At 40.3% G+C, this 57,671-nt stretch carries 54 protein-coding genes (1 of these 54 running past the window's edge); 27 read left to right on the top strand and 27 right to left on the bottom strand.

All coding sequences use genetic code 11. The annotated features are described in order from the left end of the window. From Q8W26_RS12990 to Q8W26_RS12965, 6 genes are all read right to left on the bottom strand, one after another. Nucleotides 1–698, bottom strand: partial view of an ATP-binding cassette domain-containing protein gene (locus tag Q8W26_RS12990; protein ID WP_305473609.1) — the start only. The gene continues 838 nt to the left of window position 1, outside the view; 698 of the gene's 1,536 nt are visible here — the first part of the coding sequence; its start codon is at nt 696–698; its stop codon lies beyond the left edge, outside the window. Next, the gene (locus Q8W26_RS12985; protein WP_305473608.1) at nt 699–1,715 is read right to left on the bottom strand and encodes a BMP family protein; all 1,017 of its coding nucleotides are present in this window, start codon (nt 1,713–1,715) and stop codon (nt 699–701) included. Nucleotides 1,716–1,760: 45 nt separating this feature from the next. After that, nucleotides 1,761–2,888, bottom strand: a complete 1,128-nt coding sequence (gene queG, locus Q8W26_RS12980) for a tRNA epoxyqueuosine(34) reductase QueG (protein ID WP_305473607.1) — start codon at nt 2,886–2,888, stop codon at nt 1,761–1,763. A gap of 126 nt (nt 2,889–3,014) precedes the next feature. Next, on the bottom strand, nt 3,015–3,611 hold the full coding sequence (locus tag Q8W26_RS12975; RefSeq protein WP_305473605.1) for a copper chaperone PCu(A)C: 597 nt from the start codon (nt 3,609–3,611) through the stop codon (nt 3,015–3,017). Then, nucleotides 3,608–4,627, bottom strand: coding sequence for an ABC transporter permease (locus tag Q8W26_RS12970; RefSeq protein ID WP_305473604.1), 1,020 nt, complete (start codon nt 4,625–4,627; stop codon nt 3,608–3,610). The genes Q8W26_RS12975 and Q8W26_RS12970 overlap by 4 nt, the downstream gene beginning before the upstream one ends. A 1-nt stretch (nt 4,628) precedes the next feature. Beyond that, nucleotides 4,629–5,513 (bottom strand): ABC transporter ATP-binding protein, encoded by an 885-nt coding sequence (locus Q8W26_RS12965; RefSeq protein WP_305473603.1) that lies wholly within the window; start codon nt 5,511–5,513, stop codon nt 4,629–4,631. Between the two features lie 143 nt (nt 5,514–5,656). On the opposite strand from Q8W26_RS12965, the gene Q8W26_RS12960 reads away from it, so the two are divergent. Further along, a complete protein-coding gene (locus Q8W26_RS12960) occupies nt 5,657–6,376 on the top strand; it encodes a 1-acyl-sn-glycerol-3-phosphate acyltransferase (protein ID WP_305473602.1) in 720 nt (239 codons plus the stop codon). Nucleotides 6,377–6,394: 18 nt separating this feature from the next. Next, nucleotides 6,395–6,769, top strand: a complete 375-nt coding sequence (locus Q8W26_RS12955) for a PH domain-containing protein (RefSeq protein ID WP_101213292.1) — start codon at nt 6,395–6,397, stop codon at nt 6,767–6,769. On the opposite strand, the gene Q8W26_RS12950 is transcribed toward Q8W26_RS12955, so the two are convergent. Then, on the bottom strand, nt 6,764–7,087 hold the full coding sequence (locus Q8W26_RS12950) for a GIY-YIG nuclease family protein (protein WP_305473601.1): 324 nt from the start codon (nt 7,085–7,087) through the stop codon (nt 6,764–6,766). The genes Q8W26_RS12955 and Q8W26_RS12950 overlap by 6 nt on opposite strands. 355 nt (nt 7,088–7,442) lie before the next feature. On the opposite strand from Q8W26_RS12950, the gene Q8W26_RS12945 reads away from it, so the two are divergent. From Q8W26_RS12945 to Q8W26_RS12920, 6 genes are all read left to right on the top strand, one after another. Further along, nucleotides 7,443–7,670, top strand: a complete 228-nt coding sequence (locus Q8W26_RS12945; protein WP_305473600.1) for a PGPGW domain-containing protein — start codon at nt 7,443–7,445, stop codon at nt 7,668–7,670. A 62-nt stretch (nt 7,671–7,732) separates the two neighbouring features. Beyond that, nucleotides 7,733–8,395, top strand: coding sequence for a ribose-5-phosphate isomerase RpiA (rpiA, locus tag Q8W26_RS12940; RefSeq protein ID WP_101213289.1), 663 nt, complete (start codon nt 7,733–7,735; stop codon nt 8,393–8,395). A 306-nt stretch (nt 8,396–8,701) separates the two neighbouring features. Then, the gene (gene serA / locus Q8W26_RS12935; RefSeq protein ID WP_101213288.1) at nt 8,702–9,937 is read left to right on the top strand and encodes a phosphoglycerate dehydrogenase; all 1,236 of its coding nucleotides are present in this window, start codon (nt 8,702–8,704) and stop codon (nt 9,935–9,937) included. Between the two features lie 120 nt (nt 9,938–10,057). Next, on the top strand, nt 10,058–11,038 hold the full coding sequence (locus tag Q8W26_RS12930) for a folate-binding protein YgfZ (protein ID WP_305473598.1): 981 nt from the start codon (nt 10,058–10,060) through the stop codon (nt 11,036–11,038). A 132-nt stretch (nt 11,039–11,170) separates the two neighbouring features. After that, the gene (gene cdd, locus Q8W26_RS12925; protein WP_305473597.1) at nt 11,171–12,076 is read left to right on the top strand and encodes a cytidine deaminase; all 906 of its coding nucleotides are present in this window, start codon (nt 11,171–11,173) and stop codon (nt 12,074–12,076) included. Between the two features lie 70 nt (nt 12,077–12,146). Beyond that, on the top strand, nt 12,147–13,106 hold the full coding sequence (locus tag Q8W26_RS12920; protein WP_101213285.1) for an ABC transporter substrate-binding protein: 960 nt from the start codon (nt 12,147–12,149) through the stop codon (nt 13,104–13,106). Nucleotides 13,107–13,137: 31 nt separating this feature from the next. Here Q8W26_RS12920 and Q8W26_RS12915 read toward each other — a convergent pair whose 3' ends face one another. Next, nucleotides 13,138–13,722 (bottom strand): DUF4202 domain-containing protein, encoded by a 585-nt coding sequence (locus Q8W26_RS12915; protein WP_305473595.1) that lies wholly within the window; start codon nt 13,720–13,722, stop codon nt 13,138–13,140. A gap of 128 nt (nt 13,723–13,850) precedes the next feature. On the opposite strand from Q8W26_RS12915, the gene Q8W26_RS12910 reads away from it, so the two are divergent. Next, nucleotides 13,851–14,201 carry a hypothetical protein gene (locus tag Q8W26_RS12910; RefSeq protein ID WP_305473594.1) on the top strand — a complete coding sequence of 117 codons (351 nt, stop codon included), beginning with the start codon at nt 13,851–13,853 and terminating at the stop codon, nt 14,199–14,201. Here Q8W26_RS12910 and Q8W26_RS12905 read toward each other — a convergent pair. Both Q8W26_RS12905 and Q8W26_RS12900 read right to left on the bottom strand, forming a co-directional pair. Beyond that, on the bottom strand, nt 14,185–14,850 hold the full coding sequence (locus Q8W26_RS12905; protein WP_305473593.1) for a CatA-like O-acetyltransferase: 666 nt from the start codon (nt 14,848–14,850) through the stop codon (nt 14,185–14,187). The two genes, Q8W26_RS12910 and Q8W26_RS12905, sit on opposite strands and share 17 nt — an antisense overlap. A 29-nt stretch (nt 14,851–14,879) precedes the next feature. After that, nucleotides 14,880–15,842, bottom strand: a complete 963-nt coding sequence (locus Q8W26_RS12900) for a D-2-hydroxyacid dehydrogenase (protein ID WP_305473592.1) — start codon at nt 15,840–15,842, stop codon at nt 14,880–14,882. Nucleotides 15,843–16,176: 334 nt separating this feature from the next. On the opposite strand from Q8W26_RS12900, the gene Q8W26_RS12895 reads away from it, so the two are divergent. Both Q8W26_RS12895 and Q8W26_RS12890 read left to right on the top strand, forming a co-directional pair. Continuing rightward, the gene (locus Q8W26_RS12895; RefSeq protein WP_101213280.1) at nt 16,177–16,974 is read left to right on the top strand and encodes an inner membrane protein YpjD; all 798 of its coding nucleotides are present in this window, start codon (nt 16,177–16,179) and stop codon (nt 16,972–16,974) included. Nucleotides 16,975–17,050: 76 nt separating this feature from the next. After that, on the top strand, nt 17,051–18,349 hold the full coding sequence (locus Q8W26_RS12890; protein WP_305473591.1) for an HlyC/CorC family transporter: 1,299 nt from the start codon (nt 17,051–17,053) through the stop codon (nt 18,347–18,349). 670 nt (nt 18,350–19,019) lie between these two features. Here Q8W26_RS12890 and lpdA read toward each other — a convergent pair. From lpdA to ampD, 6 genes are all read right to left on the bottom strand, one after another. Then, the gene (gene lpdA, locus Q8W26_RS12885; protein ID WP_101213278.1) at nt 19,020–20,447 is read right to left on the bottom strand and encodes a dihydrolipoyl dehydrogenase; all 1,428 of its coding nucleotides are present in this window, start codon (nt 20,445–20,447) and stop codon (nt 19,020–19,022) included. Between the two features lie 188 nt (nt 20,448–20,635). Then, nucleotides 20,636–22,630, bottom strand: coding sequence for a pyruvate dehydrogenase complex dihydrolipoyllysine-residue acetyltransferase (gene aceF, locus Q8W26_RS12880; protein ID WP_101213277.1), 1,995 nt, complete (start codon nt 22,628–22,630; stop codon nt 20,636–20,638). Nucleotides 22,631–22,641: 11 nt separating this feature from the next. Then, on the bottom strand, nt 22,642–25,314 hold the full coding sequence (gene aceE / locus Q8W26_RS12875; protein ID WP_101213276.1) for a pyruvate dehydrogenase (acetyl-transferring), homodimeric type: 2,673 nt from the start codon (nt 25,312–25,314) through the stop codon (nt 22,642–22,644). 129 nt (nt 25,315–25,443) lie between these two features. Beyond that, a complete protein-coding gene (gene pdhR, locus Q8W26_RS12870; RefSeq protein WP_305473590.1) occupies nt 25,444–26,211 on the bottom strand; it encodes a pyruvate dehydrogenase complex transcriptional repressor PdhR in 768 nt (255 codons plus the stop codon). A gap of 397 nt (nt 26,212–26,608) precedes the next feature. Next, a complete protein-coding gene (gene ampE, locus Q8W26_RS12865; protein ID WP_305473589.1) occupies nt 26,609–27,475 on the bottom strand; it encodes a beta-lactamase regulator AmpE in 867 nt (288 codons plus the stop codon). A 61-nt stretch (nt 27,476–27,536) separates the two neighbouring features. Continuing rightward, nucleotides 27,537–28,130 (bottom strand): 1,6-anhydro-N-acetylmuramyl-L-alanine amidase AmpD, encoded by a 594-nt coding sequence (ampD, locus tag Q8W26_RS12860; protein ID WP_305473588.1) that lies wholly within the window; start codon nt 28,128–28,130, stop codon nt 27,537–27,539. A 191-nt stretch (nt 28,131–28,321) separates the two neighbouring features. On the opposite strand from ampD, the gene Q8W26_RS12855 reads away from it, so the two are divergent. Together Q8W26_RS12855 and nadC are read left to right on the top strand one after the other, a co-directional pair. Next, entirely contained in the window at nt 28,322–28,819 is a 498-nt protein-coding gene (locus Q8W26_RS12855) for a TIGR02281 family clan AA aspartic protease (RefSeq protein WP_305473586.1), read from the top strand. Between the two features lie 32 nt (nt 28,820–28,851). Then, nucleotides 28,852–29,691, top strand: a complete 840-nt coding sequence (gene nadC / locus Q8W26_RS12850) for a carboxylating nicotinate-nucleotide diphosphorylase (RefSeq protein ID WP_305473584.1) — start codon at nt 28,852–28,854, stop codon at nt 29,689–29,691. Nucleotides 29,692–29,779: 88 nt separating this feature from the next. Here nadC and Q8W26_RS12845 read toward each other — a convergent pair whose 3' ends face one another. Continuing rightward, nucleotides 29,780–30,175 carry a prepilin-type N-terminal cleavage/methylation domain-containing protein gene (locus tag Q8W26_RS12845; RefSeq protein ID WP_305473583.1) on the bottom strand — a complete coding sequence of 132 codons (396 nt, stop codon included), beginning with the start codon at nt 30,173–30,175 and terminating at the stop codon, nt 29,780–29,782. 547 nt (nt 30,176–30,722) lie between these two features. Between Q8W26_RS12845 and pilB the strand changes: the two genes are divergently transcribed. The 6 genes from pilB to yacG all read left to right on the top strand — a co-directional run bounded on the left by pilB (nt 30,723) and on the right by yacG (nt 36,476). Next, on the top strand, nt 30,723–32,432 hold the full coding sequence (pilB, locus tag Q8W26_RS12840) for a type IV-A pilus assembly ATPase PilB (RefSeq protein ID WP_305473582.1): 1,710 nt from the start codon (nt 30,723–30,725) through the stop codon (nt 32,430–32,432). Between the two features lie 122 nt (nt 32,433–32,554). After that, on the top strand, nt 32,555–33,790 hold the full coding sequence (locus Q8W26_RS12835) for a type II secretion system F family protein (protein ID WP_305473581.1): 1,236 nt from the start codon (nt 32,555–32,557) through the stop codon (nt 33,788–33,790). A 45-nt stretch (nt 33,791–33,835) separates the two neighbouring features. Continuing rightward, the gene (locus Q8W26_RS12830; RefSeq protein ID WP_101213267.1) at nt 33,836–34,723 is read left to right on the top strand and encodes an A24 family peptidase; all 888 of its coding nucleotides are present in this window, start codon (nt 33,836–33,838) and stop codon (nt 34,721–34,723) included. A 2-nt stretch (nt 34,724–34,725) separates the two neighbouring features. After that, complete coding sequence (gene coaE / locus Q8W26_RS12825) at nt 34,726–35,349, top strand: dephospho-CoA kinase (RefSeq protein ID WP_101213266.1); 624 nt, start codon at nt 34,726–34,728, stop codon at nt 35,347–35,349. A 162-nt stretch (nt 35,350–35,511) separates the two neighbouring features. Then, on the top strand, nt 35,512–36,246 hold the full coding sequence (locus tag Q8W26_RS12820) for a cell division protein ZapD (RefSeq protein ID WP_305473579.1): 735 nt from the start codon (nt 35,512–35,514) through the stop codon (nt 36,244–36,246). Nucleotides 36,247–36,260: 14 nt separating this feature from the next. Next, complete coding sequence (gene yacG, locus Q8W26_RS12815) at nt 36,261–36,476, top strand: DNA gyrase inhibitor YacG (RefSeq protein ID WP_101213264.1); 216 nt, start codon at nt 36,261–36,263, stop codon at nt 36,474–36,476. A 23-nt stretch (nt 36,477–36,499) separates the two neighbouring features. Here yacG and mutT read toward each other — a convergent pair whose 3' ends face one another. Then, a complete protein-coding gene (mutT, locus tag Q8W26_RS12810) occupies nt 36,500–36,892 on the bottom strand; it encodes an 8-oxo-dGTP diphosphatase MutT (RefSeq protein ID WP_101213263.1) in 393 nt (130 codons plus the stop codon). Between the two features lie 130 nt (nt 36,893–37,022). On the opposite strand from mutT, the gene Q8W26_RS12805 reads away from it, so the two are divergent. Further along, nucleotides 37,023–37,916 (top strand): D-hexose-6-phosphate mutarotase, encoded by an 894-nt coding sequence (locus Q8W26_RS12805; RefSeq protein ID WP_305473578.1) that lies wholly within the window; start codon nt 37,023–37,025, stop codon nt 37,914–37,916. Nucleotides 37,917–38,279: 363 nt separating this feature from the next. Further along, complete coding sequence (pssA, locus tag Q8W26_RS12800; protein WP_101213261.1) at nt 38,280–39,623, top strand: CDP-diacylglycerol--serine O-phosphatidyltransferase; 1,344 nt, start codon at nt 38,280–38,282, stop codon at nt 39,621–39,623. Nucleotides 39,624–39,650: 27 nt separating this feature from the next. Here the strand turns inward: pssA and Q8W26_RS12795 are convergent, their stop codons facing one another. Together Q8W26_RS12795 and tyrS are read right to left on the bottom strand one after the other, a co-directional pair. Next, nucleotides 39,651–40,451, bottom strand: coding sequence for a crotonase/enoyl-CoA hydratase family protein (locus Q8W26_RS12795; RefSeq protein ID WP_101213260.1), 801 nt, complete (start codon nt 40,449–40,451; stop codon nt 39,651–39,653). Nucleotides 40,452–40,599: 148 nt separating this feature from the next. Beyond that, nucleotides 40,600–41,787: a tyrosine--tRNA ligase gene (gene tyrS, locus Q8W26_RS12790; protein ID WP_101213259.1), complete on the bottom strand. Its 1,188-nt coding sequence runs from the start codon at nt 41,785–41,787 to the stop codon at nt 40,600–40,602. A 226-nt stretch (nt 41,788–42,013) separates the two neighbouring features. On the opposite strand from tyrS, the gene Q8W26_RS12785 reads away from it, so the two are divergent. Both Q8W26_RS12785 and Q8W26_RS12780 read left to right on the top strand, forming a co-directional pair. Continuing rightward, nucleotides 42,014–43,441, top strand: coding sequence for a peptidoglycan DD-metalloendopeptidase family protein (locus tag Q8W26_RS12785; RefSeq protein WP_101213258.1), 1,428 nt, complete (start codon nt 42,014–42,016; stop codon nt 43,439–43,441). Beyond that, nucleotides 43,434–44,558 carry an anhydro-N-acetylmuramic acid kinase gene (locus Q8W26_RS12780; protein ID WP_101213257.1) on the top strand — a complete coding sequence of 375 codons (1,125 nt, stop codon included), beginning with the start codon at nt 43,434–43,436 and terminating at the stop codon, nt 44,556–44,558. The genes Q8W26_RS12785 and Q8W26_RS12780 overlap by 8 nt, the downstream gene beginning before the upstream one ends. Nucleotides 44,559–44,632: 74 nt before the next feature. Here the strand turns inward: Q8W26_RS12780 and Q8W26_RS12775 are convergent, their stop codons facing one another. The 3 genes from Q8W26_RS12775 to Q8W26_RS12765 form a co-directional block, all read right to left on the bottom strand. Next, nucleotides 44,633–44,875 (bottom strand): hypothetical protein, encoded by a 243-nt coding sequence (locus Q8W26_RS12775; protein WP_101213256.1) that lies wholly within the window; start codon nt 44,873–44,875, stop codon nt 44,633–44,635. 85 nt (nt 44,876–44,960) lie between these two features. Then, entirely contained in the window at nt 44,961–49,397 is a 4,437-nt protein-coding gene (locus Q8W26_RS12770) for an EAL domain-containing protein (RefSeq protein WP_305473577.1), read from the bottom strand. A gap of 253 nt (nt 49,398–49,650) precedes the next feature. Continuing rightward, nucleotides 49,651–50,310 carry an OmpA family protein gene (locus Q8W26_RS12765; protein WP_101213254.1) on the bottom strand — a complete coding sequence of 220 codons (660 nt, stop codon included), beginning with the start codon at nt 50,308–50,310 and terminating at the stop codon, nt 49,651–49,653. Between the two features lie 317 nt (nt 50,311–50,627). On the opposite strand from Q8W26_RS12765, the gene Q8W26_RS12760 reads away from it, so the two are divergent. Further along, nucleotides 50,628–53,333: a bifunctional acetate--CoA ligase family protein/GNAT family N-acetyltransferase gene (locus Q8W26_RS12760; protein ID WP_101213253.1), complete on the top strand. Its 2,706-nt coding sequence runs from the start codon at nt 50,628–50,630 to the stop codon at nt 53,331–53,333. A 186-nt stretch (nt 53,334–53,519) separates the two neighbouring features. Next, nucleotides 53,520–53,711, top strand: coding sequence for a (2Fe-2S)-binding protein (locus tag Q8W26_RS12755; RefSeq protein WP_101213252.1), 192 nt, complete (start codon nt 53,520–53,522; stop codon nt 53,709–53,711). Nucleotides 53,712–53,769: 58 nt separating this feature from the next. Here Q8W26_RS12755 and Q8W26_RS12750 read toward each other — a convergent pair whose 3' ends face one another. Together Q8W26_RS12750 and Q8W26_RS12745 are read right to left on the bottom strand one after the other, a co-directional pair. After that, the gene (locus tag Q8W26_RS12750) at nt 53,770–54,693 is read right to left on the bottom strand and encodes a histone deacetylase family protein (RefSeq protein WP_101213251.1); all 924 of its coding nucleotides are present in this window, start codon (nt 54,691–54,693) and stop codon (nt 53,770–53,772) included. Nucleotides 54,694–54,781: 88 nt separating this feature from the next. Continuing rightward, a complete protein-coding gene (locus tag Q8W26_RS12745) occupies nt 54,782–55,075 on the bottom strand; it encodes a PilZ domain-containing protein (protein WP_101213250.1) in 294 nt (97 codons plus the stop codon). 94 nt (nt 55,076–55,169) lie between these two features. On the opposite strand from Q8W26_RS12745, the gene arfB reads away from it, so the two are divergent. After that, a complete protein-coding gene (arfB, locus tag Q8W26_RS12740) occupies nt 55,170–55,586 on the top strand; it encodes an alternative ribosome rescue aminoacyl-tRNA hydrolase ArfB (RefSeq protein WP_101213249.1) in 417 nt (138 codons plus the stop codon). Between the two features lie 33 nt (nt 55,587–55,619). On the opposite strand, the gene Q8W26_RS12735 is transcribed toward arfB, so the two are convergent. Further along, entirely contained in the window at nt 55,620–55,871 is a 252-nt protein-coding gene (locus Q8W26_RS12735; protein ID WP_101213248.1) for a hypothetical protein, read from the bottom strand. A 45-nt stretch (nt 55,872–55,916) separates the two neighbouring features. Continuing rightward, nucleotides 55,917–56,666, bottom strand: coding sequence for a hypothetical protein (locus Q8W26_RS12730; RefSeq protein WP_101213247.1), 750 nt, complete (start codon nt 56,664–56,666; stop codon nt 55,917–55,919). Nucleotides 56,667–56,734: 68 nt separating this feature from the next. Between Q8W26_RS12730 and Q8W26_RS12725 the strand changes: the two genes are divergently transcribed. Continuing rightward, nucleotides 56,735–57,610, top strand: a complete 876-nt coding sequence (locus tag Q8W26_RS12725) for an IS630 family transposase (RefSeq protein ID WP_305473576.1) — start codon at nt 56,735–56,737, stop codon at nt 57,608–57,610. Nucleotides 57,611–57,671 lie beyond the last annotated feature (61 nt).

The raw sequence follows: 57,671 nt of genomic DNA, 5'->3' as shown, positions 1-57,671 counted from the left end.
ACATGAGCTAAAGAAACTTTTTTGGGCTCAATAGTCTCGGTTATCTGTCCTGACTTTAATAGAGAAATAACATCACATAGCAAATGAAGAGAAGCTAATTTGTGAGACACAATCAAAACAGAGATACCTTGCATCTTTAGCATTGTCAGTAAATTCGCTAAATAAGACTCTTGTTCTTGTGACAATAACGCCATCGGCTCATCCAGCACCAGTACTCTGACTCCCCGATAAAGTGAGCGCAGGACATCAACAAGCTGCCGCTCACTAAAGTTTAATTCATTAATTAATGTATCCAACGAGAAAGGGAAGCCAAACTCTCGTCTCAGCTGCTCCAGTTGCTTACTCGCTTGTTGGCTATTTTGATAAAAAACAGAGGTAACGGGGTCACCCAAAATAATATTATCTAAAACCGAAGCATCCTCTAACCAACTCACATGCTGATGCAACATACCCACACCATGGGTGATTGCTTGCTGTGGATTCATAATATCCACTTTAGCACCGTCAACGTAAACTTGCCCTTCATCAGCCTTAATTAAACCGTAAGCAATTTGTAGTAATGTTGACTTACCCGCACCATTCTCTCCAATCAAGCCATGTATTGACCCCGGAGCCACTGTTAATGTTGCATTAGTTAATACATTGACATGTTGATAGCTTTTACTAATGTTTCGTAGTTCTAACGCAAAAGCCAACATTTACTGACCTCCAGAAATAGCACATTCATTCAGTAACGAAAGTCGCTCTAATTCATGGTTAATAATTAGCGCTTTCTCTTTATTTATAATGCGCTCGAACTCTTCGGTGTAAACGTCTTGATTATATTTATCTTTAGCCAAGTCGACCCAATTACTTTCTAACCCATATTGGAACACACCGGGTTGCCATGTTCCCTGATAAAAACTCATTACATTTTTAAATACAGCTCTACCGACCCGCTTAACCATTGAAGTAAGTATGATTCCTGGTTGCAACATGTTTTGATTTGAATCAACACCAATCGCATTTATTTGATAGTCCTTCGCAGCTTGAAACACACCCAAGCCAGAACCACCAGCGGCCGAGAAAATCACATCGGCCTGTTGCTCTATTTGATATATAGCCAACTCGAGCCCTTTACTTGGGTCATTCCACGCGTGCAACGTGGACCCTAAATAGTTTTTTAAAATCTTAATATCCGAATTAACCGATTGTGCGCCAAGTTCATAACCACAACTAAACTTATCAATAAGCGGAATATCCATACCACCAATAAAGCCGATAATACCGCTATGGCTTTTTAGTGCTGCAAGCTTTCCTGCAAGATAAGCCCCCTGCTCCTCTTTAAATAGAATGGATTGCACATTCGGAGCTTCGACCACACTATCAATAATAATAAAAGATACTTGAGGATAAAGATTTGCAGCACGCGCTATAGCTGGTGCTGTTGCATAACCGACCCCAACAATGGGGTTGTAGCCTCTGGCAGCCAGCTTCAAAATACCTTTCTCTATCTGAACACTATTTGCAGGCTCAAACTCTTTCACTTCCACGCCGTGCACTTTAAGTTTAATCACCCCATTATCAAAGACGGCTTGATTAAACGAATGATCAAACTTACTCGGACGATCATAAACCACGGCAGCTTTGCGCGTAGCATTACGCTCTACAGCAACTGCAGTTGAAAAATACATTAATATCATTGATAAGATAAGCACACTAATTTTATAAAACACTGGCTTCCTATTTAATTGTCGCACTCAAGATCATACCTAGAAATGTTATTGATGCGCTGGCATCCCTCGTTCAACCGCTTTTAACATCCGCAACGTTTTACGGTTAATCGAGTTTGTTTTTTCTTGCTGCTGCGCTATGGCCCAGTCAATATGCTCTTGAACCAGCTCACTCACCTCTTCACGTTTATCTTTGAGCGCTTGAACGATGGCTTCTTCATAGGGTGCATTACCCAAAGCTACAGCAATATTACGTAGCCAGCGTTCATGGCCAATGCGTCTTATCGGTGAGCCTTCTGTGCGCTTTAAAAATGTAGCCTCATCCCAAGCAAAAAGACTTAATAATTGTGGGGAGTGCAAATCTTTACGGGGTTTAAAGTCATCTTCACTACTTGCTTGAGCAAACTTATTCCATGGACAAATAAGTTGGCAATCATCACAACCATAAATACGATTACCCATCGCTTTACGGAACTCTACCGGGATCTCACCAAATTTCTCAATGGTGATATAGGACAGGCAGCGCCTGCCATCAACGACATAGGGTTCTACAATTGCTTGTGTTGGGCAAATCGTGATACAAGCAACGCAACTACCGCATTGCTCTTTGACCGGTTCAGATACAGGTAGCGGAATACTAACTAATAATTCACCAAGGAAAAAAAAAGAACCAACATCTTGATTCAGGATCAAAGTGTGCTTTCCGACCCAACCCAAGCCGGCCTTTTCAGCTAATGGGCGCTCTAAAATGGGGGCAGAGTCAACAAACGGGCGGGCAATTAAGCCCTCAACCTGAGTCTCGATTTTCTGCTGTAATTTTTTCAAGCGATTTCGCATTATTTTGTGATAGTCACGGCCAGTTGCATATCGGCTGATATAAGCGTTGGTCGGCTCTTTCATTGTTGAAACAATCAATGCATCTGGAGGTAAATAATCTAAACGGACGCTGATCACCCGTAAGGTCCCGGGTAGTAGTTCATTAGGCCGCGCACGCATCATGCCGTGACGAGCCATATATTCCATCCCCCCATGATAGCCATTATCTAGCCATTGCTGAAATGCCGCTTCATGTTGTGATAAATCCGTGTCGCATATACCAAAGCCGGTAAAACCCAAGTCAATGGCCCACTGCTCTATTTGCTGCGCGAGTTGTTGATAGCAAATTGATTCGTTCACGTTAAAGTCCACTAAATAATCTAGGAATACTTTATCACTTAACCACTCAAATAGCAGCTAACGAATCATTGCTAAGCTAAGGAAGAAAACTAGCCTTACGCCAATGCGTAAGGCGATATAAGAGCATTAATGTTGGTGAGCATTTGTTGTCGATTTCTCATGCTTCATATGCTGATGAGACATACTTGGAGCTTTTTGGTTACCTTTTTTGATTTTAACCAACGTTTTTAATGAATAACCATCTGAAAAATTCAATGTTACAGGAAACGATTTTCCTGCAATCAGCGGCTTTTTAAGACCCATTAGCATCAGATGATAACCGCCCGGCTTGAACGTAACCGCCCCTTTAGGCTTAATCTCTAAGCTATCAACATGTTGCATACTAACGCTGCCATTGCTTTCAACACTTTGATGTAACATAACTGACTTTGCAATTGGGCTCGACGCACTAACTAAGGTACTCGTTTGTTTTCCATTGTTATGTAACATCAGGTAAGCAGCCCCATTCATTGCTACAGGCGGCAAGGCTCTAGCCCACGCCATGTGAACCATCATGCCCTGATTCTTTTGGTGTTGGTGTTTTTTACTATCGCCACTATGATTATGAGCAGCCACATCCATTGAGTAAGTTAAGCTCATTGTTACTACTGCTGCCATGGCAACAGATAACTTTTTTAATCCTGTCATTGTCATTGATAGACCCATCTCTTGAAAATAATTCATTGCTCACCCCAGCTAAATCGATAAGCACTAATTGCAATGCAACAGCTAGTAATCAATAGCAAGGTAAAAATATTAGGCAGTAACGTGGTTAAGTTAGCGCTCTCTAACATAATATCACGTAAACCGCTGACTAAGTGTGTTAAAGGCAGTAACTGTGCGAGTGTTTGTAAAGCAGGGTGAGCATTATCAATTGAAAACCACACCCCAGATAAAAACATCATCGGCCATGAAACTAAGTTCAATATACCACCAGCAAACTCCTCACTGCTACTACGACTAGCCATCATTAGGCCCACTGATATTAAACTTAAGCTACCACAAAACATCATTAAAAATAATAACAGATATGACCCATTCATTTTTAAGTCTAAGATATGAATACAACTAACAGCGATAAATAACGAAGTCGAAAGCTGAATAAACAAGCGGGATAAAATTTGTGCGCTAATAAATTCCAATGAAGATAATGGAGTTGCTTTGAGTCGTTTTAACACGCCATTTTTACGATATCGGACGATGACATAACCAATACCAAATAAGCCACTAAACATCATATTCATGCCAATGATCCCTGGCAGTACCCAATCGACATATCGAATAGGTTCACTGTCCACTTGCCCTTGTTGAATTGGGCTCTTAACCTCTGACAATAATATTTTTTCTATTAAATAACCTTTAGCAGATTGTTGGTTGATCCAATACTTATCTATTGATGGAGCAATCACCAAGTCTAACTGGTGCTGTTTTAGTTTTTCTAAAGCACTTTTCTGATTGTCATAACTAATAAACTCAATATGTTTAATTTCAGAGAAGTTGGTAAATGAGTCCTTATCAGCAATCTTAGCTATGGACTGGCTGATGACTCCCACTCGATATTGATCGGGCTGCCCATTACCAAAGGCAAATGCAAAACCAAAAATTAATAATAAAGGAAATGCTAAGTTCCAAGATAATGAAGCACGATCACGAACAAACTCTAAGTTTCTTGCATACCATAAGGCAAATAATCGTTTCATTTTATTCTCTCAATTGGTGACCAGTAAGGTGAATGAATAGGTCTTCTAGCGTGGGCGCATTAATTGTCAGACCGGTTAGATCTACCTCATGGTTTAATAGCTCAGCAATAGTTTGGTTGACATCATCCGAAATAAGCTGTGCCGAGTCTTGTTTAAATTCAAAATTAAGATGAGGTAATTGGCAATGGTTTATTGCACTCGACGGTAAGCGAATCATCATTCCGGGCAGGTGTTCCAATAATAATTCATCAGGTGCGCCAACAGCAATAATCTTCCCTTGCTCCACAATAGCAACTCGATCACATAAAATCTGTGCTTCATCCATATAATGAGTTGTGAGTAAAATTGTTTTTCCCGCTTGTTTTTGCCGTGTAATCAGCTGCCAAAAATTGCGCCTAGCTTGCGGGTCAAGTCCCGTTGTCGGTTCATCTAAAAAGACCAGCTTCGGGTCGTTTATTAAGGCTAATGCAAGCAACAAACGCTGCCGTTGCCCTCCAGAGAGTTTGCGATTATCGCGATTAAGTAACTCTTCCAAAGCACAATCCTCCACCAGTTGCTCAGTCGCTACTGGATTATCGTAAAGAGCTCTAAATAACCTCAAAGTATCAGATACGGTTAAATAGTCCTGTAAAGCGGTACTCTGAAACTGGATACCAATCGATTGTGCAAAGCGGTCATCAATGGCTTTACCATAGAACAACACTTCACCACCATCAGCACTAATGACATTTTCTAAGATCTCAATCGTGGTAGACTTTCCTGCGCCATTAGGGCCTAACAACCCAAAGCACTCGCCCTCAATAATTTCAAAAGATAAATTATCAACCGCACACACATCGTCATAGCGCTTAACTAGGTTATTTGCAGCTAATATTATTTTGCTCATTCACCTTCCCCATTATTAGACTAAACACAACCAATTTAGTCTTTATTATTTATAATAACCAGTTAGTGGCGATTAACAACTCTGTTGCTGTTCTGAAACTAACTTAGTTATAATCCTCCTGTTAAAAACAACAGGATTAAATAGTGAGTTATTTATTATCAGCACTCTACCTTCTTTGGGTCGTGATTATTTCAGTCATTTTGTTTCCTATCGCATTAATCATCCGCATTGTGACAACTCCCTTTGATCGTCGCCTTATCGTTTTAAATTATTTTAGCCACTTTTGGGGCTCTCTCTATTTTTGGACCAACCCGTTTTGGTCAATAAAAATCTCTGGGAGAGACAAGTTTAAGCAAGATCAACCTTATGTTGTAATCTCCAATCACTTATCCACGATTGATGTATTAGCTGCCTCTCGGCTATTTGTTCACTTTAAATGGGTTTCAAAAGTTGAAAACTTTAAAATCCCTTTTATCGGCTGGACCATGTATTTAAATCGCTATGTCGCCATTAAGCGAGGTGGAATTAGTTCAATAAAGTCGATGATGAAACAGTCGAAAGCCCACTTAGACAATGGTAGTTCCATCTTCATTTTCCCCGAGGGATCACGCTCTAGCGATGGCCACTTAAAGCCATTTAAAACTGGGGCGTTTAAGATTGCCAAAGAAATGAATGTTCCGATCATGCCGGTTGTTTTAACAGGTACCGATAAAGCGGTCCCTAAAAATAGTTTGCACTTTAAAGGACACCAAAAGATCACTGTTGAGGTATTAGAGCCAATCACTCCAGAGGAATATCAAGAACTTAGTTTAAAAGAGTTGACTGACCTTGCCCAACAACGTATTACTAAAGCAATTCAATAAAAACAGGATATTTTTATTATGGGTCTTTTAGATGGCTTAATGGGTAATGCTTCTGAGTTAGATATCGAAGAATTAGCGAGTGAGTTCGAGCCAATTTTAGCAAACGATGAAGAAATTGAACTGGGTTTCAAGCTCATTCGAGATATGTTTATTTTTACCAATAAGCGTATGCTAATCGTTGATAAACAGGGGCTAACAGGCAAAAAGGTGCTCTATCATTCAGTCCCGTTTAAATCCATCAGTCACTTCGCTCTAGAAAGTGCAGGCCATTTCGATATGGACGCTGAATTAAAATTGTGGATTAGCGGTACTGAAAAACCAATTAGTTACGAGTTAAAGCGAGGCTCAGATGTAGTGGCTATTCAAAAAACCTTAGCTAACTGTATTTTATAATAACCCCTCTTGTTTAAGAAGCGCTTGGTGCTGCGCCACCAGCACTTCTTTATTTCGCTTAGATAATTTTTTTATCTTGGCCTCTAACTGACAGGCTTCACTTCGATTGACTGCGCTTTGCAGGTAAACCAAAGTGACCGGGCGTCGTACCCTCGTATATTTAGCCCCTTTAGGTCCGTGATTATGCTCTTGTTCACGCCGTTTAATATCCGTAGTTACCCCACAATATAGTGACGTATCATTACAACGCATCAAATAAACAAACCACTCTTTAGTGTGTTTTTTAGCATGTTCAATGGTAGTTTCTGGAGTCATCATCTTATACCAATTCCGTTAATTAAGTGACCAACTTTGTAAAGTGAATAAACTAATTAGCGCACTGGCACCACATTCCAAAAAGAACCTAAGTACTGACATTTATATCGGCAAGGCATTTATAAACAGGTGCATTTGTTTTACATAAATAATAAATAACGCAATCATCATTCGTTTAGACCGTGAAGTATGATCAGGCTATTAATGAAATTGGTATTAGTCAATCTCACTAACTATTAAGTATTCTTACATGTAGTGCAAATAAAAAAACATAACAACACTTACATTTCAATATGTTATACATATGGCATTAACCTTGAATAAATAAGCCATTAATCGATTAATCAAGAAATAGCTTATGAATAATTTAAGAAAAATAGCCATTACCCTCAGCGGTGGTTTTCTATTGCTTATCAGCCTGATATTTATAGCGCTGCCTGGCACCGTCATTTTGTTACCACTATCGCTGGCAATTTTAGCATTAGAATATGACTGGGCTAAACGGTATCTTAAAGTGGCTCAGCGTATGCTAACTCAATCAGCAAAAAAAATGGACCAATTTGTCAGTAAATGTCGCCGTAGATAGTGCTAAAGCACCAGCGGTTAGGTACAATAAGCTCATCATAAATTGCTAGCTGGATCACACTAATGAATCAAGATGAAATGAAAAAAGCAGCCGGTTGGGCGGCCTTAGAATATGTAGAGCGAGACACTATTGTCGGTGTTGGTACTGGCTCGACGGTTAATCATTTTATTGATGCATTAGGCTCAATAAAAGGTGATATCGAAGGAGCGGTTTCAAGCTCAGAAGAATCGACGCGCCGATTAAAAGAGTATGGCATTCCAGTATTTGACCTAAATACTGTAGATCAGTTAAGTGTATATGTTGATGGTGCTGATGAAATCAACGATCATATGCAAATGATTAAAGGCGGAGGCGCAGCGCTAACACGTGAAAAGATTATCGCAGCCGTGGCAGAAAAGTTTGTTTGTATCGCTGATCAAAGTAAGTTAGTTAAATTACTGGGTGAATTTCCATTACCCGTTGAAGTCGTTCCAATGGCGCGTTCATACGTTGCTCGTCAACTGGTAAAACTTGGTGGTGATCCAGTTTACCGTGAAGGTGTCATTACTGATAACGGAAATATAATTTTAGATGTTCACAACTTCAACGTTGTAAATGCGTGTGAATTAGAACGTCAAATCAATGGTATTGTTGGTGTAGTAACGAACGGCTTCTTTGCTGAGCGCAGCGCCGATAGCTTATTATTAGCAACGCCTGATGGTGTAAAAAAAATTAATAATAAATAAGCTACTCAATAATTCCCTATCAAAGTAGCGTATGACATTACGCTACTTTCCTCCCTGTTTATCATAAAAACACAACACAACATTTTATTAACAAGGCAACCTTATAAACACTAATGATATAGTTAATAACCTCTAGTTATAGCCATTCCATTAGCCAAAAGTCATAGAGTAAAAGCCTTTAATAACAGGTGTTCTAGCTGTTACAATCATTTTTATAGTTATTTTCAATTAACTCTCCCTTTAGTTCATTAAATTTGTTATTTTACTTAACATTAAACACCTTCAAACCTGCTAGGAAAATTATAGATGGCTCATTTTTCGCTCAACAAAGACAAAATCAAGATTTTACTCCTTGAGGGCTTACACCCAAGCTCCCTAGAAGTCTTACAAAATGCAGGTTATAGCAACATTGAAAGTCTGAAGACTTCATTACCTGAAAATGAATTAATCGAAAAGATTAAAGATGTTCACTTCATCGGCATTCGTTCTCGTACTGAATTAAACGCTAATGTTCTTGCCGCAGCGAGCAAGCTTGTGGGTATTGGTTGTTTTTGTATCGGTACCAACCAAGTTGATCTGTCAGCGGCTGAAAAGTTAGGCATTCCAGTCTTTAATGCACCATTTTCCAATACTCGCTCAGTTGCAGAGTTAGTGCTAGGTGAAACGCTATTATTGTTACGTGGCATCCCTGAAAAGAGTGCTAAAGCACACCGTGGTGAATGGCAAAAGTCCGCAATTGGTTCATATGAAGCCCGTGGCAAACAACTGGGTATTATTGGTTATGGTCATATAGGTACGCAGCTAGGCATCTTAGCTGAAAACCTTGGTATGCGTGTACGTTTTTACGATATTGAAGATAAACTACCATTAGGTAATGCTAGTCAAATTGCTAAGCTCGATGAATTATTGGCAACGTCTGATGTGGTTTCTTTACACGTCCCAGAAACCCCACAAACTAAATACATGTTCACTGCCACTGAAATGGCAAAAATGAAGCAAGGTGCAATATTAATCAACGCCTCTCGTGGTACCGTTGTAAACATTGAAGATTTAGCTTCTTCGCTGGAACAAGGCCACATCAGTGGTGCAGCAATCGATGTATTCCCAGTGGAGCCTAAATCAAATAGTGAAGAGTTTGCTTCCCCATTACGAGGTATCGATAATGTGATCTTAACGCCGCATGTCGGTGGTAGCACACAAGAAGCGCAAGCTAATATTGGTATCGAAGTTGCGGGTAAATTGGCTAAGTACTCTGATAATGGTTCAACGCTATCAGCAGTTAACTTCCCTGAAGTATCTTTACCGCAACACGTTGGTAGCTCTCGCTTATTGCACATTCATCAAAACCAACCAGGTATTATGAATAAGATCAATATGGCATTTGCTGAAAAAGCAATCAATATTAGCGCCCAATACTTACAAACAACCGCTGATATTGGTTATGTTGTTATGGAAGTTGAAGCGAAAGATGCTGACATTGCTCTGGATGAGTTAAACAAAATCGAAGGTACTATTCGCGCCCGTACGCTTCACTCTGCTTAATCAGTAAATCAAATACACAATCAGCGTTTTATTTATAATAAATGCCACAGCAATCTTTGATTCCTGTGGCATTTCGCATTAGGATGACTGTTAATTATCGATTTACTAAATAGGTTTCCAGTGTCTATTACCACCTCTCTTACTCCATTTAATGTTTACCCTCAGCTGCCTCTTGGCGTAATTTCTTTAAGCGGTGTTGAAAATGAAGTTTTCTTGCAGGGTCAACTAACCTGTGATGTTACGACGATCACCGAAAGCCATAGCTTACTTGGTGCGCATTGTGATGCTAAAGGTAAGATGTTAGGTATTCTACGTTTATTAAAAACACCACAAGCCATTCTCGCGTTACAAGCCATAGAAAACATCGAATCACATTTACCGCAACTAAAAAAGTATGCCGTATTCTCGCAAGTTGAAATATCCGATTCGACACAACATTACCAATGCATCGGCTTTAGCGGCTCATTAGCTAAAGAGTGGCTTGAACAACAAGCAGGACAAACATTCAGTGACAATGTTGACACATTGATTAGTGATTTTGGTCTTATCACCAACTTCTCATTTGATTATGAACAGCAACCACGTCTTATTGTGATTGCAACACCAGAGCAACATGAAAAGCTGTCACAAGCGCTTGAAACAATCGATGCAACCCAGCAAGAAGCCAATATATGGTCAGCTTTAGATATCCTAACTGGAACACCTAAATTACTACCAACAACGCAAGCTGAATTTGTCCCTCAAATGCAAAATCTACAAATGATTGACGGTATTAGCTTTAATAAAGGCTGTTATATCGGCCAAGAAACAGTCGCCCGCATGCATTTTCGTGGCTTAAATAAAAGAGCAATGTTTGTTTTGAGTACAACATCACATATCCCTTGTGCGGCAGGTGATAGTCTTGAAAAACAATTAGGTGATAACTGGCGAAATGCAGGGACTGTTGTTAGCGCTGAGCAAGTAGGTTCAACAACTGTTGCCCTAGCAATACTACCAACCGACATCGAATTAGGAACACAATTAAGAGCAACTGAGCATAGTGACTCAGGTGTCTTTACAATAAACGAACCAGCTTACTTTCAACGCCTCGAGCAAGAATAATCTAGCCATCGACAAGTTCATTGTTTAAGGCATTAAATGCCTTAAACAATAGCCTTTTCATTCTTTGCTCTTTTAGTTTGCCAACGCCTTTAGCGACCTTCGCTTATATATTAGTAATTTTTAAGAGCCACTATGACAACACCTAACATCAACTTTTTACGCGCCGCACAGCAACTCGAGAGTGTAGCTAAATTACCGCCCTCACTTCAGTCTCTGGTCAGTGAAATCATTCAGCAGCCCCAATTCAAAGCCTATTTTAGCCCCGCTCAAGTTAGTGCACTTTTAGCTATTGAACCTGATTGTGAATTACTATTGCGTCATTTACTCCCACTAGCCCAAAGCTATAGTTTTTGCCCGATTTCCAAGTTTAAAGTCGGAGCCGTTGCTTTGGCTGATAATGGGTCAATATTTTTAGGGGCAAACATTGAGTTCGCGCAGCAAACATTAGGACAAACAGTCCATGCTGAGCAAGCTGTAATTAGCAATGCGTGGCACCATGGAGCCACTTATCTCACTCACCTTGCGGTGACCGCTACGCCTTGTGGCCATTGCCGCCAGTTTATCAATGAGTTAGAAGGGGCTAAGAAACTTAGAATCCTATTACCTGAACAAGACGCTATCACTTTCCCTGCTTTTCTCCCCCACTCATTTGGCCCCGATGACCTAGCGGTCAATGATCGACTAATGAACTCCAAACCTAATCAAATTGCTTATCAAACTGATGAGCCCCAACTAGTAACCGCTATTGAAAATGCAAAAGCGAGTTACAGCCCTTACTCAAATAGTCCAAGTGGGATTGTAATAAGCACCAAGAATAGCCAATACTCAGGACGTTACGCAGAAAATTGTGCATATAATCCAAGCTTATCTCCCCTGCAGTCGGCGTTAATAGCCCTTCACCTAGCAGGAGAACAATTCTCTGAAATAAAAACCGCCATTTTAGTCGAGTCTAAGAGTGCTCCAGTCAGTCAATACCAACAGTCTGTGCAATTACTCAAGACATTAGTTGACATTGAGTTGTTACATTACCAATATTAAGTATTCACTTACGCTTTCAAAGACAAGTGAGTAAGTATCTTTTGTATTAATTAAACAGATAAGGCAGCTAATGAAAAAACTACTCTTGTTATTAGTGTTGTTTGTTATCAGTTTTAATACATATGCAGCTAAAGTGTTACTAATTCATAGCTATCACCTCGAGTACCCGTGGGTACAGGAGTACCGCAATGGCTTTTTGGCGGCGATTGATGATGTTAGCCTAGTTGAATATGAAATGGATACAAAACGCAAACCCGCTCATCAATTCCCTCAAATAGCGAATGATGCGTGGGCCTTTATCCAAGAAAATAACCCAAGTATCGTCGTACTCGCAGATGATAATGCACTGAAGCTTTTGGGCCCTCGGTTAATCGAGCAAAAGATCCCTATCGCTTTTTTGGGGATAAATAGCAATCCTCGAGCTTATATTCCTTTAACAGGGCAAGTCACCGGTGTGTTAGAGCGCCCTTTAATGAAACGCTCTGTTACTATGCTCAAAAAATTAATCCCTGATCTTAAAGACGTCAAAGTGATGATGGATAACACCGTAACATCCCATGCAATTTTAGAAACATCATTTGAAAACCGCCTAATGCAGAAAATATCTGGAATTAATATCCAAACTGTATTAGTCAGTACCTATAAACAGTGGCAAGTCGAAGTCAGAAATAGTGCACAGCAAGGCTATCAGGCAATTATAATTGCAAACTATGCAGGCTTAAAAACTCATGAAAGAACAATTCCACTCAATGAAGCCAGCGAGTGGACAAGTAAGTTTAGTCACATTCCGGTATTTGCATTCTGGTCATATTCGATAGGGCAAGATAAAGCAATTGGCGGCTTAATTATTAGTGGATTAGAACAAGGAAAGTCCGCTGCTAAGAAGGTGAACCTCTACCTTAGAACAGGAGAAATGGCCCGAATTACCACGCCTCAACGTGGCACTTTAAAATTCAGCCAACACGAGTTAACACGTTGGGGTCTAAAACCACCTAAAGAAATAGAACAGCGCGGTGTTATAAAAAAGTAAGCCGCCCCTGTTTTTCACTCCCGGCAACTTATTAGGCCAATGCTTTTTTTAGTAATGCGAGTTGCCCTTCGGTAAAGGTTAATTTTAGTGCTTCTTCTTGCCCTCGTTCTGACATTTTAGCCCACGTTTTTTGCACAATTCGAATAATCTTTTCTTCACTGTGCTTTGCTGCAAAGTCAGTAAAATAAAAGGTCAGAAACACTAAGCAAATAACATCTTCAAGGGCCTGCACCTCAGGATCGCGTTTTAGCTTTTCTTTACGTAGCATGCGACCAATGGCAGCGACTTCCTCATTCGTATAACCGACCTGTAGGGCAATTCCCATTGCCTCCTCAGCATGATAGCGCCCTAACGCTTGTCGCCAGTCGTTATAACCTTTTCTCCCTAAAGGGTATTGCGATCGAGCGATAGACCAGCGCTTAATATGTTGCGCCCTTGCCGCTATTTGCAATGCTTCACTCGCATTTGGCTCAAATTCCTTTAAACACGCACTCATTCTAAGACCGTAGAGCCATTCTTTCGGTTGCTCAATCCCACTATCTAGTTCTCGATTAGGATCTTGTTGATTGGCTAAATCAATTAACTTGAACGCTTGTTCTAATTTACTTGGTGTCATACAACCACTCATACTTGTTAAGTTTATCTAAATGTTAATAGTACAAATATTATTATTTACCAGCCAATTGATTTAAACTCATGGCCTGTCTTATTATCATTAATTTATACTGTTACGGATCTATTGTTATGAAAAAGACAACGAAAGCGGTTGTACTCTCCATTGTTGTTTTCCCTGGCGCTGGGCACATCTTTTTAAAGCGGTACAAAACAGCAGCATTATTTTTAGGTATTTTTGGCGCTGCGGCAGTGATGATTATTTCCAATATATTAAGTCGAGCTCAACTAATTGCTGACCGCATTATCGCAGGTGAAATCCCCCCAGATTTTACAACAATCTTACAAGAAGTTGCTAAGCAATCAGAAGTATATTCCTCACACCATCAAACTATTATCAGTTTCAGTTTGTTAATACTGTGGCAACTGTGCACTTTCGACGCTTATCGATGCGCTAAACGCCCACTCAACTTGAACGAGTAAGCCATAACTGTGGCTGAGAAAATAACTCCTCAATGGTGCTAAAAAATTGACCAACCGCTAAGCCGTCCATCATACCATGATGCACTTCAACCGATAATGGCATGCTATACCCATCTTTACTCTCAACAAGTTTGCCATAAACAATTTTAGGAATACTATCACCAATAAAAGAGTGGCGAGCATTGCTAAAACTTCGAAAGTTGAGCCAAGGAATAACTGACATATGCACCACATCTTGCTTTATCGCTTGTCCACAAAACTCCTTAGCAATAAATGGCTGTTCCTTAGCTTGAGCAACCTTACTTTGTGCTAACCGAGTGAAATCACTAAACGAGTCTGCAAAGGGAAGATCACAAAAGCGCATTAATTGATCATCGCCTAACACCGCACAGCTAATAGCAATCTCTTGGTAGCACCTTAGCTCACGTTTAACGATCCTTAGCTGAAATGCGGGGTGTTGGTTGACGGCAACTTGTGTCAAAAATAAGTAAGCATGAAAGAAGCTAAGTTGTTGTGCCTGACAATAACGATAAAGCTCACTCACATCAACATCCGCACAAATATTAAACCAAGGTTGTGCGGCATTTCGATAAAATTCAAAATGCTGATAACGCGGCCAGTTCGGTAAATCAATAACCTGATAATTCAAAAATAAATTCTCTTCAAAAATAGTATCAACTAATCTTTAGTCTGACTCGGTTTTAACGTGAACAACTCTTGGGCGATATTATCACTCAATATCTCCACCAGACGGGTGCGTGCAGCTTTGGTAGCCCAAGCAATATGTGGTGTAATAACCAGATTACCCCCTTGATAGTTCAATAAAGGGTTATCAATAGTTGGTGGTTCCGTCGAAAGAACATCAAGTGCTGCGCCGGCAATCACTTGTTCCGTTAGTGCATCAACCAAATCTTGCTCATTAACTAAACCTCCGCGTGCAGTATTAATAAGAAATGCACTTGGCTTCATCAGTGCTAATGTTTCGCGGTTGATCATTAGCTCGTTATGAGCAGTCTGAGGACAATGTAAGCTCACGACATCACTGTGACTTAGTAGCTGTTCAAAACTAACCCGCCCTTCCCTAATGAACTCAACCCCCGGATGGTCACTAATCAAGACATGCATATCAAAAGCCTTTGCAACTTTAGCAACCGCCTTGCCTAAATTACCAAAGCCTACAATGCCTAAGGTTTTTCCTGCTAGCTCCGTCATTGTATAGCCTAAATGACAAAACTGCTGACTCTGAGGCCAACCGCCTTGTTGCATAAACTGGTGATACTCTTGGCTGCGTCCAGCAAGTTGCAATAATAGATTAAAGCAATGTTGAGCGACGGCCGCCCCTGCGTAGCCCTCAACATTAACAACTCGAATGCCTAAGCGTTGTGCGGCTTCCAGATCAATATTATTAGTTCCAGTAGCCGCCACAGCAATTAATTTAAGCTGTGGTAATTGCGCCATAACCAACTCATCAATGACTACTTTGTTAGTAATAATCACCTGCCTATCTTTACAGTGCTCTACAATTTCTTGCGGCTCTGTGTGGGTGTAACTTTTCCACTGAGAAAATAAAGTCATTAACGGCGTTAATGAAATATCATCGCCTAATGTTTGCTGATCAAGCAAGACACCACTAATTCTCATAGCTAAGACCTATTCGATGTAAATTATTAGTAATTACTGCTAGTCTAGCAGTTATCAACATTCTAACTCTAGTAGCAAAATGAAACCGTTATCAAAGCACTCATCACCTGCTAAACCTAAGCCAGTTAAAAAGGCTGATTGTCCTCGATGTCGTAAAATACGCGCTATGGTGATATGGGCAATCTTAATGTACCTATTCTACCTTTATTACGCGAATTAACCGTGAAAGCTCAATAAAAGTGAATAATAATTACTTTTATTGATATAAAGCACTGCAGATACCTCAACTTAAGGATATAATGCGTTTTTATGGAAAAACGTAATCTAAAAGAATATGTGGACTGATATTTCATCACTTGGCGCGATCATTTTTTATAGCATCAGTTTAGCTTTAGTTATCAAAAGCTTATTTACTCACGTCAGCATCAATGAGAAAATCATTTTCGGCCTAGCCAGTATTGGTATCGGTTTTCACACCATTGCTTTAGCTAATATCATTCTTGCCATTGACGGCCAGAATATGAGTATTTTGATTGTTGCCTCCATTGTCAGCTGGCTCATTGCTGCAATACTCACCATCGCACTACCTAAGTTTGCCATTATTACCTTACTCCCCGTCGTCTATGGCTTTTCTCTACTTACAGTATTAGGGGTGTGGTTAGTACCATCGAGTTATATCACTCATTTTGAAGCAAATCCTGAAGTTCTTATTCATATATGTTTGGCGCTTAGCTCTTATAGCACGTTAATGATTGCGGCATTCTACGCAATTCAGCTTAATATTATTAATAACCGTTTAAAAAGCAAAAAACTGAACTTAACCGCCTCTCCGTTACCGCCATTATTAACGGTTGAGAAGCAGTTGTTTCAATTAGTGCTAGCGGGTGCATTATTATTGACCTTGTCATTAATGACTGGCTTTTTCTTCCTTGAAGATATGCTGGCGCAAGGAAAACTCCATAAAACCATTCTTTCTTTAGCGGCGTGGTGTGTCTACAGCTGGCTGTTATGGCAACACCAACAACAAGGTGTGCCTATTAAAACCGCCGTTAAAATAACGATTATTGGTGCAGCACTGTTAACCCTCGCCTACTTCGGCAGTCGCTTAGTCACTGAACTTGTGATTAGCTAACTTAGACCAAAGACTCTTGACGCTCTTAGACGAACACCGTATAAGGAGCTATTAACTAACAAAAGGAACTCCTTACTTGGACAGCATATCAACCCCAACATTATTTGGGATCCTGTTCGGCCTTGTCTTTCTCTCAGCTTATTTTTCAAGCTCAGAAACAGGCATGATGTCAATCAACCGTTATCGTTTGCGACATCAGGTAAAAAATAAAAACAAAGCGGCTAAGCGCGTCGATAAGCTATTACAACGCCCTGACCGTTTAATAGGTTTGATCCTCATTGGTAATAATTTAGTTAATATTGCAGCTTCTGCGATTGCTACAATTATTGGTATACGCCTTTATGGTGATGCAGGTATTGCTGTAGCAACATTTGCGTTAACGCTTATCGTCCTCATTTTTGCCGAGGTAACACCGAAGACTGTCGCGGCGCTTCACCCTGAGCGAGTCGCTTTTCCAAGCTCTCTTATCCTTTCGCCTTTATTAAAAATACTTTACCCGTTTGTCTGGATGGTCAATATGATCACCAACGGTATGTTACGTTTATTGGGCGTCAACCCAGATGAGAAGACCGTTGATCAATTAAGTAGTGACGAGCTGCGCTCTATTGTGAGTGAAACCACCGGTATGATCCCGCAAAAGCACCAAGACATGCTAACCAGTATTCTCGATTTAGAGAAAGTGACTGTTGAAGATATTATGGTGCAACGCAGTGAGATTGCTGGCATTGATATCAACGATGACTGGAAAAGTATTCAAAAACAGCTGCGCCATATTCAGCACACCCGTATTCTATTATTCCGCGATAAAATTGATGATGCTGTTGGCTTTATTCACGCCCGTGATTTAATGCACTTACAATCGAAAGATCAATTTGATAAATCCAACCTTATTCGCTCAGTACGCGAATTGTACTTTATTCCTGAAGCGACTTCTCTAAATGTACAACTGCTTAAATTCCAAGAGAATAAAGAACGTATTGGTTTAGTTGTTGATGAATACGGTGATATTCAAGGTTTAGTCACACTAGAAGACATCCTAGAAGAGATTGTCGGTGACTTTACTACCAACGTAACCCCAACGGTCAGTGACGAGATCCAACTGCAAGAAGATGGCAGTTACATCGTTGAGGGCTCAATGAATATCCGAGAAATGAATCGCGAAATGAATTGGCACTTCCCGATTGATGGGCCAAAAACCGTTAATGGTTTATTGCTCGAGCACTTCCAAGATATCCCAGAACCGGGCATCAGCATCCGCCTAGCAGGTTATCCACTGGAAGTGATTGGCGTTGACAATAACAAGGTTCAAAGCATCCGCATTATCCCTGCATTCTACCAAGCAGAGAAATGCGAAGATGAAGAAGACGAAGAATAGTACTCAAAATAACAGCGCGTGATAGTAGGTCCTCGATTAAAATACCTCGACGACGACTGATATAATTGAAATACCAAAACCCCTCGCCCATAAAAAAGGCTATGTCGCTGTTAACTGTTGCGATTTGTTAATGGCAGCTGATCTTTGATGTGCTAAGACTAGTTGCTGACTAATGTGAAGCTTGCTCGAGCACACCAGTTACTTTTCTTATATAAAATACATCCATGTATTTCACCCTTCGGGCAGCCGCGCTGTACAAAATTGTTCCAGACAATTTTGTGCTTCGCCAAAGAAAAGTAACTAAAAGATTAAATTGCAGGGAGCAATTTAAGACAGTTTTAGCTGGTCCGTAGGACAAATAACAAGGATGTTATTTGCAAAGGCGACCCGTAATTTAATTGCTGACCTTTAAGTGAAAAGCTGTTTTAACGTCACCGATTTTTATGCGCATCCATGCGCTAAAATCTAAAAATTCGTCCCTGAATTTTTATCCTAACAGCTCTCCACTTAAAGGCAATTAATACCGGGGAATACCTCATGCTGAAAAGTAGTCTGCTATATTTAATGCATTGAGTTTAAAAATAATAAAATATCTACAACAGCTAACTAAGACATAGCCATAAAAAAGGGCCGTCAAATGACAGCCCTTTTTCTATTTAATCCACGTTAATTACTTTTTCTTCTTAACCGCTTTCGGGTTAGGTAAGTCAGTAATAGAACCTTCATAAATTTCAGCAGCCATACCGATAGACTCATGAAGTGTTGGGTGAGCGTGAATCGTTAAACCGATGTCTTCTGCATCACAACCCATTTCGATTGCTAGGCCGATTTCACCTAATAGTTCACCCGCATTTTCACCTACTAATGCACCACCGATAACACGGTCAGTATCTTTATCGAAGATAAGCTTAGTCATACCGTCTGACACGTCAGAAGCGATTGCACGGCCACTTGCTGCCCATGGGAATTTAGCAACTTCAAAGTTGATGCCTTGTTCTTTCGCTTCTTTCTCTGTTAGACCAACCCATGCAACTTCAGGGAAAGTGTATGCGATTGAAGGAATAACTTTAGGGTCGAAGAAGTGCTTCTTACCAGCGATAACTTCTGCAGCAACGTGTGCTTCATGTACTGCTTTATGTGCAAGCATTGGTTGACCAACAACGTCACCAATAGCAAAGATGTTTGGTACGTTGGTACGCATTTGTTTATCAACGTTAATGAAACCACGCTCATCAACAGCAATACCAGCGCCTTCAGCACCAATCATTAAGCCATTTGGTGCACGACCGATAGCCACTAATACTGCATCGTAACGAATAGGGTCAGTTGGTGCTTTCTTGCCTTCAACAGAAACGTAGATACCGTCATCTTTAGCTTCAACAGCAGTCACTTTAGTTGACAGCATTAAGTTGAAACGTTTTTTGTTCGCTTTAGTGTATAGCTTAACCATATCAGCATCAGCAGCAGGGATAAGTTGGTCGAACATTTCAACAACGTCGACTTCACTACCTAATGACTCGTATACAGTACCCATTTCTAGACCGATGATACCACCGCCCATCACTAATAATTTCTTAGGCACTTCTTCAACTTTTAGTGCGTCAGTTGAGTTCCAGATACGTGGGTCATTGTGTGGAATAAATGGCAATTCAATTGGGCGTGAACCACAAGCGATAATCGCGTTATCAAAGTTGATCGTCGTGTTCTCTTCGCCTTCAACAACCATGCTAGTTGTGCTAGTGAATTTAGCCGTACCAGTCACTGTTTTAACTTTACGCATTTTTGCCATGCCAGCAACACCGGCGCTAAGTTTATTAACAACGCCTTCTTTGTAACCACGGATCTTAGCAATATCGATTGTTGGCTCACCGTATGAAATACCGTGTGCTTCGATGTGTTTTGCTTCTTGAGTTACTTTAGCAACATGTAATAGTGCTTTAGACGGAATACAGCCAACGTTTAAACAAACGCCGCCAAGCTCTGCGTATTTTTCTACTAATACAACGTCTAGACCTAAGTCAGCTGCGCGAAACGCTGCAGAATAACCACCAGGACCAGCCCCTAATACAACAACTTGAGTTTTAATTTCGTTGCTCATTTTCACCTCGATGTGTGTTCGCTTCTTGTTACAAGAGCGAAATGTGTCTTTTTATAAATTGCAGCAATTTTAGCGAGCTACACTCATTATGTATAGCGAAATTACTACCAACTAATGATTTTTATTTCAGTAATTAGTCTATAAAGAAAAAGCCGCTCGAAAGCGGCTTCAAAATTAACAAACTTGGCTTAAAGAACTAGGCGTCTAATATCTGATAACACGCCAGCTAAGGTTGCACTAAAGCGTGCTGCCTCAGCGCCATCAATCACGCGGTGATCGTATGAAGTAGATAGCGGAACCATTAATTTAGGTTCAAATTCTTTACCATTCCATTTCGGTTTAATTTCTGATTTAGAAACACCTAAGATAGCCACTTCTGGCGCATTAACGATTGGCGTAAATGCCGTACCGCCGATGCCGCCAAGGCTTGAAATAGTGAAACAGCCACCTTGCATGTCAGCTGCTTTTAGCTTGCCATCACGGGCTTTCTTAGAAATCTCACCTAGCTCACGAGATAGCTCATGAATACCTTTCTGATCAACATTACGCACCACTGGTACCACAAGCCCATTTGGTGTATCAACCGCGATACCAATGTGAATGTATTTCTTAAGAATAAGCGATTCACCATCCGGACTTAACGATGAGTTAAACGTTGGGTGAGCCGCTAACGCTTTTGCTGCCGCCTTCATGATAAACACTAATGGTGAAATTTTAAGGCCTAGCTTTTGCTTTTCAGCTAAAGCGTTTTGCTCTTTACGGAACACTTCTAATTCAGTGATATCCGCTTCATCAAAATGAGTAACATGTGGAATAGTTACCCAGTTACGATGTAAGAATGGACCAGAAATTTTCTGAATACGCGATAACGGCTTTTCTTCGATTTCACCAAACTTCGAGAAATCCACAGGCTTAGCTGAAACAACGCTTAAACCACCTTCATTACTAGCTGAAGTATTTGTTGCCGCCGTCGCTTTCGGGCGAGATAGTTCATATTTAACGTATGACTGTACATCTTCACGTAATACACGACCTTTACGACCTGTACCCGTAACAAGTGACAAATCAACGCCAAACTCACGCGCTAAACGACGTACAGACGGTGAAGCATGTGCTTTAGTGCGCTTGCCTTTATCACCTGCAGATGGATGATGAGGTACCGGCGGCGCTTTTGGCGCTGGCGCAGCAACTGGTGCAGGTGCAGCTTGAGCTACAGGAGCTGGCGCTGCAGCAACTGGAGCGGTTTCAACAGTACCACCAGCCGTTTCAATAACGGCGATAATAGTGCCTGTCGCAACTTTTCCACCGACTTCGATACGTAATTCTTTAACCACACCGGCAAAAGGAGCAGGCACGTCCATCGTCGCTTTATCAGTTTCTAAAGTGATTAAGCCATCTTCTTCAGCAACCGTGTCACCAACAGCTACTAAGACTTCGATAACATCAACTTCACCGTCTTCACCGATATCTGGTACCGCAACATCTTGTAATGCTGGAGCTGAAGCAACCGCAGGTGCAGCAACAGGTGCTGAAGCTGGAGCTGGTTGAGTAGCTGGAGCAGGAGCTTCTGCAACAGGTGCAGAAACGGGTGCAGAGGCAGCACTTGCCGTTTCAATAAGGACAATCAAAGAGCCTTCGCCAACTTTATCACCGACAGTGACTTTAATTTCCTTCACTGTGCCAGCAAATGGCGCAGGTACATCCATGGTTGCTTTATCAGTTTCAAGCGTAATTAAGCCATCTTCTTCAGCAACAACATCACCAACGCTAACTAATACTTCGATAACATCAACTTGACCGTCTTCACCGATATCAGGGACATGGACTTCCAGAACTGCGCTAGCAGTCGCTGTTGGTGCAGCAACAGGTGCCGTTTCAACTACAGGAGCAGCTGGTGCAGGAGTAGAAGCCTCTACAGCAGCTGGCGCCTCTACCGGTGCTGTTGCACCTGTAGCCATTGCGCCAATACGCATACCTTCAGACACTTTGTCACCAACACTGATACTCAGTTCGCTAATTGTGCCGCTAAACGGTGCAGGAATATCCATTGATGCTTTATCAGATTCAACGGTAATTAATGCCGCTTCTTCTTCAACTGTCTCGCCAACAGCAACACAAATCTCAATAATTTCTACTTCTTCCCCACCAACGTCAGGGATTAAAATATCTTGTAAATCAGACATATTATTTAGCCTTATGCGTAAAGTGGGTTAATTTTATCGCCATCGATACCAAAACGCTCCATCGCGCTTAATAGTACTGATTGCTCAAGTTTTCCGCGTTTTACCAACTCAGAAAGAGAGGCAACAACAACATGAGCTGCATCAACTTCGAAGTGAGAACGTAAGTTAGCGCGGCTATCACTACGGCCGAAACCGTCGGTACCCAATACTTTGTAGCTACCAGGAACGTAAGCACGTACTTGCTCAGCGAATGACTTCATGTGATCCGTTGACGCGATAACTACGTTATCTTCGTCTTGACCAAGTACTTCAGCGATGTAAGGAACTTTAGCTTCACTTGTTGGGTTTAGCATGTTCCAACGTTCTACATCTTGACCATCACGGCCTAATTCGTTGAAAGAAGTTACGCTGTATAATTCAGCTGTCACGCCATACTCTTGTGCAAGGATATCAGCGGCTTTACGAACTTGCTCAAAAATAGTACCACAGCCTAATAATTTAACTGTGTTGCTACCATTACCTTGAACCGTAGCAAATGGGTAAATACCATTGATGATACCTTCAGTTACGCCTTCTGGCATTGCTGGTTGTTGGTAGTTTTCATTTAGCGTTGTCAAGTAATAGAAGATGTTTTCTTGTGCTTCACCATACATACGCTCAATACCGTTTTGGACGATAACAGCGAGTTCATAACCGTAAGTTGGATCGTAAGACACACAGTTAGGGATAGTACCCGCTTGAATGTGGCTATGACCGTCTTGATGCTGTAAACCTTCACCGTTAAGTGTTGTACGACCTGACGTACCACCAACCATGAAGCCACGTGCTTGCATATCACCTGCTGCCCACGCCATGTCACCAATACGTTGGAAACCAAACATAGAGTAGTAGATGTAGAATGGGATCATAGGGCAGTCATTCACTGAGTAAGACGTTGCCGCCGATACCCAAGAGCCCATTGCGCCTAGCTCATTAATACCTTCTTGTAATACTTGGCCTGATTGATCTTCACGATAGTAAGCCACTTGGTCACGATCTTGAGGAACGTATTTTTGACCTTCATGTGCATAAATACCGATTTGACGGAACATACCTTCCATACCGAAAGTACGTGCTTCATCTGGTACGATAGGAACGATACGCTTACCAATCTCACGATCTTTAACTAACGCTGTCATTAAGCGGATCATTACCATAGTGGTTGAGATCTCACGCTCACCAGAGCCTTTTAATACTGCATCAAAGATACTCAAGTTTGGCACGTTTAATTCGCCGCTGAACTTAGGTAAACGTTGTGGCAATACGCCACCTAACTCATCACGACGCGCCTTCATGTATTTCATTTCAGGGCTATCTTCAGCCGGGCGGTAGTATGGCAGGTTCGGTAAATCTTCATCAGACACAGGAATATTGAAGCGATCACGGAACTGCTTGATCACGTCGATATCCATCTTCTTCACGCCATGAGCAATGTTCTTACCCTCAGCTGAGTCACCCATACCGTAACCTTTAACGGTCTTAGCAAGAATTACTGTTGGACGACCTTTCGTTGCTTTCGCTTTTGCGTAAGCTGCGTAAACTTTTACCGGATCATGACCACCACGGTTTAGGCGCCAGATATCTTCATCACTCATGTTCGCAACCATTTCGGCTGTTTCAGGGTATTTATTGAAGAAATGCTCACGCGTGTATGCGCCGCCTTTTTGCTTACAGTTTTGGTATTCACCATCTACGGTTTCTTCCATCAACTGTAATAATTTACCGCTAGTATCACGCGCTAATAAAGAGTCCCAGTAACGACCCCAGATAACTTTGATAACTTCCCAGCCAGCGCCGCGGAATTCACCTTCAAGCTCTTGAATGATTTTACTGTTACCACGAACAGGGCCATCTAAGCGTTGTAAGTTACAGTTAACGATGAAACATAAGTTATCTAGCCCTTCACGAGCGGCAAGACCAATTGCACCTAGTGATTCTGGCTCATCACACTCACCATCGCCCATGAAACAGTAAACTGTTTGACCTGAACAGTCTTTAATACCACGATCTGTTAGGTATTTTAGGAAACGAGCTTGATAGATTGCTTGAATTGGACCTAAGCCCATAGATACCGTCGGGAACTGCCAGTATTCAGGCATTAATTTAGGATGTGGGTAAGACGATAAACCGTCGCTGTTTGCTTCTTGACGGAAGTTATCCATTTGCTCTTCAGTAAAACGACCTTCTAAGAAAGAACGTGCGTAGATACCTGGAGAAATATGACCTTGGAAATAGACTAAGTCACCGCCATCTTTATCATTTGGCGCTTTAAAGAAATGGTTGAAACCAACATCATATAAGGTCGCAGACGATGCGAAACTTGAAATGTGACCACCAAGCTCTAAGTTTTTCTTAGAAGCACGTAATACCATTGCCTGTGCGTTCCAACGGATCATAGAACGAATGTTACGCTCAATTTGTTGGTCGCCAGGCATGTGTGGTTCTTGCCCCGTAGGGATCGAGTTTACATAGGCAGTAGTGGCAGTGTAAGGCAGGTGAGCACCTGAACGGCGCGCCTTATCGATTAACTTTTCAAGTAAATAGTGAGCACGCTCAGGACCTTCCTCTTGAAGAACTGCTTCAAGAGCATCGATCCACTCCTCAGTTTCCTGAGGGTCTACATCGTGTAAGTTGATGTCAGACATTGTCTTATCCTTATATTTTTATAATTTCAGTGGTTTTATGCTCTGCTGTGCAATGTCTACGTTATTGCATTAATCAGCAGGCGATATAACCAATCTTTTTAAACTAGCTAAAATAGTAAAACCCTACACTTAGGCAGGGTCGTTATTCTGTATTCTACGCAGTGCGCGTTGTACTCTTGAGTCTTCTTGCCTCACCGAGAGTAAAACCTCTTCGATGTAAGCTAAGTGAGCATTCGATGCATTTCTAGCTTGCTCGGAATCTCGTGACACAATGGCTTCAATTAATGCACTACGATGTTTATTACTTACTTCTACTGCTTTTTCATGGCGGTATAGCAGCGCTAAATTCTGTACGATATTTTGTCGTAATAGCTCACTCATACTCAATACTAAATGAAGCATAGCAACGTTATGTGACGCTTCTGCGACAACTTTATACAACTCCACAATAGCATTAGCTTCTAAATCAATATCTTGTGATTGCTGTGCTTGTGCTATCGCCTCCTGACATGCACGGATTCGTTCAAAGTCAGTTGTTGTACCACGAATTGCGGCATAAAACGCCAACATGCCTTCAGTCGCATGACGAAACTCAAGCAAGTCATACTGACTTTCCGGATCATTTGCGATTAGCTCTAGTACAGGATCGCTGAGGCTTTGCCACAACTGGTCTTGTACATAAGTGCCACCACCTTGGCGGCGTGACAACAAGCCCTTAGCTTCAAGTGCTTGAATTGCTTCCCTAATCGAAGGACGAGACACTTCAAACTGCTTCGCTAAGTCTCGCTCTGAAGGCAGCTTTTCTCCAGGACGTAATGTCCCTTCAAGAATCATTGTCTCAAGCGCTTCAACAATCGCATCGGAAAGTTTTGGCTGCCTGATTTTACGATAGGTCATATTCCCTCTCACAACAATTGGTATTACCAATTAACCATTAATGTGAAATTTAGCAAAGAATACTGTTAATGTCTACTTTTGCCTGTCGATTATACCCAATCACTGCACAAAAAAATCAACTTTAGTCTAAATTAAATTTTACTTAGAAAAATCATTTAAAGTTTTCCAAGCGCGTAAATACAACCTTTGACGGATTTATAGCTTAAGATATCAGACTTTAGCCAAGGAGAGGTATGACAAGAAACTCGCATTTCGTTAAATTGGTAAGACCTTTAAACGAGCGTTTGATTCTTTGATGGGTATCATCATTCTTGTGATGTTTTTAGGTCGGAATGTTGCTCAATGTGCGGCAACGGAATTAAAATAACGATATCGGAAAGCTTTAGGAGTCGCAGGGCTAAATTAATACCCCAGCAATCGTCAACATCGAGATAACAGCAACAAGCAATACAGCAGTGCGTTTAGCTAACTTCACTAATCGACAAGTGCTTTCCATGCATACACTATCCTCACCTTGTGAAAACTGGTCATAAGAAAATTGTTCTGAAGCCATCGCTACACGAGTTAATACGTCATAGGTAGCAAGACTTGGTTGCGCAATGGTTTTACCCCATTCACCAATAGCATGGGAGAAATTACCAACTAACACATAACACAAAGCAATCATTCTCGCTGGTAGCCAATCGAGTATAAACAATAAACGCCGAACAACGTTTGAATCCGGCAGTTGCCCTTTAAACATCATTACATCAAAGGCTCTAACTGTTGCGTAAAACACCATAGCTACAGGTCCACCAATCACCATCATCAAAATAACAGCACAATAAAAGCGATAATTAATCCAAGTCAGCTGACGTCCAACACGAGCGCCAAGCATCGTTTTATTATCAACATTAATATCTTGTACATCGGCCAATTGTGAAGCTAAATGGTAACTTGCTTGCACATCTTGATGGCTTACCGCAAGTAAGTATTTCTTATACAGCGTCCGATAATAAACACAGCCGACACACATTAAAGTCGCTAAGGTCCAGATTACTAGAGAAATAATGCCAAATAACACCCCTTCAACTGCTGACAGCACTATATGCATAATCAACGCGGGCAACACAAGAACTAATAACTTAAAACTGTTTGACGTTCTCTCAAACGTCGTCGCCAATTTTAACGCTAACTTCTCAAACCAGTACTGAAATTGCCAACCTTGGGTTAGACTGGTCATTCGCTCGATAAACAAAGCAGCTAGTAAGGCAAATAAAGCCATAATTATCTCGTTAATAAGTTTTAATAAACAGAATCTTATCCTAAAGGTATTCAGTTTGTCATTAAGATAAGGCCAGCAACCCTCTAAAATGCCCCCAATCAAATGCTGCCCCAGGATCGGTCTTACGCCCAGGAGCGATGTCACTATGCCCAGTGATACGATGGTTTGTAATATTAGGATAAGCCTGTTGAATTTTTTTAGTTAGTGTAGCAAGTGTTATGTACTGCGCTGGTGTATACGGAGTAGTATCGGTTCCTTCAAGCTCAATACCAATTGAGTAATCATTACAATTATCAATATTTTCGAAGCTGGAAACTCCCGCATGCCACGCACGCTCATTAAACGCGACGTATTGCGTGACCTCTCCTGTGCGGTTAATCATACAGTGAGCCGATACACGTAACCCTTCAAGATCAGCAAAAAAAGGATCTGCATTACAATCCAAGGTCCCTTGAAATAAATGGTCAATAAAGCTACCGCCAAACTTCCCTGGTGGTAAACTAATGTTATGAATCACTAATAGCGAAATAGCACAGCCCATGGGCCGCTGATTAAAGTGCGGTGACGGACAGTGACGAATATGCGTTAACCAACCAGTATTATTAATCGAGCTAGCTTGGTACTGCTGCTTCGATGTTCTATCTATTACATTCATTATTTTACCCAACAGCTGTATGACCGCCCTTAGTTGCTAGCGATAAAAATTTAATCTTTACATGATAAAAGAGTTTACCTTTTTAGCAAAGGCCAGCAGTCTTAGCACGCTACATCTATTACCCTCTATTCGAAGATTATGTTAATTTAACTTTATATTGAATGAATTTTTCAACAGTAAGGACACCTCTAATGGAAAGAATTGGAAAAGGCATGTGGGTCATATTTTGGTGCCTTGCCTTAATTGGATTAGTGTATTTTTTTCAGGACAAAATAGATCAACAAATTAACCCTAATGAGCAAATCCAATCAACTATCACAGCGCAAGGCCGTTCAAGCATAACATTGCACCAAAATAGAATGGGGCATTATGTCGCTACAGGCACTATTAATAATGTTCCTGTGACTTTTTTATTAGATACTGGCGCAACACAAATATCGATTCCAGCGCACCTGCAGCAGCAACTGAACTTACAATCAGGTCGAAAACAGACCGTTCATACAGCTAATGGCACAGTCACCGTCTCTAGTACGCAAATAGAACATTTAAGCTTGGGAAATATCGAGTTTTATAACTTAACGGCTAACCTTAATCCTGGTATGACGAATAACACAATTTTACTGGGCATGAATGCCTTAAAACAGTTAGAATTAGTGCAACGAAATAATACACTCACGTTAACCCAATAACTCGAGTCAAAAAGCCAATGAAAGAAGAACTTATGTTACAAAACGATATAAAGGCTGCTGTAGAACAGGCGCTAAATGAAGATCTTGGATATCAGTCTTATACCAAAGGCGATATTACCGCTAACTTAATCCCTGAGACTAATACCGCTCAAGCGACCATCATAAGTCGTGACGTTGCTGTTTTTTGTGGCAAAGCATGGGCTGAAGAAGTATTTAAACAGCTTGGCAGTGAAGTTGCTATTCATTGGTTTGTTGATGACGGTGACATTGTCGCGCCTAATGAAGTGCTTTGTGAGCTATCTGGCCCAACACGCATTTTATTAACGGGTGAGCGCACCGCGTTAAATTTCATTCAAATGCTGTCAGGAACTGCGACCGCAGTAAAAAGCTATGTCGACGCCATCGAAGGCACCAACACACGCCTACTTGATACGCGTAAAACAATTCCAGGGCAACGTACTGCACAAAAATATGCCGTAAAATGTGGCGGCGGCTCGAACCATCGTATCGGTTTATTTGATGCCTACTTAATTAAAGAAAATCACATCATGGGTTGTGGTGGTATTAAACAAGCTATTGATAAAGCTCGCGAACTAAACCCTGATAAGCTGGTTGAAGTTGAAGTAGAAAGCATTGAAGAGCTTACTCAAGCATTAGATGCTGGTAGTGATATTGTGATGCTTGATAACTTTGATATTGAAATGATGCAACAAGCCGTGGCGCTCAATGCTGGCAAAGCCAAACTTGAAGTATCAGGTAATGTAACTATTGAAACTATTACCAACTTTGCTAGAACAGGGATTGATTATATTTCGGTAGGAGCGTTGACTAAGCATGTTAAAGCGACAGATTTGTCGATGCGATTGAAGTAAACCCGTAATCAAAAAACCCATCCCAAGTTTAATTATCTGAGATGGGTTTTATATTTACTCTTATTAGACTCAAATTAAAGCCTAAATATTAACAATAACCTGCAGCGATACAGGTACCGGTATGAGAAAATGTACCACTAGCCGCCGGAGTAAAGATAGAGGTATAACCACCTGCAGCGGCTGTACCAGTACCAGTTATTACACCTGTCGAAGCTGTTATAGCCACAGAAGCTAAGCTATCTGTACTTCCAGGATCCGCAAGACCGATCTTTGCAAATGTATCACAACTAGCAGTTGCACTTTCCACATTTAAACAAATTGCCATCGCAGCTTTAGTACTAGAAACCGCTATATTAACGTCAGCAAAGCGTGCTTTTTGAGTATATTTTTGATATTGAGGTAACGCCACAGCAGCTAAGATACCGATAATTGCCACAACGATCATTAATTCGATTAAGGTAAAACCTTGTTGTACTTTTTTCATAATATTTTTCCTTTGAGAAAACTCACAGTTATTGTTTTTGTAAATTAGTTTAGTTTTAACTAATAAAAAACATTATAACCATGTTTAAATAATACGGGAACACCCGATGCTAATTTAACGATCAAAAATATTGTATACCATCAATAATTTAACCTTTTTTCTAATTTGCCTTGGCTGTTCATTGACCTCTTTAGCCTGTTACTAAAACAATACAGCGCTTCTAAGCGGCTACAGATAAATTAGCACTTGATTAACAAAAATACAACTTATAAAAGACTGACTCCTATACTCACTTTTCCGCATTTCATTGTGGTGAGAGCACAATAAAATGTAGCTCATTAGAAACAACAGTGCCTTGAAACGCTGCCAAGTAATCTTTAATTAAACCCCATCAGATAAAAGGATTATATTAGATATATGTTTTTTAGAGCATTATGTGGCTATATTGATTAAAGGTACTTCAAAAGGTCGTATTTAATAGTCATCGCTTTTGTTTTAGTTTAAGCTGATGAAATTAATTTCATTTTTTATTTTGGGTTTTAAGTAAATGGCGCGCAATACATCCTTTCACGGTTTACTCAACTTATTTGTCGAGCATCAGCTATTAACTGCTGAGGTTGCCAAAAAAGCCGCTGAGCAGTGTGATAGGGATAAGAAACCTTTTTTAAGCTATTTAGTTGAAGAGAAATTAATTGATGCTACGGCCGTAGCCAATTTATGCAGTATTGAATTTTCTATTCCTTTACTTGATATCAATAACTTCGATGTAGCACAGCTGCCTTCTGATTTACTCAATGAAAAGCGTATTTTAAAGCACCAAGCTTTGCCTTTATACACTCGTGGCAATCGGTTGTATGTTGCAATTGGCGACCCAACCAATATTAACGCCCTTGAAGAGTTCCAATTTAATGCTGGGATGCGCACTGAACCCATTTTAGTTGCCGAAGATCAACTCAGTAAAGTCATTAATACTTTGTTTGAGTCTGATTCTAGCGCATTATCGCTTGATGATTTTGATGAAGATGAGCTTTCAGCGATTGATGTCGATGACCAAAGCCCTGCTACCAACCAAGATTCCGACTTAGATACTGATGACCAGCCCATCGTTATTTATATCAATAAGCTATTAATGGACGCGATACGCAAAGGCGCTTCTGATTTACACTTTGAACCTTATGAAAAAAACTATCGGGTTCGCTTTCGTATCGATGGCATTTTGCACGAAATGGGTAGTCCACCAGCTTATTTAGCTTCTAGGTTAGCTGCAAGATTAAAAGTGATGTCGAAAATGGATATTGCCGAAAAGCGTGTACCGCAAGATGGTCGTATCAAATTAAAGATTTCGAGTAAGAAATCCATCGACTTTCGGGTGAGCTCATTACCAACCTTGTTTGGTGAAAAAATAGTGCTTCGTATTTTAGATTCATCGATTGCGATGATGGGTATTGAAGTATTAGGTTATGAGCCGGAGCAACGCGCCCTATATGAAGAAAACTTAAAACGCCCGCAAGGGATGATTTTAGTAACAGGGCCCACTGGTTCTGGAAAAACCGTCTCTCTTTATACTGGACTTAATATCCTTAATACGCCTGAACGTAATATTTCAACAGCTGAAGATCCCGTAGAAATTAACTTATCCGGCGTTAACCAAGTTCATATCAATAGTAAAGCAGGACTTGACTTTGCTTCTGCGCTGCGTGCTTTCCTACGTCAAGATCCTGATGTTGTGATGGTGGGTGAGATCCGGGATTTAGAAACCGCTGAAATAGCTATTAAAGCAGCACAAACTGGTCACTTAGTGTTATCAACACTACATACAAATTCGGCTGCTGAAACCATTACACGTTTAGTCAACATGGGAGTGCCGGGTTATAATATCGCAAGCTCTGTTAGCCTCATTATCGCCCAACGATTAGCAAGACGCCTTTGTGAGCATTGTAAACAGTCAGAGCAGTTACCTGAAGCAGAACTAGTCAAACTCGGTTTTAAAGCAGAAGAAATTGCTGCCCAGCCTCACTTTTATCATGCCGTAGGCTGTGATAAATGTTCTGGAGGCTATAAAGGCCGTGTCGGTATCTACGAGGTTATGCCGATGAGTGAACAAATTGGTAAAACCATTATGGAAGGTGGTAACTCGTTACAAATTGCTGAAATTGCAACAGATGAAGGAGTTAATAGCCTACGTCGCTCAGCTTTACTAAAAGCCTTACAAGGTGTCACAAGTCTTGCAGAAGTTAATCGAGTCACGAGTTTCTAATTAAGACATTATGTGCAAAGTTTTGTAAATGCTTGCAAGTTAATTAAATATCATTAGTGATTTGCAATATAATAAGCATTTAGCTTAAGTTAATACCACTGGATGCATTCATAGGGATTTATATGGCTAGCATAAAAGACAAATCCACAGCCAAAATTAACACCTACATTTGGCATGGGATAAACCGCAAAGGTGAAAGAACCTCCGGGGACTATAAAGGGGCTAGTGAGAAAGACGTCAAAGATGCTTTACGTAAGCAAGGTGTCAATGTCACTAAACTAAAAAAGAAACCCGAGCCATTATTTAGTTTCGGTTCATCTAACAAAATTACTCCGATGGATATGGCGATGATAACACGCCAGATAGCAACAATGTTATCTGCTGGTGTACCGCTAGTTCAAAGCATGAAGATTGTTGCAGATGGTCATGAAAAGCCAAAAATGAGAGAACTACTCACGGCTATTAATAATGATATTCAAGCCGGCGTGCCTGTTGCTGACTCTCTTCGCCCACACCGAAAATACTTCGACGACTTATATTGTGACCTTGTGGCGGCAGGTGAGCACTCAGGCTCACTAGATACTGTGTACGATCGCATTGCGACTTATAAAGAAAAAACTGAAGCGCTAAAGTCAAAAATTAAAAAAGCATTATTTTATCCGGCCGCTGTTATTGCGGTAGCGTTCGGTGTCACTATGTTGCTATTAATCTTTGTAGTGCCACAGTTTGAAGAAATATTTGCAGGCTTCGGGGCAGAACTACCAGCGTTTACTCAATTAATACTAAAAATTTCCCGCGCGGTGCAAGACTATTGGTACATCATATTTGGCGTTTTAGGCTTTTCAATTTTTGCCTTTCAACGTGCCCACTTTAACTCACAAAAAGTTCGAGATAAAACTGACCATGTTCTATTGAAACTTCCTATCATCGGATCAATTTTACATAAGTCTTCAATCGCACGGTTCAGTCGTACACTAGCAACGACCTTTAACGCAGGTGTCCCGTTACTTGAAGGCTTAGAATCGGCCGCAGGAGCTTCAGGCAATGCATTATATCGCGATGCGATCCTCAGTGCCCGACGAGAAGTAGAGTCTGGGTTAATGCTCAATATAGCTATGCGCACCACTGGCGTATTCCCCGATATGCTTATTCAAATGATAATGATTGGTGAAGAGGCTGGCTCTATTGATGACATGCTCAATAAAGTTGCTGCTATCTATGAAATGGAAGTTGACGATGCGGTTGATGGGCTAACCACCTTAATCGAGCCAATGTTAATGGTCGTAATTGGTACCATTGTTGGTGGCTTAATCATCGGCATGTATCTACCGATATTTGAAATGGGTAATGTTGTTTAACCCCCTATTTTTCCTATTAAAAAAAAGCTAAAAGAACACGAATAAATGAATGATTTTGTAAATGTGATGGTTAATTACCCTTGGTATTTTTACGGGGTAATTACAATACTCGGTTTATTAGTTGGCAGTTTTCTCAATGTGGTGATCCATCGCCTGCCCATTATGATGGAGCGTGAATTTAAAGCTGAAGCTAAAGAGTATTTTGAGCTACCAGATGAAAAAGATTCAACTGCTAAGCACGCGACGGCATATAACTTAATCGTCCCTCGTTCAGGCTGCCCTAAGTGTGGACATCAAATTACGGCACGAGAAAACATCCCTGTTGTTAGCTATTTATGGCTGAAAGGGAAATGTAGCCAATGTCAAACCCCCATTTCAACACGCTACCCAATGGTCGAGTTAATAACGGGGATTTTATCTTTGGTTGTAGCTTGTACATTTGGTCCGACTTGGCAATGTGTTGCAGCGCTATGCTTTACATGGAGCCTAGTCGCTTTAACCTTTATCGATTTTGACACCATGCTGTTGCCCGACTCCATCGTCTTACCTATGCTATGGTTTGGTTTAATCATCAACCTTAACGGCACATTCGTTGATTTAAATAGTGCTGTCATTGGTGCTGTTGCTGGTTACATGAGTTTATGGACTGTATTTTGGTTATTTAAAATACTCACCGGCAAGGATGGCATGGGCTATGGTGATTTTAAACTCTTTGCGTTAATCGGTGCTTGGCTTGGTTGGCAGTATTTGCCACTAACGATCATTTTGTCATCACTTGTTGGTGCAATTATTGGCATCACAATATTAGCGGTCCGTGGGCAAGATAAAAACATCCCTATCCCCTTTGGTCCTTATTTAGCAATTGCAGGTTGGATTGCATTAATTTGGGGTGAACAAATTAACCAGTTATACCTCCAATCTATTGGGCTATGAGTATGCCAGCTGATAAAAAATATATTGTCGGCCTAACCGGCGGAATAGCTAGCGGTAAAACAACGGTTGCTAATTTATTTATGGAGTTAGGCATTGATGTGGTTGATGCCGACATTGTTGCTCGAGAGGTTGTTGCTCAAGGGACTCATGCACTGAACGCCATCGCTAAAAAATTTGGTGATGCCGTGATTGATGAACAAGGTGAACTTAAACGCTCTGAGCTTCGTCGGATCGTTTTTGCTGATAACCAAGCAAAAGCTTGGTTAAATGAACTACTCCACCCAATAATCCGCCAAGAGATTACAAGGCAACTGCAACAAACTCAATCAACATACTGCTTACTTGTTGCACCTTTGTTAATTGAAAACAACATTCAGACAATGGTAAATCGCGTGTTAATCATTGACGCTTCGGAACAACAACAACTCAAACGAACTATGGAGCGAGACGGTTGCGATGAAGCCCAAGCACAAGCAATAATGTCATCGCAGTTGGAGCGTAATTTACGCTTAAGTCATGCAGATGATATTATAGAAAACACAGGAATGATCAATAAGTTGACTAATGATGTAAAAAAATTGCATCATAGCTATCTTGAACGTGCTCTGGAAGGAACCGGAAACTAAAAGGTTGATCAAAAACCTTTATTTAAAGCACAATAATAAAAACTGGTTCACTATTCAACAAGCTATAAAGCATTGAGTAGGTATTAACATTAACAATGTAAAATAATAACAACAAATGTTAATAGAATGGTGAGTTATATTACATACACAATAATAATTATTATGTCTGACACTATTATCTATGAGTATCCATTAACAGAAAAAATTCGATGTTATTTACGTATCGAACAGCTAAGTAAGCAATTACACGCATACCAAAGCTTACAACAGCCAGAGTTATTTAAACCATTCTTTTCTGCGTTATTTACGTTAGCAGAGCAAGTGGATCGTGGCGAGTTCAAAAAAGAGCTATTACGTGACTTGGACACGAGAAAGGTTTCTTTAAACCAGTGGTTTGATGTTGAAAGTATCGACAAAGAGCAATTAAATAAGTTAATTAAAAAAATTGATAGTTTTAACTTTAGCCAAGCTCAGCCTAATAAAGTACATGCATTAATCAGCCAAGACCCTTTGCTAGTGCAAATAAAGAATAAACAATCCCTACCTGGTGGAGGTTGTGAGTTTGACACACCACTACTTCATTATTGGCAGCATTTACCCCAACATCAACGTTTGAGTGATATCAATAAATGGTTAGCACCTTTTGAACAAACCATTGAAGCAGTCACTCTACTACTTCAGTTACTTAGGGAGTCCTCAACGTATTACGAACAGGTGGCAACCGATGGTTTTTTCCAGGATGGCTGCACCGAAAGCCAACTGGTGAGAATAAAAGTAGCCGTTCATCAAGGTTGCTACCCTTGCATTAGTGGTTATCGTAATCGTTATTCTATTCGCTTTATCTCTTGGAATGAGCAACCACTTCATGATATAAACTTCGCCCTTGCCTGCTGCTAATCAAAGAGAGCTCCATGACTGAAGTAAACTGCCCAACTTGTGACAAAACTGTACTATGGATAAAAGAAAGTACTTTTAGACCATTTTGCAGTGAGCGCTGTAAACTCATCGACTTGGGGGAATGGGCAAGTGAAAATAATACCATTGCAGGCCCGTCATTAAATAATGAACTAGCGATAGATGAATTTGACTTGCCATTAAATGACGAATTTTTTCAACCAGATGAATAACCAGACTGGTATTAATAGTAAGGTTACTCTTTGATTAATAGATCAACAATCGGTTGATTAGCATCAGGGAATTGATAATTCGCTAAGTCGACTTTATCGACCCATTTTATCTGCTGTTGCTCCATGCCTTGGGCAACACCACTAAACTCACTGACTTGCCACACGTCAAGTACAACAAGTTTATCTCCATAGTCATATTCGAGCTTAATTAACGGACTCGCTTGTTCAACATTGATATTGACTTCCTCATTCAATTCACGGCTCAATGCGTCAAATGTTTGCTCTCCTTGTTCAATTTTCCCACCTGGAAACTCCCATTTTCCACCTTGGTGAAGGTGCTCATGACGAAGCGCCAAAAGTATTTGACCTTGGCGGTTAGTTACAACACCAACAGCAACTGCAATCTTTTTCATAATTTATATTATCCGTTTTCTTCCCAGCAATATAAGCAAATCAATTCTCTCGCTTGGTATTCCGGTGGGTTATTGCTATATTCATTGCTTATTATACTTCGAAAAACATAATTTGTAGTGACAAGCGATGCCAATGGAACGAAAAGAATCTGCACTTCCAACAGGTATTACATTTAGTGATACCCAAAAACATTACCATTCGACGCAAGCGTTACCATTGCTTATCATTGATAATGAGCAATGCCAAGCGGTTATATCCCTTTATGGTGGTCAAATTTTAGAGTTTACACCTAAGGGGAAGCCAGCAGTGTTATGGCTTAGTCCACTGGCAACGTTTGAGCAAGGTAAAGCAATTCGTGGTGGAATTCCAATTTGCGCACCATGGTTTGGCGCTCACTCGTGTAAGCCATACCCTAGCCACGGTTTTGCCCGAACTAGCCTGTGGCAATTAGATGATGTATCAACTCTCGATAACCAGAACCAGCAAGTCACTCTGTCACTAACGCCTAATACAATGACGCGCAAAGTGTTTCCTTATGAGTTCACAATGCGAGTTCATTTCACTCTAGGCAGAGAATTGACGGTTGAATTTAGCGTCGAAAACCAAAGCGAACAAGCAATCCCTTGTGAGTGGGCACTACACAGTTATTTTAATGTCGATGACATCAACAAGACATATGTTACAGGGTTGGATAATCAAGATTATGTCGATACAGTTAACCAACTAGAAGCCACGCTCTTAGGTGAACTGACTTTTTGCACAGAGGTGGACCGATACTTTACACAAACTCAAGGAGAGCAAACAATAAACTCACAGCATCAGTTAATCATTGCTGGCGACAATTGCCCTAGTGTGATCACTTGGAACCCTGGTCAAGAGTTAGCAAGTAATATGGCTGATATAGGGGAAGAGTTTTATCACCAATTTGTTTGTGTTGAGCGCGGAGCGATAAAAGATCAGCAGTGGTTTATTGCCCCCGGTGAGCAAAAGAGCGCGCGCCTTTATATTACTCAGCACCTAAGCTAGTTAATAAGTAGTGATTGATTATTGCGCTTCTCGATAGAGTTACTTAAATTAAAAGAGAGCGCATAGCTGGCTAATGTCAGCAACAAACTTAATGGTTTAAGGAGATAACGCAGACGTCGGTCATCAGGTTTTCTTGATACAACCAATATAACCTCTCATTTGATACTGAGTGCATATGCTAAACTTATTTACTAGGTTTAATAAAACCTAGCCCTTCATTCTTAATAAAAAACATGAGTAAAGCTTCAATAGCGAGTTTTTTGACCAAGTTAAATCTAAAGTAATAAAAAAATATGCCAAAGGCTTTATATGTCACTCATTCCGAGATAAAGTGAGCCTACAAATCATTATTATAACTGAGTCATGGTTAACCTTTATCGTCGAAAGCAACTCCTAGAAACACTTCCGAGCTCATCGGTTTCTGCCGCTGATATTTCAGTGCTGTTAACGGCAAAGGATTATTTAACACAACTACTGTCCCTCATTAATAGTGCAACAACTCGTATATATATTACGGCCCTTTACCTTGAGAATGATGAAGCAGGACGTTTAGTTGTTGAACACCTCATTGCCGCAAAACAGCGCTGTCCAGAGTTAGAGATCAAGGTGTTTGTCGATTTTCATCGAGCACGACGAGGCTTAATAGGACAAAAAAATTCAGAAGGGAATGCCGCTTTTTATCGTGATATCGATATTGCGCACCCTGATTTAATCAAGTTTTATGGCGTTGCAGTAAAACAACGTGAGCTCTTTGGGGTATTACACCTTAAGGGGCTAGTTATCGATGACACTTTGTTATATACCGGAGCAAGTATTAATAATATTTACCTCCACTATAAAGAGCGTTACCGCTACGACCGCTATTGCACCATCAACTCCATTGCCTTATCCGATAGCTTTGTTGATTACCTGAATGACGCATTAATCCCAAGCGAAGGTGTTTACCTATTTAATCGTTACCCATTAGTACTTGATAATAAATTCAAGAAAAAAGTCGCCAATCAACACAAACAGCTTAGCCGAGTAAAATACCAGCTACCGCAGCACAGTAACGCTGACTTAACCGTGACACCATTAATTGGCTTGGGCAAACGTAATAACCAACTGAACAAGGTTATCCACCAGCAAATGCTGCAAGCTCAAGACAACCTTGTTTTGTATACTCCATATTTCAACTTACCCGGCGTACTGAAACGCGATATTGCAAGGTTATTGCGTCGAAAAATAAAAATTGAAATTATAGTCGGTGATAAGAGAGCCAGTGATTTCTTTATTCCAGAAGATCAGCCTTTTAATAAGATTGGCTTAGTACCCTACTTATACGAAACAACGTTATTGCAATTTGTTAAGCGCCATCAGAAGTCGATCAATAATGGCTTATTAACTATTCGCTTATGGCAACATGACAATAATTCATTCCACTTAAAAGGAATGAAAGTTGATGATCGTTATCATTTATTAACAGGCAATAACCTTAACCCACGAGCTTGGCGCTTGGATATAGAAAATGGCCTAATGATTGATGACAAACAGGGCCAGTTGATTGACACTTTTGCTCAAGAACATCAGCAAATCATTAAGCATACGACAGAAGTGAAGCACTGGAACCAAATCCAGACAGCAAACGATTATCCATTAATTGTACGAAAGTGGTTAAATCGCTTACGCCGCACGAACCTTGATAAACTATTTAAACAATACATGTAACTCGAATGTAGACTATATTGCGTGGTATTAACTTTTATCACGCTTTTTATAACCTAGCGGGCTTTTAAAGAAGTTTCTACTCGTTGCAACCAAGTGATTCCAGCGTCCTAGCAGTCTCTTTTGATAACGTGTTTCACAATCTAAGGCACTGGCTTCATCGCTAAGCCACGTCTCATTAAATAACGACTTGGCATACATTACAGCATCAGGGGAACGTTTAGTCAGGGAGTGAGCAAAGGCTAAAGCCTCTTGGAAAGGGTCATCACTAATTTTACTAATTAACCCGAGTTCAAGCGCCTCTGACGCTTCAAAAACTCGACCAGACATTGTTAGTTCTTTAGCGACATCAATACGTGTTAACTCCCTTAAAGTAACACTTAAGCTCATATCAGGAATAAGCCCCCATTTAGCTTCCATTATTGAGAATCGACAATCAGGGGTTGAATAGCGAAAGTCAGCCCCTAGAGCAATTTGCATTCCACCACCGAAACATGAACCATGGGTTACTGCAATAACAGGCACAGGGACTGAACGCCATAAATAGCCAACATCTTGTGCTAAGTTAGATAAATTCCCTTGCTCTTTTTTTAACAGTTTAGGAACATTAAGTGGCTTTTTCATTACCGAAAGCATATCTAAGCCAGCGCAAAAGCCTTTACCTTCGCCACGGAGGATTACTGCGCGAATGGCACGATTTAGTTTTAGTTCATTGATAGTTTTAGTTATAGCTTCAAACATGGCCATATCGAGCGCATTGTATTTCTCACCTCGATTAAGACTAACAATTGCTATCTTTTCTCTATATTCAACCTTGACTCTTGATTCCATAACAACCTCTGGACTGACCAGTAAATATAATCATTAAAGCATCATTATTTCATGAGAGCTAGAGATTTTATTGCACAAAAAAGCCGATTAACAATCACTAGAATCATTAACCGGCTTTTCAACGGGCTGACTTTAACAAGCTTAACCGTTATTTTATGGTGATCCGTGCAAATTTACGCTTACCGACCTGGTAAACCTTGGTGGTACCAACTTCAGCTTGATATTTATTATCAGCACATTTTTCACTATCAATTTTGACCGCACCTTGCTTAATCATGCGGTTCGCTTCAGATGTACTAGTCACTAAGCCAGCTTCTTTTAATAGATTTGGAATTGGCATCGCGTCTAAATCCAATTCAGGCATTTCATCTGGAATAGCTTTCTTCTGGAAACGATTGATAAATTCTTGATGCGCTTTTTCAGCATCTTCTTCAGTATGGAAACGGGCAATAATTTCCTTAGCCAAAGCAATTTTAATATCACGAGGATTAGCCCCTTCAGCGATATCGGCTTTAAATTGCTCGACTTCACTAAGCGGTCTAAAGCTTAATAATTCATAATAGCGCCACATTAAGACATCTGAAATAGACATGATTTTACCAAACATTTCAGATGGAGCGTCATTAATACCAATATAGTTATTTGCAGATTTAGACATTTTCTTAACGCCGTCTAAACCTTCAAGTAATGGCATCATTACCACGCACTGCGGCTTTTGACCATTGGCTTTTTGTAGTTCACGTCCCATTAGTAAGTTAAACTTCTGATCTGTACCACCAAGCTCAACATCCGTTTCCATTTCTACTGAGTCCCAACCTTGCAGTAACGGGTATAAAAACTCATGTATCGCGATTGGCTGACCACCGGCATAACGCTTTTTAAAATCATCTCGCTCTAGCATGCGGGCAACAGTTTGGTTTGATGCTAACTTGATCATCCCTGCCGCACCTAGTTGCTCTAACCAAGTCGAGTTAAATGCAATTTTAGTTTTGTTAGGGTCGAGAATTTTAAACACTTGCTCAGTATAAGATTCTGCATTCTTTAAAACTTGCTCTTTAGTCAGTGGAGGACGTGTTGAATTCTTACCCGTTGGATCCCCAACCATTGCGGTGAAGTCACCAATAAGAAATGTAACCTCATGGCCTAACTGCTGAAATTGGCGCAGCTTATTAAGAATAACGGTGTGACCTAAGTGAATGTCTGGTGCGGTAGGGTCAGCACCTAGTTTAATACGAAGTGGGCGGTCTAATTTTAGTTTCTCAATTAATTCTTGCTCAACAAGAATTTCATCAGCACCACGTTGAATCTCTGCCAGTGCATCAGCTACTTGTGACATTCACTGCTCTCCTGAATGTTGTATAAAACCTAAAATGCGACTAAATGGCACAAAAATGTTATAAATATTAAAAAATATAGCATTTTCTTGACCCAAATCTGAGTTGTAGGTTTAAGGTTATAAATAAAGCTGGTAATCTTACTTTATTAAGAAGCTAATTAGAACTTATATAGAGTATAAATAGCCCCCCTTTTCAAATATTAATTTAAAGGTTGTATTTTAAGTTATGACTCATTTATACCAGCGGTTACCTCTTCGTCATAAACAGTTACTTATCGCGGTTTCTGTGGTCACTGGTTTTTTATTTTTATTGCCGAGCGATAATGCTAAAGCCTCAAAGTCAACCGATTCTGCTAGCACGCTAGAAGTAGCAAAGCGCTATACTGTCGATGTACCCACTACGAATATCGCTCCAACGGCAGGTTCTTCTTTAGCCCCAATGAGTCGCTTACCTGAAGCGCCTAGTCACGTAACACCACAAGCAATACCCCATAGAAGTACTGAGGTATTAGCAAACTCAACAACAAAGGTTGAACCGTCAGGCACAGCACTTAAACAAATGGATTCGTTACATTGGAAAAAGGTCAAGGTCAAATCTGGAGATAACCTTGCTTTAATCTTTAATCGCGCAGGTTTTAGTGCCAAAACATTACATAAAATTACTAGCTTAGGTAAGGCCACTAGCGCATTAAGAAAAATTATGCCGGGGCAAGTTATCCACTTTGGTGCTAACAGCGAACAAGAATTAGTTAAGCTAAAATACCAACAAGACATCATCAATACTTTAGAAATTACTAAAGTGGATGATAAGTTTACTGTAGAAAAAGTAACTAAAGATTTAGAAACCAGAGAACGAATTGCCAGTGCAACCATTAACTCAAACTTCTGGAATGCTGCCGTAGACGCTGGCCTTGAAGCTTCAGTTATCATGAATTTAGCCAACATTTTTGGTTGGGATATTGATTTTGGTTTAGACATTCGTCAAGGCGATCATTTTAGCCTCGTCTATGAGACAAAATATCTCGATGGTGTTGAAGTAAAAACTGGAAAAATTTTAGCCGCCGAATTCATTAACCAGGGCCGAAGCTATCAAGCTATTCGACATACCGATGGAGAGTATTATTCGGCAACAGGGCGTAGTATGCGTAAAGCGTTTTTACGTGCACCGGTAAACTTCAAATATATTAGTTCAAACTTTAACCCTAGACGCTTACACCCAGTAACCGGACGCGTCAAAGCGCATAATGGTATCGATTATGCTGCAAAAACGGGCACCCCAGTGGTTGCTGCGGGCTCAGGAACAGTTATCGCTTCAGCATACAATAAGTACAATGGTAACTACGTATTTATTAAACACGGTGAAAAGTACGTCACTAAATATCTTCATTTATCAAAAAAGTTTGTTCGTAAAGGGGCAAAAGTAAAACAAGGTCAACGTATTGGTAATGTGGGAGCAACTGGCCGCGTTACCGGCGCTCACTTACACTATGAATTCTTAGTCAATGGCTCTCACCGTAATCCTCGTACCGTTAAATTGCCTAAATCACAGTCGATAGATAGAGACGAAAAGTCTGCTTTCTTAGCGATTGCGTCAAATCGCATGGAGCAATTATCTGCTAATCAAAGAGTTATGTTAGCAACGAACAATGAATAATGACTCTTCTAGACAATACTATGTCGGACTGATGTCCGGCACTAGTATGGATGGTGTTGATGCAGCGCTTGTCTGCTTTAACAATGGCAAGCCATCTTTAGTTAGCTCACATTCCAAAGAAATCCCTAATGAGTTATTAGAAAAACTTCACCACCTATCCAAACCCTCGACCCAAGATATTAATTTATTAGGACAATGCGATCGAGCTTGTGGGGAACTCTTTGCACAAACAACCAATGAGTTACTCAAAAAAGTAAACTTAACCCCTGAAGACGTAATTGCAATTGGTTCACATGGACAAACGGTTAGGCATATGCCCAACGAGAGCCACCCCTTCACCATTCAAATCGGTGATCCCAATACAATATCAGTGCTCACCGGCATCGATACTATCGCTGATTTTCGGCGAAAAGATATTGCATTAGGGGGGCAAGGCGCACCTTTAGTACCGGCATTTCACCAAACTGTATTTCATGAGCCAAACCAAAGTAGAGTAATTCTCAACATCGGTGGTATTGCAAATATTACTTGGCTCGGCAGAGAAACAAGTGATGTTTGTGGCTTTGATACAGGCCCTGGCAATACCTTATTAGACTTATGGCACAACAAGCATCACCCTAGTGAAAGCTTTGATTCTCAAGGGGCTTGGGCAGCATCTGGCAAGGTAAATGAGGCTTTATTACAACAAATGCGACAAGAGCCTTACTTTAAACTAGCAGCCCCAAAAAGTACTGGGCGAGAGCTATTTAACTTAGCATGGTTAGATAAGCATTTATTAAATTATTCCCGATTATCAGCCAGCGATATTCAAGCAACGCTTTGCGAATTAACTGCCGCGTCTATTGCTCAAGATATTAAGGGAATAGGAACCCCAAATCAGATATACATCTGTGGTGGCGGTGTTTTTAATATTCATTTAATCAAGCGACTATCTCGATTGCTTCCGAATACGAAGATACAATCAACTGAAGTAGCAGGCATAGATCCACAATGGGTTGAAGCAATCGCTTTTGCTTGGTTAGCCTATTGTTTTAACAATAAATTGACGGGTAATCTGCCACGAGTTACAGGTGCCAAAAAAGCGGCAGTTTTGGGCTCATTTTTTCCGGCAAACTAGGTAAAAGCTTGCCACGGTATAATTTAAAGCAAAAAAAAGAGCCTCGAAAGGCTCTATCAATTTCGCGAAGCGTCTTACTTGATTTTACGCCAAGCTTTAATTTTGCGCCAAGCTTCAGCTTCTTTTGCTTGGTCACTCGTCTCAACAGGCTTAATGCTAATCGCACGCCAGCTCTGCTTTTCTTCTATTTTAGCTTCTACTGAAGGTTTTGCATCCGCTTTACGCCATGCAGAGTTTTCCCCAGAAAGTGAAGTAGCAAACGCAGCTGAAGAAACTAAAGATAAACCTAACACTGAAGTTAATAATAAAGATTTCATAAGTATCCCTTAAAAAGTTATTTAATTGTCAATTTTTTGTTATAACGATTAAATAAATGCGAATACCATGCCAGTTTTCAAAAGCTTAGCTATAAAACTCTTTCTGTGTCAAAGACGCTCTTTTTAATAAAAATGAAGTAAAATCTTGCTCTGAGAGTGGCCTTGAGAAATAAAAGCCTTGAACAGTTTCACAACCCAGTAAAGACAGTGCTTGTAGCTGATCTTTATCCTCAACACCTTCGGCAACAACGGAAAGCCCCATATTATGAGCAATAGATATTATTGACGCCACCATATGGCTCTCGCCTTTTTCAACGGCTAAATCGTCAATAAATGCTTTGTCGATTTTTAAAGTGTGAATCGGGAAGCGTTTTAAATAACTCAGTGATGAGTAACCCGTTCCAAAGTCATCTAACGCCAAATGGATACCTTTACTCGTCAATTTTTCCATCGTTGCAATAGCGAGCTCAGGGTCTTCAATGACGGTACCTTCAGTTATCTCTAGCTCTAAGTTCTCCTGAGGTAATTGAGCGCACGCTAACGTATGTTCAATTCGTTGTAGTAAATCTTCTTGTGCAAACTGTTTTGCAGCGAGATTAACTGCCACACGCCCATTAAATAAGCCATTTTTCCGCCATTGCTGGGTTGCAAAACATGCTTTTTCTAATACTTTTTCACCTATTGCAATAATCAATCCCGTGTCTTCTGCTATCGGAATAAATTCATTAGGGCTAACTATACCTAGCTCCGGGTGAATTAGTCTGACTAAGGCCTCCATACCTGAAACTTCCTTTGTTTCAATATCAATTTTAGGTTGGTAGTACACTTCAAACCAATCATTTTTTAATGCTTGTCTGATCATACTTTCAACTTGTAAACGGCGTACCGCTGAATCATTCATCGAGGAACTAAAGAATTGATAGCTAAACCCTGTTTCAGATTTAGCGTGGTACATGGCAGTATCAGAACTTTGCAACATATTTTCCGCGGTTTCACCATCATTCGGATAAATTGCAACACCAACACTACAACTCATCACAAGTACCTGACTTGCCAGATAGAATGGAGCCTGCATTGAGTTTTCTATTTCATAAAGCACTTGGGTAATCGTACTAATTTGATCGATATCTTCTAAAAGAACGGCAAACTCATCGCCTCCGAGGCGGCAAAGAAGGTGCTGACAATTGATCTCTTGGTCAATACGTTCAGCGATCATACACAGCAGCTTATCGCCTTCATCATGCCCCATTGAGTCATTGATTTTCTTAAAATTATCAATATCCATAGTGAGGAGAGCATGTGGCTCTTTACGTCTAATCAAATTACGATGAGCATATTGAAAATAAGAGCGGTTTGGAAGCTGGGTCAGAGGGTCAATATTAGATAGGTTTCGAAGCTCTTCTTCCGTCTCTTTACGGTTGGTAATATCTGAAAAGGCTGCAACATAATGACTCACCTCATCATCACCATCACGCATTGAAGTGAAGTGTAACTCTACGTAACAATACTTACCATTAGCTTTAAGCGTTTTAACTTCACCATCCCAATCAATCCCTTGAGCGAGCCTTGCTTGAATTTGCTCTGTAACGCCACCAGGGTAAGTATTAAAGATACGTTTATTACCGATGACATTTTCAGGAGATAGCCCAGTAATTTTTTCAAAGGACTTATTTACATCAACGACATTAAATTCTAGATCTAAAATATAAATTGCATCGGAGATATTTTCCATTACATCAGCTTGTAAGTTAAGCCTTAGCTCAGCGTCTTTCAATGCAGTAACGTCTCGAATAGTGCCAGCAATACGCGTCGCTTTGCCATCTATTGCACGTGAGACCACTTTAGCTCGGTCAACAATCCATACCCATTTATTTGGTTCATCATGGCGTTTTATTCGATAGTTAGCTTCAAAAAATTCACTATCGCCTTTGATATGTTCCATTAATAAAGTGATTACATGGTCGCGGTCATTTGGATGAATTTTTTCATAAGATGAATCCTTCAAACCCTCATAATCAAAAGGTTGCCAATGCTTGGTACGGTAGACCTTGTTAGTGATTAAGTCCCAATCCCACATCAGGTCACCACTTCCCCACAAGGAAAGCTCAAGTCTTTCTTTGCTCTGCTTTAATTTAAATGCAGATTCACGGCGCTGTTGAACAACTCGTATAATGATGATGGCAATGATAATTATAATAGCGATATAGCTAAACAGTGCGTATTTAGATAACCATAACGGCGGTAAAATGTTAACTTCTACTGACTTAGAGGCAACCTTTTCAGAGCCATTATTTAGAAAAGCCTCAACTTCTAAGGTGTAAGTGCCAAAGTTTAGGTTTGTATATGTAGCTGTTCTTGTTGATTTACTTGGTATCCAGTCGACATCAACCCCTTTAATCATGTAGCGATAAGAAACTTTGTCCGGTCGAGGATAATTAATTAAGTTGTAAGTAAACTCAAATGGGTAGTCGCTATAATTTAAGGTCACCAAATCGCTCTCAATAATCGAGCGCTGGAGGCGTGTAAGCTGCCCCTCTACTTCTCCAATTTTCACGTCACGGTTAAACAAATTAAAATCTGTAAATAAGAGATGAGCATCTAAAACCTTCTCACCTTCTTTAGTTGTGCTATCGATGAAATTCAGCCCACTGACACCGCCAAAGAAGAGAAGCCCATTTGACGCTAAAAGAGCACTATTATCATTAAAGTCGGTGCCCAACAACCCGTCAGCTTTGTTAAAGTGCTCTATTGAATTGTCTTCATTAACTCGACTGATCCCCTGATCTGTTGAAAGCCATAACCTGCCAAAATCATCAACTAATACAGAATATATGTTACGAGCTAACAAGGAGGGAGCAGCAAAGTGATTTTTCTGTTCTAAAGTTTCATAATCTAATAAGTAAATACCATCCGAGGTGGTTGCAACATAGATACCGCGCGGATTTACGTGCACAAAGCTAACCGTTTTCCCCTTAAGTAAATGAGACTCAATAGATTTTCGCCTTTCCAAGTCAGCAATAATCAGCCCCTGGAATGTACCAATATATATATTCTTCTCATGAGATGTCAGTGTAGTCACATAAGTAGTGGCTTCTATATCACCTAAAACGCTTTCAAGAGGCTTAGGTGCTGCAGGTTGCTCACTAAATAACTGTCCACCTTCAATATTTAAATGTTCGTTAAGCGAAACTCGGTATAGCCCATCCCCCCATGATCCAAAGTAAAGGAAATCATCAACAATAACTATATATGTCACTTCTTTATCTGATATCAGTTTCTTAGATTCAGCAAAACTAGAAGCGCGAATATCAAATCGATATAAACCACTATCACCACCAACGAAAAGGTAATTTTCATTATCGAACGCTAATGTTTTTGTTCCTTGCATATTAGTTTCGAACAGTGTAATTTTTTCAGAATCTAAACTAAGTCTCCTTATCATCGACGAGTTACTCGCACTCCATACGTCACCATTCATATCCTCTTCAAGAGACCAAATTGCTTCTTGTTCTGGTTCACTCCCAATTGAGCTAAGGTCTTTAAAATAATGGCTCTGCTCAGTATGCTTTACTAACCCACTAACATTTGTGCCAAACCACACCGTGCCATATTTATCTTTTAAAACACTATGAACAGTTTGACTATTATTAAGCCTCTCTAAAACTTCTAATTGTTGATTTGATACTTTGTACTTTGTTATTCCGTTTGAAGAGCCCACCCATAGGCGATGATCATTATCGAACGCTCCCGAAAAAAGCTCACCGGACTCATCATCATTTAACTGTAAAACTGTTGCAAAGGAGTTATTGCTATATCGAACAATCTTACGTTTGTATATTAAATAAAGTGAACTACCGTCACCTACAACTTCGTTTATAGTACCGTTTGGAACACTTGAGTTATTAATCTCTTTTAAAGCATTTCCTTTTAAGTCAATAATATAATTCACCCCAAGTCGACTTGATAACCACAATAAGTCATTATTGGCCTGATAAATTGTCTTCACTTCCTTCACTGAGTGGCTTTCATTTTTAAAATGAAAGTTCTGCAATTCAAATTGCTCACTGTCAAAATCGTATTTATGTAAGCCTGTTTTTGTCCCTACCCATAAATTACCCTTACTATCTTCATAAATACTTAAAATTTCTTGATCCGCTAAGTTAAATGGCTTGTGTAAGAAGTCTTCTTGAGAAGGTAAATAAAGATTTAAGCCATTATCAGTTCCAACCCACAGTTGCCCTTTGCTATCAACGTATTGGGTTCTAATATAATTATCTGAAAGTGCACTGTTTTCTTTATTAAATAGCTTGAAATTTGTTCCATCAAAACGACTCACGCCACCTAAACTACCTAACCAAAGAAAGTCATTGTTGTCTTGAACAATATTAGTCACTGTGGGTTTCGTTAGTCCTTGTTCAGGACCAAAATAGGTATACTTCGCAGAGCTAACGGGCCCTTGCTGAAGAGTAAATTGTGCGTTCTCAGCTAATGTTTTAGTAGGGAATAGACTAAGGCCCCCCATAAAAAGAAGAAAACTGAGACAACAAAATTTCTGTGATAGGTTCATATACTGCGACCTAGATAGTAATTGATCATGAAAATAAAGGTTGAATTACAGATACGATCTTCATGATACGATTCAGGTATTGATAACCTATCATAAAAATAAATTAAATTACTAACAATTATACACTTTCCAACGAAATGAAGGGGTGAGTGGTTAAAATACGTCACCTAATAAGTTAGGTGACGAGAATGTGAGAGCGAATATGTAGTTACTGCTTGATCGCAACAATATCAAGTTCTACACGACGATTTGCTTGTCGACCGTCGACCGTTTTATTAGATGCTATTGGCATATCAGAACCAAAACCTCGGCTCATCAAACGATTTGAAGCAATGCCTTGTGATTGTAGGTAGTTAGCAACAGATAAAGCTCTGTTTGCCGATAAGGTTTGATTAGACTGTGCATTACCAGTACTGTCAGCATGGCCACCCACCATTAATTGCGTATCTTTAAACTTAGTTAAGACCCGTACCACACCACCTAAAGTTTGATGGAAGCCAGGGTTAATATCATATTTAGATGTTTCAAAAGTAATGTTTCCAGGCATAATTAGACGAATCTGATCTCCGTTTCGCTCGACCTGTACACCCGTACCGGCCATTTCTTTACGCATTTCTTCTTCCTGAGAGTCCATGTAGGCACCAATACCAGCACCGATTGCGCCACACCCTAACCCAGCATTTCGAGCATGTTTACTATTTTTCTTCGAGCCAATAAGTGCACAAACAACTGCTGCACCTACACCATACTTCGTAGCATTATTTGTTTTCGTTTCGCCAGTATAAGGATCTGTCGTTTGACAAGCAGATAGAGAGAGTGTTGAGATAACCACCGCAGCCACGGAAAGTTTTTTGTTTAATCGTTTCATATAAAATACCTTAATTAAGCGTTTATAGTTCATCTTAGCTGTGAACTATTATACTAGCAAAAGTTCAAAAATAGCTTACTAAAGCTGAACTTAAGCTAAATAAAAGCAAACACCTTCGACACCGAGTGCAAGATTTAATAATTCATGATTAAAACTGTATAAAGTATGGGGTTAAATCAAGTTATTACCAATAAAAACTGAATAACATAGCGCAATATTTAGCTTTTATTATTACACTAACGTGTAGCTGTTATTCATAAGCTTTAACTTTATTCTCAATAATTTAGTTCACTCTATAAAGACACTAGGACTTAGCTATGAGCCGTAACCCGATAAATCGTTTACTTAATCCACAGTCTATCGCTGTCATTGGTGCATCAAATAATATTAACCGCGCTGGTAACTTGGTTATGAGGAATCTACTACAAGGTAACTTTAGTGGTCCTATAATGCCAGTCACCCCTAAACATGCTGCAGTTTGTGGTGTTTTGGCTTATAAAAATATTGCATCGCTGCCGCATATTCCTGACTTAGCAGTTATCGCAATTAGTGCAAAAAAGGTAACCTCGATTTTATCTGAGTTGGGAGAACTAGGTTGCCAATACGTTATTATATTAGCGGCAGGAATCGATCAACTCCCAGAAGAAGATGGTTTATCAGGTAATCAGCAAGTATTAAAAATTGCCAAATCTTATGGTATTCGTTTACTCGGAGGCAGCAGCCTAGGGATGCAAATCCCTCACTTAGGCTTAAACGCAAGCTTTTCTCATCAGCAAGCGCTACCAGGAAAAGTGGCTTTTATCTCTCAATCCTCATCTATTGCGACAACAATGCTTGACTGGGCTAATCATAAAGGCATTGGCTTCTCTCATTTTGTATCAGTCGGTGAAACCTTAGATCTCAACTTTAACGAACTACTCGACTATTTAGGGCGAGACAATAAAACCCAAGCAATTTTGCTTTATATCGATAGTATTAACGATCATCGCCACTTTATGTCAGCAGCGCGTACAGCCGCCCGTTCAAAACCAATCATCGTGATAAAATCTGGGCGAACCTACGAAGGACAACTTTCAGTGATTAAGCATACAGGGCAACATGCTGGAAGTGATGTCGTCTACGATGCGGCATTCAAACGCTCAGGTATGCTGAGGGTTAATGATTTACACGAACTGTTTGCAGCGTTTGAAACGCTCGCCTACTCAAAACCTTTAAAAGGGGAACGCCTCGCGGTAATAACAAACGGTGGAGCTCCCGGGATTATGGCAGTTGATGCTTTAATCTCTCGAGGAGGAAAGCTTGCTCAATTGGAGCCCGAGATACTCGAAAAGCTAAATGGCTTTTTGCCAAGCTATTGGTCTCATACCAACCCCGTTGATATCGCAGGGGATGCAACCCCTAAAAGGTTCGCACAAGCGGTTGGTACAATACTTGAATCAAGAGAAATAGATACTTTGCTCATTATCCATTCACCAAGTGCTACGGCATCAGGTGAAGACTTTGCAACTGAAATCGTTAATCATATAAAAACCAATAAGCATGCAAAGCGAATTAACATTTTAACCAACTGGATTGGTGAAGATTCAGCTTATGCTGCAAGAAGAATTGTCAGAAAAGCAGGTTTACCCACTTACAGAACCCCTGAAGGTGCCGTAGGTGCATTTATGCATATGGTTGAATATCGCCGCAACCAACGCTTACTGCAGGAAACCCCTAAATCTATTTCTCGCCATTATGCAACAGACCCAAATAGAGTAAGAGAAATTGCCCAAACCCTAATTCAGCAGGGGCACTCAATCATCGATTTAAATTTAGCCCAACCACTTTTAGCAACTTATGGGTTAAAAGCCCTTGCAACGAAGTTAGTTGATACACCAGAGCAAGCGAAAGAGGCAGCTCAAGAAATCGGTTTTCCTGTCGCACTGAAAATCGGTGCGCCTAGCTTAACTCATAAATCAGACATCGGTGGCGTTGTACTCAACTTAAATAGTGCTGAGCAAGTTGAAGTGGCTGCCAACGGAATGTTAGAGCGAGTGGCAGCTTATACTGATGACGTTTCATTCAATGGCTTAACTATTCAGAAAATGGCATCCACCGCAGGTGCTCAAGAGCTGCGTTTTGCCATGCATAATGATCCCGTATTTGGACCTGTTCTATACATTGGTGAAGGAGGGTCTAATTGGGATGTCGCACAAGATGCAGCGGTAGCGCTCCCCCCTCTTAATACTGCACTAGCTAGATACATGTTAATCAGCGCATTAAAAGCAGGAAAGATAAAAGATCATCGTGCGATACAAGCTTTAGATATTAATGCGCTGTCTATCGTATTGACTCAGCTATCCTACTTGATTATTGACTGCCCAGAGATAGCTTCACTCGATATTAACCCGATGTTAGTTAGTGGTGAGGACATCACATTACTTGATGTGAATATAAAGCTACAAGCATGTGACAGTGACGGAGCACAGCGCCTTGCTATACGCCCTTACCCTAAAGAGCTAGAAGAGTTGTTTTTACTTCGGGATGGCCGGGAAGTCTTACTCCGCCCTATCAAAGCGGAAGATGAACAATCCCACATTGAATTTAACGACAACCTCAGTAAAGAGGATCGCTATAAGCGTTTCTTTGGCGAAGTCGGGCAATTAAGCCATGAAGAAATGGCCAAAATGACACAAATTGATTTTGACCGTGAAATGGCTTTTATCGCGACCTATCGTGATCCTGATAATAAATTCCATACACTCGGCGTTGTGCGAGCAATCACAGATCCAGAAAACCATGAAACCGAATTTGCTGTTGTTATTCGAAGTGATATGCAAGGCCAGGGTTTAGGTAAAAAGTTAATGGTCAAAATGATTGATTACTGTAAGCACCGTGAAACAGTCACTATGCTTGGATTAACGTTACCACAAAATGCAGGAATGGTTAGCCTTGCAAGAAAACTAGGCTTCAAGGTCAAGTTTGATATTGAAGAAGGTTGGGTTGAAATGAAGCTCGATCTCCAATCATATAACTTAGCTTAAATCACATCGGTAGTCCCTTTCAGTAGGTTAATAGTATTTAAAAATTAATTTTTACGTTAACCTACTGAACATCAATAAGATCGCTCCTTCATACGAAAAGCAGCTCACAAAACGACCTAAAAAAACTTCAAATACAAATCAATATCATTTATACTTCACAAATAAATCTTAGTAGGAATTATTTTCATGTACGTTTGTGTCTGCCTTGGAATTACCGATACTGATATCCGCAATGCGGTGAAAGATGGTGGTGAGACAATGAGGTGTTTAAAAGAAAAATTCGCCATCGCTAGCGAGTGTGGTGGATGTGTACCTCTAGCAAAGCAAGTGTTGAATCAAGAGCTAGCTGCAACTTCTGATTATTATCAGGTCGCTTAATCCCGAAAAAGAAAGTGACTTCCCTTTCAGCTCAAGTAAAAGGTTAGTTAGCCTATTACTATAGGCCAGCTAATGATCTGACATGAGCAACGACACTTCGTCCTAGGGCATCAGGCACATAACCACCTTCAAGCATTGAGACTATCCCTTCACAGTTTAACTCATGTGATAAATCGACTAGTTGTCCAGTGACCCACGAGTAATCGGAGTCTTCTAAATTCATTTCCGCCATATCATCATCACGATGGGCGTCAAAGCCAGCAGAAATGAACAATAGCTGAGGCTTAAACTCTCTTAAGGCAGGCAACCAATATTCTTCCACCGCATTACGAAACTCTTGTGACCCCGCCCCCGCTTTTAATGGTGCTTTGATATGCAAGGGATTAGGTGTCGAAATGTCAGAGTAAGGAAAAAGCGGGTGCTGAAAAGCAGAACAAAACATCACTTGGTCGTTATCTCTAAAGATATCTTCAGTCCCATTCCCATGGTGAACATCAAAGTCGACAATGGCGACTCGTTCAAGGCTTAGCTTTTCCAAAGCATATGCAGCAGCGACGGCAATATTATTATAAAAGCAAAACCCCCCTGCTTTAGCGCGCTCAGCATGATGACCAGGAGGCCTAACATTACAAAAAACCGCTTTATGATCACTCCCATAAACCAAATCAACTGCTTGCACACCAGCGCCAGCGGAACGCACCGCAGCCTTAAGGGTATTAGGGCACATTTGAGTATCAGCATCAACATTAACTAGGCCTTCGCTAGGTAACATTTCCTCTAACTCAGCAAGATATAAACTATCGTGAACTCGCAGTAAATCAGCTTTATTTACTGGTTTAGCATCGAAATGATCTAGGCTATATTCCAAGCCACTTGCAATTAACCTATCAGAAACCGCGTCAATACGAGCGGGATCTTCTGGGTGTCCATCTGTCATCTTATGACGGCGGCAATCAAAGTGTGAAATAATAGCAGTGCTCATAGCAATAACCCTATTAAGTTAAGGTATTAAATATTACCACCATGCTATCATTATTACTCCGATAAAGTACTGGACTTAAGTATCAAAATTATCCACAAATTTTAATACTACACGCGATATGATAGTCATCTGACGCCATTTCATCGCAGCGTAAAACCAATCCACTAGCAACTAACGGTGGGACGCCTCCTGAAGAAATAACCTCTATACTTATCTGTGTGTCAATCACCAGTTGGCGGCTTGAACGGAATGAAATCCCTTCTGCGCTGAGGTTTAGTAGTTGGCCATGGAAGGTTTCAGCACCATTACTAACTCTATATTTAACGTCACTTTCAACATTCATTCTTGAAAAAACACGTTTATCGCCACTAGAAACGAGCATATCTGATCCTTTTTAAAGTAAACTACATATATAGATTAGCTTATTAACACTGATTTATCTCTCTATTTACTCTCGTATTGGCTAGGCAATGTATATGCTCAAAATATCAAATTCCATCACTATCAATGATACTGAAATCGAGATGCAGTTTATTCGCTCTCAAGGTGCAGGTGGCCAACACGTCAATAAAACGTCAACAGCCGTTCACCTCTTCTTTGATATTAAGGCGAGCGAATCTTTACCTCAAAGATTAAAAGACCGTTTGCTGACTATGGCAGACCATAGGATTTCCAAGTCAGGAAAAGTCATTATAAAAAGCCAAGGGAGTCGTAGCCAAGACGCCAATAGATCAGAGGCATTAGCCCAGTTAGCCGCATTAATACAAAAAGCTAACACGCAAGATAAAAGACGGATAGCCACTAAGCCAACCTTTGGCTCCAAAATGAAACGTCTCGATAAGAAAAATCAGCGAGGAGAAAAAAAGCAATTACGCAAGGCTGTAAAGTATTAACCAAAAACTAAAGCGGCTACCTTACAAAACTGACTACTTAACGAAGACTTTACCACCAATAATTTTAAAAGCCGGAGCACCTCTTATCATGGTTTCTCGAGCAAACTGCTGCTCGCATTCAGGGCACATACCCGATACCGAGGTGTAATCCTCGGTAATCCTTTCTTTGAAACATTTAACTAAACTGCCCTTTCCCCCTTTACGATATTTATAAAGCAAGGCGCGACAATTAAAGCAAAATATCTTAACTGCTTTTTGAGGTAATTTTTTATTGGGTTTTGACATAGATTATAAGGACCGCACCTTAAGCCAAATATTTAAGGTGCCTCTCTACCTTTTACTATCGAGTATTTGTTGAATTTTATCTAGCTCTTCAGGGCTAAACTCACCATGATTAATTAATTTAAGAATAGCATCAACGTGCCCTTTCAAAACAACATTCTCTTGGTCAAGTTTGAATTTATAGACATTGCTATTAGCTGGAGCTTCACCGCTATTGTTGTAAACAATGTCAGCTTCTTTACCATCAATGACGATAAACTTGTGTTTATGACGTTCACTTTCAATATTTTTTAACTCTTGCTCAACTAACTCCAACTCATGGACAGCCTCAATACGTGCTCTTACAGCTAGGGCATGTTCACGAAACATCAATTGTTCAAGCTTTTTTAACCCTTCTAACCTTTCAACCTTATCATAAGGCTTTAACTCTTTGAGCGTCACGACATCTGCTACTATTTCGTCTCCAGCGCCCTCAAGAAACACAACCTCATCAGCTGTCAGAGTACCAATATTCATATGAAGACGTTTAATTGCTATTGTGACTTTTTCAAATGCATCATCACTTAGCAATGCTAGTTTCTCTTTCAACAAATCAATATCTTTAATCTCTCCAGCAGAGAGAACAAACTTATGCTCTTTCCCATTATCATCAATAAAGATACTAGTTGGTTTACCAGCTTTCGCTTTAATCTCAATTTTTTTCTCTATCCCGCCTTTATCATCAAGAGGATCTAAGTTCATGTCACTAGTATACGCAGGCTGACTGATAATAAAAATTGAGGCAAATAAAGTATTCATGAGTGATACCAATCCGCTTAAAAATATGATCTAATATTGGTATTAAAACCAATATCGTCACAGTCACTATGGCATTAATCGATTCAAATGAATTAATTCGTCTATCGAAAAAAGAAAAAAATGCTAACAAGCGTATTCGCTTACTAGCCGTTGCACACTTTTTGGAGTGCCAAAATAGAACGCATGTCGCCAACACACTAAAAGTCAGCAGACGAAGTGTTAACAACTGGGTATCGAACTATTTATCTCAAGGTTTATCAGGCCTTGAAGATAAACCTCGTCTTGGAAGGAAAGCCCAACTATCACCTCAACAAACAAAACAGCTCGCCAGCTATATTGAGCATCAAGCAAAATCAGAAGTTGGTGGTCGATTAACTGGCCATGACATTAAAGACTATATATCAACTCAGTTTGGCGTTGATTACCACCTCAATCACGTATACAAGCTGCTTAAAAAGGTAGGCTTTAGTTGGATCAAAAGCCGTTCAAAACACCCAAAACAATCACAAAAAGCGCAAGACGAGTTTAAAAAAATTGAACATACAATGATCCAAACGATCCCTGGTACAGTGTCTTTGTCGCAAGTGGATATTTGGTTTCAAGATGAGGGTCGTTTTGGTCAACAAAACACAACAACAAGAATTTGGGCAAAAACGGGGACTCGCCCAAGAGCTGTCCAACAACAGCAGTTTGAGTATGCCTATATGTATGGAGCCGTCTGCCCAGCGACAGGCGAAACAGAAGCGATCATTACACCGCTAGTTTCTAAAGAAATGATGATCCAACACTTATCGCAGATATCAGAAAAAACAGAAGCTGGCCGATATGCCGTCGTCATTATGGATGGTGCAGGCTGGCACACTGATGATATTGCTTTTGAGTTTGATAACCGCTCAACCATCAAACTCCCTCCCTATTCCCCCGAGTTATACCAATCCGCTTAAAAGTATGATCTAATATTGGTATTAAAACCAATATCGTCACAGTCACTATGGCATTAATCGA

Source organism: Psychrobium sp. 1_MG-2023 (assembly GCF_030689115.1).
Classification (GTDB): Bacteria; Pseudomonadota; Gammaproteobacteria; order Enterobacterales; family Psychrobiaceae; genus Psychrobium.
The sequence above is the reverse complement of the archived record's forward strand: the minus strand, read 5'-3'. Positions and strand labels throughout refer to the sequence as shown.

What these genes read in the sequence shown, in the direction of transcription:
- Q8W26_RS12820 (WP_305473579.1), top strand. Translation starts at nt 35,512, where the DNA reads ATGTCTGACACTATTATCTATGAGTATCCATTAACAGAAAAAATTCGA.
- Q8W26_RS12735 (WP_101213248.1), bottom strand. Translation starts at nt 55,871, where the DNA reads ATGTCAAAACCCAATAAAAAATTACCTCAAAAAGCAGTTAAGATATTT.
- pssA (WP_101213261.1), top strand. Translation starts at nt 38,280, where the DNA reads ATGGTTAACCTTTATCGTCGAAAGCAACTCCTAGAAACACTTCCGAGC.
- Q8W26_RS12755 (WP_101213252.1), top strand. Translation starts at nt 53,520, where the DNA reads ATGTACGTTTGTGTCTGCCTTGGAATTACCGATACTGATATCCGCAAT.
- ampE (WP_305473589.1), bottom strand. Translation starts at nt 27,475, where the DNA reads ATGGCTTTATTTGCCTTACTAGCTGCTTTGTTTATCGAGCGAATGACC.
- Q8W26_RS12785 (WP_101213258.1), top strand. Translation starts at nt 42,014, where the DNA reads ATGACTCATTTATACCAGCGGTTACCTCTTCGTCATAAACAGTTACTT.
- lpdA (WP_101213278.1), bottom strand. Translation starts at nt 20,447, where the DNA reads ATGAGCAACGAAATTAAAACTCAAGTTGTTGTATTAGGGGCTGGTCCT.
- Q8W26_RS12975 (WP_305473605.1), bottom strand. Translation starts at nt 3,611, where the DNA reads ATGAATTATTTTCAAGAGATGGGTCTATCAATGACAATGACAGGATTA.
- coaE (WP_101213266.1), top strand. Translation starts at nt 34,726, where the DNA reads ATGCCAGCTGATAAAAAATATATTGTCGGCCTAACCGGCGGAATAGCT.
- Q8W26_RS12920 (WP_101213285.1), top strand. Translation starts at nt 12,147, where the DNA reads ATGAAAAAACTACTCTTGTTATTAGTGTTGTTTGTTATCAGTTTTAAT.
- Q8W26_RS12805 (WP_305473578.1), top strand. Translation starts at nt 37,023, where the DNA reads ATGGAACGAAAAGAATCTGCACTTCCAACAGGTATTACATTTAGTGAT.
- Q8W26_RS12770 (WP_305473577.1), bottom strand. Translation starts at nt 49,397, where the DNA reads ATGGGGGGCCTTAGTCTATTCCCTACTAAAACATTAGCTGAGAACGCA.
- Q8W26_RS12795 (WP_101213260.1), bottom strand. Translation starts at nt 40,451, where the DNA reads ATGGAATCAAGAGTCAAGGTTGAATATAGAGAAAAGATAGCAATTGTT.
- Q8W26_RS12725 (WP_305473576.1), top strand. Translation starts at nt 56,735, where the DNA reads ATGGCATTAATCGATTCAAATGAATTAATTCGTCTATCGAAAAAAGAA.
- pdhR (WP_305473590.1), bottom strand. Translation starts at nt 26,211, where the DNA reads ATGACCTATCGTAAAATCAGGCAGCCAAAACTTTCCGATGCGATTGTT.
- Q8W26_RS12965 (WP_305473603.1), bottom strand. Translation starts at nt 5,513, where the DNA reads ATGAGCAAAATAATATTAGCTGCAAATAACCTAGTTAAGCGCTATGAC.
- Q8W26_RS12830 (WP_101213267.1), top strand. Translation starts at nt 33,836, where the DNA reads ATGAATGATTTTGTAAATGTGATGGTTAATTACCCTTGGTATTTTTAC.
- serA (WP_101213288.1), top strand. Translation starts at nt 8,702, where the DNA reads ATGGCTCATTTTTCGCTCAACAAAGACAAAATCAAGATTTTACTCCTT.
- Q8W26_RS12950 (WP_305473601.1), bottom strand. Translation starts at nt 7,087, where the DNA reads ATGATGACTCCAGAAACTACCATTGAACATGCTAAAAAACACACTAAA.
- ampD (WP_305473588.1), bottom strand. Translation starts at nt 28,130, where the DNA reads ATGAATGTAATAGATAGAACATCGAAGCAGCAGTACCAAGCTAGCTCG.
- cdd (WP_305473597.1), top strand. Translation starts at nt 11,171, where the DNA reads ATGACAACACCTAACATCAACTTTTTACGCGCCGCACAGCAACTCGAG.
- tyrS (WP_101213259.1), bottom strand. Translation starts at nt 41,787, where the DNA reads ATGTCACAAGTAGCTGATGCACTGGCAGAGATTCAACGTGGTGCTGAT.
- Q8W26_RS12855 (WP_305473586.1), top strand. Translation starts at nt 28,322, where the DNA reads ATGGAAAGAATTGGAAAAGGCATGTGGGTCATATTTTGGTGCCTTGCC.
- Q8W26_RS12780 (WP_101213257.1), top strand. Translation starts at nt 43,434, where the DNA reads ATGAATAATGACTCTTCTAGACAATACTATGTCGGACTGATGTCCGGC.
- yacG (WP_101213264.1), top strand. Translation starts at nt 36,261, where the DNA reads ATGACTGAAGTAAACTGCCCAACTTGTGACAAAACTGTACTATGGATA.
- Q8W26_RS12845 (WP_305473583.1), bottom strand. Translation starts at nt 30,175, where the DNA reads ATGAAAAAAGTACAACAAGGTTTTACCTTAATCGAATTAATGATCGTT.
- Q8W26_RS12915 (WP_305473595.1), bottom strand. Translation starts at nt 13,722, where the DNA reads ATGACACCAAGTAAATTAGAACAAGCGTTCAAGTTAATTGATTTAGCC.
- Q8W26_RS12970 (WP_305473604.1), bottom strand. Translation starts at nt 4,627, where the DNA reads ATGAAACGATTATTTGCCTTATGGTATGCAAGAAACTTAGAGTTTGTT.
- pilB (WP_305473582.1), top strand. Translation starts at nt 30,723, where the DNA reads ATGGCGCGCAATACATCCTTTCACGGTTTACTCAACTTATTTGTCGAG.
- Q8W26_RS12900 (WP_305473592.1), bottom strand. Translation starts at nt 15,842, where the DNA reads ATGAGAATTAGTGGTGTCTTGCTTGATCAGCAAACATTAGGCGATGAT.
- aceF (WP_101213277.1), bottom strand. Translation starts at nt 22,630, where the DNA reads ATGTCTGATTTACAAGATATTTTAATCCCTGACGTTGGTGGGGAAGAA.
- Q8W26_RS12760 (WP_101213253.1), top strand. Translation starts at nt 50,628, where the DNA reads ATGAGCCGTAACCCGATAAATCGTTTACTTAATCCACAGTCTATCGCT.
- rpiA (WP_101213289.1), top strand. Translation starts at nt 7,733, where the DNA reads ATGAATCAAGATGAAATGAAAAAAGCAGCCGGTTGGGCGGCCTTAGAA.
- Q8W26_RS12945 (WP_305473600.1), top strand. Translation starts at nt 7,443, where the DNA reads ATGAATAATTTAAGAAAAATAGCCATTACCCTCAGCGGTGGTTTTCTA.
- Q8W26_RS12955 (WP_101213292.1), top strand. Translation starts at nt 6,395, where the DNA reads ATGGGTCTTTTAGATGGCTTAATGGGTAATGCTTCTGAGTTAGATATC.
- Q8W26_RS12895 (WP_101213280.1), top strand. Translation starts at nt 16,177, where the DNA reads ATGTGGACTGATATTTCATCACTTGGCGCGATCATTTTTTATAGCATC.
- aceE (WP_101213276.1), bottom strand. Translation starts at nt 25,314, where the DNA reads ATGTCTGACATCAACTTACACGATGTAGACCCTCAGGAAACTGAGGAG.
- Q8W26_RS12745 (WP_101213250.1), bottom strand. Translation starts at nt 55,075, where the DNA reads ATGCTCGTTTCTAGTGGCGATAAACGTGTTTTTTCAAGAATGAATGTT.
- Q8W26_RS12835 (WP_305473581.1), top strand. Translation starts at nt 32,555, where the DNA reads ATGGCTAGCATAAAAGACAAATCCACAGCCAAAATTAACACCTACATT.
- Q8W26_RS12730 (WP_101213247.1), bottom strand. Translation starts at nt 56,666, where the DNA reads ATGAATACTTTATTTGCCTCAATTTTTATTATCAGTCAGCCTGCGTAT.
- nadC (WP_305473584.1), top strand. Translation starts at nt 28,852, where the DNA reads ATGTTACAAAACGATATAAAGGCTGCTGTAGAACAGGCGCTAAATGAA.
- Q8W26_RS12775 (WP_101213256.1), bottom strand. Translation starts at nt 44,875, where the DNA reads ATGAAATCTTTATTATTAACTTCAGTGTTAGGTTTATCTTTAGTTTCT.
- Q8W26_RS12750 (WP_101213251.1), bottom strand. Translation starts at nt 54,693, where the DNA reads ATGAGCACTGCTATTATTTCACACTTTGATTGCCGCCGTCATAAGATG.
- Q8W26_RS12910 (WP_305473594.1), top strand. Translation starts at nt 13,851, where the DNA reads ATGAAAAAGACAACGAAAGCGGTTGTACTCTCCATTGTTGTTTTCCCT.
- Q8W26_RS12765 (WP_101213254.1), bottom strand. Translation starts at nt 50,310, where the DNA reads ATGAAACGATTAAACAAAAAACTTTCCGTGGCTGCGGTGGTTATCTCA.
- arfB (WP_101213249.1), top strand. Translation starts at nt 55,170, where the DNA reads ATGCTCAAAATATCAAATTCCATCACTATCAATGATACTGAAATCGAG.